This window comes from Streptomyces ipomoeae 91-03 (genome assembly GCF_000317595.1).
Lineage (GTDB): Bacteria > Actinomycetota > Actinomycetes > Streptomycetales > Streptomycetaceae > Streptomyces > Streptomyces ipomoeae.
In genome coordinates, this window is sequence record NZ_AEJC01000370.1 from 1 (window position 1) to 49,262 (window position 49,262).

The following is a 49,262-nucleotide window of genomic DNA, read 5'->3' on the forward strand; positions in this document are numbered from 1 at the left end:
CCCTCTCTTGCGCCACCCTTTCACTACTCAATTAGTGAAAGGGTGGTGGACGTGGTCGAGTACCGGATCGACCGACGCAGCGGGGTCGCCACCTACCTGCAGATCGTCCAGCAGACCAAACAGGCCCTCCGCCTCGGCCTGCTGGAACCGGGGGACAAGTTGCCCACGGCCCGAGAGGTCGTGGAGGCCACGGCCATCAACCCGAACACGGTCCTGAAGGCCTACCGCGAACTGGAACGCGAAGGCCTGGTCGAGGCGCGGCGCGGTCTCGGCACGTTCGTACGGAAGTCGCTGGGGTCCGCCCCCGCGGACTCCCCGTTGCGTGCCGAGCTGTCCGCCTGGACGGACCGCGCCCGCGAGGCGGGACTCGAACGGGACGACGTGGCCGCGCTGTTCAACTCCGTACTGGAAGATCATTTCAAGGGGGACGAGGCATGACCGACACCGCCATGGAGGCGGCCGGGCTCGGCAAGAAATTCGGGTGGCGGCAGAAGGGCTGGGCGCTGCGCGACTGCACGTTGCGGCTCCCGGCGGGCCGCGTCTGCGCGGTCGTCGGGCCGAACGGCGCCGGCAAGTCGACACTGCTGGCCCACGCGGCCGGTCTGCTCGCCCCCACCGAGGGCAGCATCACCGTGCTCGGTACGACCCCGGCGGCGGCCCGCGAGCGCATCGCGTACGTCGCCCAGGACAAGCCCCTGTACCCCCAGCTCACCGTCGCCGAGACCCTGCGCCTGGGCCGGGAGCTCAACCCCCGGCGCTGGGACGCGGCCGTCGCCGAGGGCGTGGTGACCGAGGGTGCGCTGGACCCGGACGCCAGGATCCGCTCGCTCTCCGGTGGTCAGCGCACCCGCGTCGCGCTCGCCCTGGCCCTCGGCAAGCGGCCCGAACTGCTGCTCCTGGACGAGCCGATGGCCGACCTCGACCCGCTCGCCCGCCACCAGCTGATGGGCACCCTCCTCGCCGACTCCGCCGAGCACGGCACCACCGTCGTCATGTCCTCCCATGTCGTCGCCGAACTGGAGGGCTCCTGCGACCACTTGTTCCTCCTGGGCGACGGCCGGGTCCGCCTCGCCGGTCCACTGGACGAACTCCTCGCCGCACACACCCTGGTCACCGGCCCGGCCGGCGACCTCGCCCCGCACACCGTCGTCGAGTCCCGCACGACGGGCCGTCAGCTCACGGCGCTGGTACGCCCACAGGGCCCCCTGGGCTCCGGCTGGCAGACCGCCGAACCGACGCTGGAGGAGCTGGTCCTCGCCCACCTGAGGTCACCACAGGCTCCGGCGCTGACGCTCACGGACTCCGACGACAAGGACGAGGACGAGTACGGCGAAGGCGACCCCCGCGGCAACGGCAACGGCGACGGGTCCGAGATGCGGGAGGCCGCCGTATGAGCGCCGCCACCACCACCGCCGAGGCACCGACACCACCGGCCCCTGCCACCGCCCACCCGGCAGCTCCGGCTCGCCCGACCCGCAGCCTCGTCCGGGCCATGTTCCGCCTGCACCAGTCGGCGCTGTGGTTCTGGGGCCTGCTGGTGGTCCTGACCGCCGGTGCGCTGCTGTGGGCCGCGGGGCCGGGGGTGGACGCGGCCTGGGCGGAGTACCTGAAGAGCGACTGCGCGAGTGCCGACTACTGCGAGACGGGCCCCGCCCACGATCGCTACGACTGGGCCGTCACCCTGGGCACCTTCGCCCTCAACATCGCCCCGCTCCTGGTCGGCGCCTGGGCGGGCGGTGCCCTCATCGGCCGTGAGCTGGAGAGCGGTACGGCGCGGCTGGCCTGGACGCAGTCGGTCCGGCCGGCCCACTGGCTGGCCGCCAAGCTCGCCGTTCCGGCCGCGCTGCTCATCTCGGGGACGGTCCTGCTGACCCTGCTGAACCGCCTGCTGTGGTCGTCGGACGCCGACATCCGCCGGGCTCTGGGAACCCGGGACTGGTTCAACTCCTCGACGTTCACGGCACACGGCACACTCGCCGCCGCCTACGCCCTGCTGGGCCTGGCCGTCGGCACCGTCGCGGGCCTGCTGATCCGCCGCTCACTGCCCGCGCTCGCCGTCGGCGTCCTGGCCACGGGCACGGTCATGAGCACGCTCGAGTCGTACCGCAGCGCCCTGTGGCCGGTGGAAACCCTCGTCTCCAAGTCCGGGGACCCGAACTGGACGGGCGAACTCGTCGACCGCGGCCTCCTCACCACCTCCGGCGACCGCCTCTCGGATACGGGCTGCACGGGCACCGCCTGCGGCAGAACCGACGTGGTCGGCTTCTACGCCGACTTCCACCCCTCCTCCCACTTCTGGCCCCTCCAACTCGTCGAGACCGGCATCGCCCTCACCATCACCGCCACCCTGGTCTACGCCGCCTTCCGCCTGCTCCGCCGCCAGACAGGGGACACCGCGCGCCCCACGGGCCACACCCCACGCCGTAAGGGAGGCACCTCATGACCACCGCCGCCCTCACCACCCCGGCCGCCACCGCGCCCGGCGGCCCCCGCAGCGGTGGTCCACATGGCCTGACCTGGGCCACTCTGCGAGTGCACCGCTCGGCGCTGCTCGTCTGGGGCGTGTACGTGCTGGGCCTGGCCGGATGGCTGCTGTGGCTGCGGCTCGTCACCCTGCCCTCCGTGCGGGACGAGGCGGCCTCGTGCGGGGCCGGCGGGTGCGTCGACCTGGAGTCGGCGATGACGTACAGCACGGGCGTCAGCATGGTGTCCACGCTCATCGCGTACCTCACCTATGGCGTGGCCGCCTGGGCCGGTGCCTCGCTGACCGGCCGGGAGCTGGAGCGGGGGACGGCCCAGCTGGCGTGGACGCAGTCGGTCACCCCCATCCGCTGGCTGGCCGCCAAGCTGGCCGTACCGGCCGTGGTGCTGGCCCTCGGCACGAGCGTGCTGGTGCTGCTCTTCCGGTGGGTGTGGTCACAGAAGGAGGTGACGTACGGCTACGAGTGGTACTACCCGGACCCCATGGTGGCCCTCGGTCCCATGACCGTGGCGTACGCGCTGTGCGGGCTGGCCGTCGGTGCGCTGGCGGGCGTCGCCCTGAAGCGCGCACTGCCGGCGCTCGCCGTGGCCTTCGGGTTCATGCTCTGGTTCCACGTGTATCTCGACCGGCGCACCACCTGGCTGTGGCCGACCGAGCGGCTCACGGGCTCAGCCGCCGCCAAGGTGCCGAACAACGCGCAGCACATCGACCTCGGCGTGATCACGCAGTCGGGCAGCCGGGCCGACTCCGACCTCCTGAGCTGCTTCGGCGCCGAGACCGAGGATTCCCTCTCCGCGTGCATGGCCGACCACGACATCACCGGCCTGTACGCCGACATCCACCCGCCCTCGCACTTCTGGCCCCTGCACCTCATGGCCACCGGCGTCGTCCTCACCGTCACCGCCCTCGCCACAGCCACCGCCTTCTGGCTCCTCCGCCGCCGCACGGCCCGCTGACGGCCGACCGGCAACGGCCGGCGGCCGACCGACCGACGGCCGCCGCGACCCGGCCGAGGCCCCGGACCACCTGACCCGGTACGCCCCTCCTACGGGGGGAGGGGCGTACCGAAGGCGTAGGACGGGACAAGGCCATACGACATGACAACAAGGGCGTACGACATGACAACGGCGTACGCCGGAGCGGGAAGTGGGCCCTTCACGGCACCGGCGGTCCTCTCCGCGCTATCCCGCACGTAAGATCTCTGTAACCGGTGATTCAGACGGCCTTGCGACGCTGCGTCAATGAACCCGGTCGTGCCCGAGCCGTCGCCGCCCCCACACCACGGCCCCAGCAACGGGAAGAGTGCGGGGAGCGCCCACCACGAAGCCGCCGCGGCTGTCGCAGCGGGTGTCACCGCCCACGCCGGCGGTGACATCGTCGCGGACGTCGTCGCCAGGATCGACGCGGACATCGCCGAGAACGTCGCCACCCGCCCCGCGACGCTCCCACCAGCCCTGTCCGACGCGCCCGTGATGCTCGCGGCGCGGAAGAATGGTCCCATGAGCCAGACCAACGCCCAGGCGACCCAGGTACAGCACGTTCAGCCGTCCGTCGGCTCCATCGCCGCCCACCGCCCGCACACGGTGGCCGCCGTGGTCTCCGACCTGGAACCCGACATCGACGCTGATCTCGATGTCTACGAGGACGGCGTCCACGAAGGCGACCGGCTGCCGCAGGGCCGCTTCCTCGACCGGGAGCGCAGCTGGCTCGCCTTCAACGAGCGGGTCCTCGAACTCGCCGAGGACCCGGGCACGCCGCTGCTCGAACGAGCGAACTTCCTGGCGATCTTCGCCAGCAACCTGGACGAGTTCTTCATGGTCCGGGTGGCCGGTCTGAAGCGCCGTATCGCCACCGGTGTCGCCACGAGGTCCGCCTCCGGGCTCCAGCCCCGTGAGGTGCTGGAGATGATCTGGGCCCGTTCGCGCGAGCTGATGGCCCGGCACGCCGCCTGCTTCCACGAGGACGTCGCCCCCGCGCTGGCGGAGGAGGGCATCCACCTGGTCCGCTGGAGCGAGCTGACGGAGAAGGAGCAGGCCCGCCTGTTCACCCTCTTCCGCCACCAGATCTTCCCGGTCCTCACGCCGCTCGCCGTGGACCCCGCGCACCCCTTCCCGTACATCTCGGGTCTCTCGCTGAACCTCGCGGTCGTCGTCCGAAACCCGGTCTCGGGCCACCGGCACTTCGCCCGTGTGAAGGTCCCGCCGCTGCTCTCCCGCTTCCTGGAGGCCTCCCCGAACCGGTACGTGCCGATCGAGGACGTCATCGCGGCGCACCTGGAGGAGCTGTTCCCGGGCATGGAGGTGCTTGAGCACCACACCTTCCGCCTCACCCGCAACGAGGACCTGGAGGTCGAGGAGGACGACGCCGAGAACCTGCTCCAGGCCCTGGAGAAGGAGCTCATGCGGCGCCGCTTCGGGCCGCCGGTGCGCCTGGAGGTCGAGGAGTCCATCGACCAGTACGTCCTCGACCTGCTGGTCCGCGAGCTGAAGATCTCCGAGGCCGAGGTGTACCCGCTGCCGGGCCCGCTGGACCTCACCGGTCTCTTCGGCATCTCCGGGCTCGACCGGCCCGAGCTGAAGTACCCGAAGTTCATCGCCGGCACCCACCGCGACCTGGCGGAGGTGGAGTCGGCGTCGGCGCCCGACATATTCGCCGCCCTGCGCGAACGCGACGTCCTGCTGCACCACCCGTACGACTCGTTCTCCACCTCCGTGCAGGCCTTCCTGGAGCAGGCCGCCGGTGACCCGGACGTCCTCGCCATCAAGCAGACCCTGTACCGCACCTCCGGCGACTCCCCGATCGTGGACGCGCTGATCGACGCCGCCGAGTCCGGCAAGCAGGTCCTGGTGCTGGTCGAGATCAAGGCCCGCTTCGACGAGCAGGCCAACATCAAGTGGGCCCGCAAGCTGGAGGAGGCGGGCTGCCACGTCGTGTACGGCCTGGTGGGCCTGAAGACCCACTGCAAGCTGTCGCTGGTGGTCCGTCAGGAGGGCGAGACCCTGCGCCGTTACTCCCACGTCGGCACGGGCAACTACCACCCGAAGACGGCCCGCCTCTACGAGGACCTGGGCCTGCTGACGGCGGACCCGCAGGTCGGCGCGGACCTCTCCGACCTCTTCAACCGGCTCTCCGGCTACTCGCGCCGCGAGACGTACCGCCGTCTCCTCGTCGCCCCCAAATCCCTGCGCGACGGCCTGGTCTCCCGTATCAACAAGGAGGTCCAGCACCACCGCGCCGGACGTCCCGCGCATGTCCGTATCAAGGTCAACTCGATGGTGGACGAGGCCGTCATCGACGCCTGCTACCGGGCCTCGCAGGCCGGTGTGCCGGTCGACATCTGGGTGCGCGGCATCTGCGCCGTACGACCGGGCGTCCCCGGTCTCTCGGAGAACGTCCGGGTCCGGTCCGTCCTCGGACGCTTCCTCGAACACTCCCGGGTCTTCGGCTTCGGCAACGGCGGTGAGCCCGAGGTGTGGATCGGCAGCGCCGACATGATGCACCGCAACCTCGACCGCCGGATCGAGGCCCTGGTACGGGTCACCGACCCGGCCCACCGGGCGGCCCTCAACCGCCTGCTGGAGACCGGTATGTCCGACACGACCTCCTCCTGGCACCTCGGCCCGGACGGCGAGTGGACCCGGCACTCGACCGACCCGGACGGCCAGCCCCTGCGCAACGTCCAGGAGATGCTCATTGACGCCCGGAGGCGCCGGCGTGGCACAGCAACACCTTGACCCCACGAACACCACGGCCGCCGTGCCCGCGGATGCCCTCGTCGGCTATCTGCGGGCCCAGGCCACGGAGTTCCTCCGCGCGCTGCGCGCCCACCGGGAGACCGGCGGGGGCGGTGGGGGTGCCCCCGCCCGAGCGCAGTCGCGAGCGGGGGAGAACGGAGCCGAGGAACCCACCGAAGCGGCCCTCGCCCTGCGCCGCTCGGCCCGCCGCATCAGCGGCACGCTGCACACCTTCCGCCCCCTCCTCGACGAGAGCTGGTCGGAATCCCTCCGCCCCGAACTCGCCTGGCTCTCCGGCACGTTGGGCCGCGAACACGCCTACGCGGCCCGCCTGGACCGTCTGGTGGCGGCCCTGCACCGCCTGTCGGGAGCGACGGCCGCGTTCCCGTCCCAGTCGACACCACCCGGCCGTTCCACCGCCACCGCCACCGCTGCGGGCAGTCGTTCCGCCACCGCCTCCGCTGTAGGCAGTCGTTCCACCGCCTCCCCCGCTGCGGGCAGTCGTTCCGCTGGGGCGGAACGGGTGGGCGCTGGGGGCACCTCCCAGGCCTTCAAGGCACTGGGGGAGGAACCCGGCGCCGCCGGGCCAGGCAACCACCCCCCGGCCACCCCGGACCGCAGCAGCCTGACCGTAGGCGCCGCGAAAGCAGGCGCCCTGCTCGACCGCCAGCTCACCCTCGCCCGCACCCGAGCCCACTCCGCAGCCCTCCAAGCCCTCGGCTCATCCCGCTTCCACGCCATCGCGGACAACGTCGCCGTCCTGGCCAGCGAGGTCCCGCTCACCCCCGCCGCGGCCACCACCGACCTGCGCCCCCTGGCCGCCGCCGCCCACGACCGCCTCTGCGACGCGGTCGCCGGCCTTCCCCTGCTCACCGCCGGCCACCCCTACAACGCCGAGGCCCTCATCCACGGCCTCTCCCCCGACACCGCGCCCCACCCCCAGGACGCCCCCTGGCACCAGGTACGCCTGCTGCTCCGCCTGCACCGCTACGCCCTGGAGGTCCTGCACCCCGAGTCGGTCCCGGTGAACCTGCGCCTCCTCGCCGCCGGCGAGGCCCTCAACCGCCACCGCGACGCCTCCGAGGCGGCCTCGGCGGCAGCCGCCGCCGCCCGCACCCCGCGCATCGCCCCGGCCACGGCCTACGCCCTCGGCGTCCTCCACGCCGACCAGCGCCACGAAGTGGAGGCGGCCCGTTTCGCGTTCCAGCAGTCCTGGCAGAAGGAGGCGGTGAGCACCCCTTGACCGACCACACGACGGGCCACACCACCGGCCACACCACCGGGCACATGACCGGCCACATCATCAACGCGGCGGGCTGTGTCCTGTGGCGCCGCTCGCCCGCCGGTGAGGGGATCGAACTCGCCCTGGTCTACCGGCCAAAGTGGGCAGATTGGTCACTTCCCAAGGGCAAGCTCAAGCGCGGTGAAGATCCCCGCGACGGGGCCGTCCGCGAAGTGCTTGAGGAAACCGGCATGACATGCGCCCTCGGGCCGGAACTCCCCGCCGTCCACTACGTCGACGCCCAGCACCGCCCCAAGCAAGTGCGCTACTGGGCGGCCGAAGCAACAGGCGGGACCTTCACCCCCAACCGCGAAGTCTCCGAACTCCTCTGGCTGCCCCCAGAGGCCGCTATGCAGCGACTCACGCACGAGAAAGACCGTGCGGTGGTCTCCTCGTTCCTCGACACCTTCCACAAGGCCGGAGCGGGCAACTAGTAGGGCTTGGTTATCTTGGATGGGGAATAGCGTGTCGGCCTCGCGGGGGTGAGGGCCATGACCCCGCAGGAGCTGGTGGAGGCCCAGGACCGGCTGGCGGCGTTCGCGGCCGAGGTGTTCGCCCCGCTGGGGCGGGTTGACCGGCGGCGGTGGGGCGAGCGGTATGTGCGGGGGCTGCTCGGCGAGGGGCGGCGCAAGTCGATGGAGCCGATGGCGGCCCGGCTGGGGGTGGACCGGCAGGGGCTGCAGCAGTTCCTGGCCGACTCCCCGTGGTCGCACCAGATGGTGCTGGCCGAGGTGGCCTGGAGGATGGAGCCGGTCATCCGCCCGGATGCCTGGGTGGTCGATGACGTGTCCTTCCCCAAGGACGGGCACGCCTCCCCGGGCGTGGCCGCGCAGTGCTGCGGGGCGTTGGGCAAAACCGCGAACTGCCAGGTCGCGCCGAGCGTGCACCTGGTCACCGATGCCGCCTCCTGCCCGGTGAACCGGCGGCTGTTCCTGCCGGCCGCGTGGGATGCGGCCGCCGCGGCCGCCGAGGAGGCCGGCCGGGCGGAGCACAGGCGGCGCCGGGCCCGGATCCCCGCCGGCGTGGGGCATGCCGAGAAGTGGCAGCTGGCCGTCGACATGGTCGACGAGCTGCGCTGCTGGGGCCTGGAGCCGCCGCTGGTGGTGGCCGACGAGGGCTACGGGCAGGACGGGGCCTTCCGCGAGGCGCTGACCGAGCGCGGCATCGCCTACGTGGTCGGGGCGCGCTCGGACACCGCGGTCCTGCCCGAGACCGCCACGCGCACCGCCCCTGCCTGGTCGGGCACCGGCCGCAAGCCCGTTGTGCGCTACCGGGACCAGCCCGTCGCGGTGCGCGAGCTGGTCCTGGGCATCGGGCGCGGCGCCCTGCACCGGGTGACCTGGCGCCAGGGCTCCAAGGGGCCGCTGCGCTCGCGGTTCGCCGCACTGCGGGTGCGCCCGGCCGGGGTCCGCCTGCGCCGGGCGCACCGGGGCGCGGACCTTCCGGTGTGCTGGCTGCTGGCCGAGTGGCCCGCCGGGGAGGAACAGCCGGTGAAGTACTGGCTGTCCACCCTGCCGGCTGACACCCCGCTGCGGCACCTGGTGCGTGCGGCGAAGATCCGCTGGCGGGTGGAGCACGACTACCGGGAACTGAAGACCGCCCTGGGACTGGGCCACTTCGAAGGCCGCACCTTCAACGGCTTCCTGCGGCACGTCACCCTGGCCTCGGTGGCGCAGGCGTTCTGCACCCTGGAGCGGCTGTGCCCGCCAGCAGCGGCCACGGCCTGACGACCTACCAGGTTGTGGCCGAGCTCCAAGTCCTCCTCGTCTGCTGGGCAGGAACATGCCCCACCTGCCGAAGACCCTGGACCCGATACGACACGCCGGCCCCAACCTAACCAAGCCCTACTAGGCCGCCAGATCCCGCTCCGAATCCGTCACGGCCGACTCAACCCGCGCCCCCGGAATCACGGCCCGCCGCCCATCCCGCCCCCGAGCCCGCACAACCCACCCCAGCCGAGGCGACCGCTCCACGGCCTTCATCACCGGCGTCAACAGCGCCATGGCAAGCGGCGACAGCAGCAACGCCACAGCCGTCCCCAGCGCGAACCCGCCCACCACGTCCGTCGGGTAGTGCACCCCCATGTAGACCCGGATGAGCCCCCCGAACAGCGCGACCACGAGCCCGATCAGCCCGAGCTTCCGGTTGGCGACGAACAACCCCACAGCCATCGCCATGATCAGCGTCGCGTGATCGCTGACGAACGAGTAGTCGGTCTTGCCGGAGACGAGCACCTCCAGCCCCTCGTGATCGAGGAAGGGCCGAGGCCGCTCGACGAACCCACGTATCGGCACATTGACCAGTACGGCGACCCCGGCGGCCAACGGCGCCCACACCAGCGCGGCCACGGAGGAGGCGGCATCCTCCCCGCCCCGCTTCCGTACGCCCCACCAGCACCACAGGATCAGCAGGACCATGACGAAGAGGAGCCCGTACTCACCGACGAACTCCATGACACGGTCGAACCAGGCCGGCGCGTCCTTGGCCAGACCATTGATGTCGTACAGCAGCTCGACGTCGGGGTTGGATCCGGATTCAGCGGCGAGTGCGGCATGCGCGGCGAGTCCAGCCATCGTGCTGCGGCCCTTTCGTCATCGTTCTGGCGACCGCACCCTTACGTGCGCCGCGCCACTGCCACCCCCGTGGTGTACGTAGTCCGCGTCCGCTTTCGTCAACGTGCTACGTCGAATAGGAACGCACACTCCCCTTCAATGCGTTCCACCCTCCACTGAATGATCACTCAGACGTTATCGAAGAGAGACACGTCGCTGCAGCTCAGGGCAGGGGTTCACGGAGAATTACGGCCCTGTCAGACCGTCGTGGGCAACGCTTTCGCGCCATCTTCGGTGACTCGGGTGGCCCCGAAGTAGTCGGGGGTATCAATCGGATCAAATCGGATGACCGCCCCGGGCCGGGGAGCGTCAATCATGTATCCGCCCCCCACATAGATCCCGACGTGCCGAATGGCCCGGGAGTTGGTGAGGTCGTCCGAGAAGAACACGAGATCGCCCGGCAGCAGTTCGTCCCGGGACGGATGCGGCCCGGCGTTGTACTGATCGTTCGCGACACGCGGCAGCGTGATCCCCACACTCTCGTACGCCGCCTTCGTCAGCCCCGAGCAGTCGAAGCGTCCACCCTGGTCAGCGGTGCCGTTACCGCCCCAGAGGTAGGGCGTGCCGAGCTTCTTCTGCGCGAAGGCGATGGCCCCGGCGGCCTGCTCGCTGGGGTCGACCCGGGTCACCGGCGCCGCGAAACTCTCCGAGAGCGTGGTGATCGTCTTGACGTAGTTCTGGGTCTCCTTGTACGGCGGGACGCCCCCGTACTTGATGACGGCGTACGCGCCCGCGTTGTAGGAAGCGAGCATGTTCGCCGTCGGATCACCCGGCACGTCCTTCACATAGGACGCGAGCTTGCAGTCGTACGAAGCGGCCGACGGAATCGCGTCATTCGGGTCCCAGACGTCACGGTCGCCGTCTCCGTCACCGTCGAGTCCGTGCGTCGCCCAGGTCCCCGGAATGAATTGAGCGATGCCCTGAGCCGCCGCCGGACTCTGCGCCTTCGGATTGAACCCGCTCTCCTGATACAGCTGCGCGGCCAGCAACGCCGGATTGATGGCATCGCACAGATTGCCCCATTTCTGTACGAGCGCCTGATAAGCGGCGGGTACCGCCCCCTTGGCCAGCCCGACGGACTTCCCGCCGACCCCGTTGGCGAGATTCCCGGCGACCATGTACACACCGACGACGAGCAGCATCACAAAGCTGACCCCGGCGCTGGCAGCGGCGATCACCACGATCCATGCCTTACGCACCGTCAACCGCCCCTCACCGCCCGCGAGTCCGCCGACGGCAAGTGTAGAGCCGGGGGCCCTTCTACGGAACGATCACTCAACGCCCCCGCGGTCGACCCACCACAACTTGCCACCCCGCGAGCCCCCGCCCCCGCGCGACAGTCCGGTCCCGATCCCACACGGCGACACGCCACTCGGTCGCCGCCGACTCCGCGACGGGGATGTACCGACCGAGCCCATGGGCCCCGAGCACGGCCCGAAGGGTGGCCCGTCCGACGCCGGGGGAGCGGGGGGCGCGGGGAAGGCGCAGGGCGTGGTTCCAGGAGGGGGATACCGTGGCCATGGAAGTCCTTGGTGACAGAGGGGAGTTGGATGGAAGCTCCACCGACAGAGGCGGCCCGTCCGCTGGGCATCGAGCAGAACCAGGTCGGCAACATGGAGGCCGGCCGCATGGGCGTGAGCCCCGACCGAGTCCGCATGCTCGCCTGTCACTACGAGTGCCCGGACAAGGTTCTCGTCGAAGCCCTGACCCGCATGACGCGCACCCGCGAACGGCAGGCGATCCTCTTCCGAGACGAGAACCCCACCCCGTACAACGGAATCATCCACGAAGCGGCCCCGCGCATCCGCGCCATCGCCTTCGGCGCCGGTGCCTGCCCGGGGTCCGGGCAGTCGGTCCACTACGCGTACGGACCGTTGCCGCAGTTGGACACCATCTGTCTCGACCAATCCCACGGCCTCGTGTTCCTCGGCGCCGAGGCCCAGTTGCACAAGTACCGGACGCTCTTCGACCGGATCGACGCCGTCGCCCTCAGCCTCGAGCAGACCCGGGACCTCATCCACAACGTGATGCGAGAGATGTGAGGCATGTCGATGACCACCCCTTGGCAGAAGTCGTCCCACTGCTCCGAAGGCGCGTCCCGCGTCCGCGTATCCACCGGCTCCCCTGCCCCAACCCCCACCATCCACCTCACCGAATCCGCCGACCCCGCGCGAGCCGTGCTCGGCACCACCCCGGAGGGGTCCCGCGCCCTGCTCGACGTACTCAAAGAGGAGAAGTCCCCCTGTGTCTGACATCCCCGAGGACCTCGACTGGATCCGCGCCGCCCCCGAGGACGCGACCGGCCCCGGCCCCTGGATCGAACTGGCCTTCGGTGAAGGCGACGGCGAGGACGACCCAGAGGCCCCCGTCTACATCCGTGAGACGAGCGACCCGGACAACGTGGTCACGACGAACCGCCGTAAGTGGGACGCCTTCGTACTGGGCGTACAGGCAGGCGAGTTCGACCACTTCGTGGAGGGCGTCGAGGGCTTCGAACCGACGCCGAAGCCGGTGGAGGACTGAGCCGCCCCCCTTTCCGCATCACAGGCCTCCGAAGACAACCCCCCGCAGCCAGTCGTCGATCGCGGCGAAGTCGGCGTCCGTGAGCCCGACGGCGGAGTCGACGCGGTGGAGGAGGACCTGCCCCTGATGCCGCGCTGCCACGAAGACACGATCGAGGTCGCTGATCTCGTCGTCGACCCAGACGAAGGGCCGACCGAGCGCGATCTCGACCAGAGCCCGTGTCTTCCAGTGCGGCCCGCCCGCCGCGCCCTCCTCCTCCGCGTCCGACTCCGCGTCCGGCTCCGCGTCCGGCAGATCGGCCACGGGCAACTCCGGCAGCCCGAGCAGCGGGGCGATCACCTCGTTGGCGTCATGCATCCACGCGGTGGCCCACACCAGCTCACAGGGCAGAGCCAGCAACCGCGGCCCATGCCCCGGCACGAGCTTGGCCAGCTGCGGATTGGACGTGTGCTGCCACTGCCCCCACTGCCCGGCGGTCGCCGGCGTCGCCGCTCCGCCGTACGGCAGAAGCGTCCCGTCGACGTCCAGGAAGAGCAGTGGCCGCTGCACGAATTCGACCATTCCCCCACGCTACCGGCGGCAACGGTCAGGGCCGACGGATCACTCGGCGGCCGTGTCGATCACGCAGAAGAGGTTGCCCTCGGGGTCGGCGAGTACGACGAAGTCCGCGCCGTCGGGGTACTCCCACTCCACCCGCGTGGCCCCGAGCGCCAGCAACCGCTCCACCTCGGCCCGCTGCTCCTCGGCACTGTCGGTCCAGAGGTCGAGATGCGTACGGTCGTCCTCGTCCAGCCAGAGGAGCGGCCCGTCCCCGCCGGACGGCGCCAGCACCTCCGGTCGGCCGGGGCGGGGGGTGTGGCCGAGGGCGGCGCTCCAGAAGGCGGAGGCCCGGCCGATGTCGGACACGTTCAACACGATCGATCCGATGCGCAGCATCAGGCCAGGGTCTCAGAGGCCCCCTCGTCGTCCCAGCCTTGCTGACCGCGGAGTCCGCCCCCGGCCCGTATCCGGGAGAGGGTCAACCTCCGTCGCTCCAGGTCGAGTTCCAGGACCACGACCGTGACCTCGTCCCCGACCTCGACGACCCCGTCCGGCGTCTCCACAGCCTCCTCCGTGAGCTCGCTCAGGTGAACGAGCCCCGTCACCCCGTCGGCCACCTCCACGAACACCCCGAACGGGATCAGCTTGGTGACCCGCCCCCGCAACACCCGACCCGCCTCAGCACGGTCGGCGAACTCCCGGAAAGGATCCGGCCGCATGGCCCGCAACGACAGCCGGGCCTCCCCGTTCCAGGTGTCGAACTGCAGGAACTCGCAGGACACCCGCTCCCCGACCCGCACGACGTCCGAGGGATCGGAGAAATGCCGCCAGGAGAGTTCGGGGAAGGTGATGAAACCGACGCCGGGAAAGATCGGATGGGCGGGCCCGTCGTCCAGCGCCACGAACACCCCGAAGCTCTCGATCGAGGCGACCGTGCCGGAAAGAACCTCACCGACCCGTAGCCCGCCCAGAAACTCCCAGAGCTCCGGAGTCTCGACAGCCCTCAACCGAACCACCACCCCTCCCCTCACGCACCCGAACAAGCCCTACGCTGGCCCCAAGATCAACTAACGGGGAGCAACACGTGCGCATAGAACGCCACCGAGTCGGCGCCGCGGCGATCACGGCCGTCCGCCAGGACTTCTTCAACAGGATCGGCACCCAGCTCCGCTCCATGTCGAAGGCCGGCCCGATGACGGCAGACGAATGGTGGCTGCTCTCGGAAGAGCTCGTCGAATACCTCGCCGCCCTCTCCGTGGAAACCCCCGACCTCCACACCCCGGAGGCGAAGGCGGTCCTCGACGACGCCACCGAGGCCGCGACCGGCGCGGTCGCGTACACGGCGTACCACGGCCACGACCGCTTCCACGTCTTCCTCCCCTACATGAACTTCGGCATCACATACGAGCCGGAAGAGAACCCGGAGGAGAACCCGTCAGATAAACCGGCACACAACCCGGCAGCCCAAGCGGCACACAACCCGGCAGCCCAACCGGCAGACAACCCGGTCGCGCAAGGCACCCGGCGGCCCACCACCCTCACCCCCCACCAGTGGCTCGACGCCTTCTGTCTGGCCATCCTCTCCGACAAGGCCGAACACCACGGCGAGGCCTTCCACTTCGCCCGCGAGGCATCCCAGGAGGGCGGAGCCGGTCGCCCGCCGGTCGAACTGATCAACGGCTTCATGGCGTACGTCATCGGCGACACCGGAGACGACGACGCGAACCACCCGCCCTCCAGGACGGAGAAGCTCACCGCCCTGGACACCGCCGTCGCCCGCATCCGCACCCTGGACCACATGACCGGCGGCGCCCAGGGCCTCCTCTCTCACCCCCACACCACCGCGCTCCACGCCCTGCGCGCCCTCACCGCATGCGACCAGGCCGCCTTCCGCACCCATCTGGCCGAGCTGCTGCACCCGTACAGCACCCTCTCCGGCCCGAGCGCCCGCCCCAGCAGCCTGCTCCCCCTCGTCCCGCTCGCGCTGACGGCCCTCGCCTACCGCCAGGAGGGCTGGGAGCCCCCCATAGACACCGACTACCTCCCACACGCCCTGGTCACCGGTTTCGAGAGCCCCGGCCCACGGGTGAAGGAGTACGGCCGCGACAGGCGCCCGGACGCGGTGGCGGAACTGGCCGCCGGGCCGGTGCACCTGGAACGCCCGGACAACCCGCAGCCCCTGCACCCGCAGAGCGAGGCCTACTTCGAGGAGTACGCGCTGGAGGGCCTGACCCGGGTCGACGGAAAGCCCCTGTCCGCACCCCGCCTGGCCCAGAGCCTCACCTACCGGAACATCCTCCTCAAGGCCCGCGCCTCACTCTCCGCCGACGTCACGGACCAGCAGCTCGCCAACCTCCGCCTCGCCGCCGAGATGGGCGCCGCCCTCTTCCGTACGACCCTCGCCGAGCCCGGCACGCAGGTCGACGTGACCATCGCCGGCCGCGGCCTCACCTACCCGGCGTACCACGGCGACCAGGTCGGCCCCGGCGCCTGGCAGACCGCGGCGAACCTCGCGCTGATCACCGGCGTCCGCGAACACCTGGCCCCCGTCGTCCTGGCCGGCCCCGCCCGCCTCAGGAACGACGACTCCGCGTTCGGCTCCTACCGCAAGGCCCTCCTCATCTACCTCCAGGGCGCGGAGGACCCCGAACCCCTCACGGACAAGGCCCTGCAGGACCACGAGAAGGCCAAGAACCGGGGCTTCTTCCCACCCCCCACGATCCTCTTCTCCCAGCTGGTGGAAGGCGACGCGGAGAGCTTCAACCTGGCCCTGCTGGACGCCCTCGAATCCCATCGTGACCACTACCGCATCGCCGACCGCGCCGACACCTCCGACGCCGCCCTCAACCTGGACATCCTCGCCCTGACCTGCCACGCCCGCCGCCGAGGCTGGCCCATCCGGATCACCACCCCCTACCTCCCACCCCGCCTCCTCCAGTCGGCCAAGCCCTTCTGAGGGCCGCCTCAGGCGTTGACCTCGCCCCGCCCCGCGAACGTCAGCACGGCCCACACCACCGCGCCCCACACACAGCCCTTACACCCACATCAGGCACACTCGAACCCCGTACGACACCCAGCCCACCGAACCCAGGCCCCCATCCGACACCCCGTCAAAAGCTGAGCCCCGGCGCGAAATGAAGGCGTGAAGCGACAGCACGAAAGAGCAATAACGACGGAACCACAGCACAGGTTCCGGTTCGACCTCGTTGCCCGGCATGACCTGCCGTGATACACAGAGTGACGATACGACCCTTCGTGTACGGTTCCGCGTCCCCCGTTAGGACCCCACGCGGCCCGGAGACAAGGGATACGTACGAAACCCGCCAATCAATGACGCCAAGTCGACATACGACAGCGTCATTGTCAGCGAGAATGGGCCTGACCTCTGCGCACCCGCGCCAGAGGACGCAGTGCGGAGGCGATGCGAGCGCAGCGCAGCCACACGACGGAGCCAGCGGAACTACCCATTAGGGGCGGTGACTTACATGTTCGTAGCGGCCGACAAGGGCGACATCACCACCATCATCGGCGGAATCGCCCCGGACTGGGGGCCCTTCGGCAGCCTGGGCAACGAGGCACGCGTGATGATCGAGGTCGTGATGGCCGTCGCCATCCTCCTCTGCCTGGGCATCGCGATCTGGGGCGCCGCCAAACAGCGCATCGGTGCCACCGCCCTGCGCGACACCTTCAGTGCCGAACAGGGCAAGGGCCTCATCATCGCCGGCCTCACCGGCGTCTTCATCATCGGTTCCCTGGGCACGCTCTTCACCATCGTGTACGGCATGGCCGTGTAGCGCGGCGGCCGGCCCTCGTCCCGGCCGGGCACGCACTACCGGTTCGCCCGGTTCCCCCACTACCCCACCCGTCCGTCGTGCCCACCGGCTGAGGTTGCGTCTCCCTGATGTCGAGTCACCACACCGCGCCCGCGCGGGAACCAGCGCGGCTACCGTCGTACTGTTACGCGTCTCACCACGTGTACGCGTTCGAGTACGGCGTCGATGTTGAAGGGGCGTGCGCGGTATGAGTCTCGGCGACGAGCGCGGGTACGGCGAGTCCTCGCGCGCCGGTGACGACGGAACCTACGGCGGTTACGCCGGCACCGGCCAGACCCGCACCCGCCTCCCCGAACGCGGCACCGACCCCTACGGCGGCGCCCCCCGCCGAGGCCGCTCCTCCTCCAGAAGCCTCGTCACCATCGTCGGCGTGGTCGTCCTCCTGATCGCCGCCATCGCTTTCGCGAACCGCGGCGGCAACAGCGGTGGCGACGGAAGCTCCGGGGGTGACCAGACGGAGACGGCCCCTACGGCGGCTTCGGGGGAGCAGCCGGTCGGCACCAAGGCCAGCGGCATCCCCTCCGGCTTCGCGCACGACCGGCAGGGCGCCGAATCCGCGGCGGCCAACTACGCCGTCGTACTGGTCTCGGCCGACATCCTCAAGCCCGTCCGGCGCAGCGAGATCGTCCAGCAGGTCATCGTCCCGGACAAGGCGGCCGACCTGGAGGACAGCCTCAACAAGGCCTACAGCACGGACTTCCTGACCAAGCTCGGCCTGGACAAGAACGGCAACGCCCCGACGGGCGGCACCTACGTCTCCCGCACCATGCCGGTCGGCACCAAGGTCACCGCCTACTCGAACACCGCCGCGACGGTCGAGGTCTGGTGCACCGGAGTGTTCGGCATGGCGGCGGAGGACACCACCAACCCGGTCACCAGCGACTGGTTCACCATGACCCTCCAGCTGCGCTGGGCCGACGACGACTGGAAGGTCGACAGTTTCTCCCGGAAGGCAGGCCCCGCGCCGGTCAACGGCGACAACAGGGTCTCGGCATCCGATGAGATCTCGAAGGCCGTGGAAGAGTACGGAGGGTTCACGTATGCCAGGTAGCCCGCGTCGCGTACTCAAGCTCGCCGGGGCGGTGACGGCCATCCAGTTCGGCGCCGTCCTGCTGGCGACCCGAGCCGCAGCCGAACCCACACCGTCGGCATCGCCATCGGCGTCGCCGTCACCCTCGGCCAGTGACGACTCCTGCTCGCTGCTCTCCGGCGAGGCCCGGAGGTTCTGCGAAAGCGACAGCGGGGGCGGTACCGGAGGCTCGGGCGGCACCGGTACGACGCCCAACGACCTCACCTCCACCCTCGACCCCCTCTCCTCCCTGGCCCAAGGCTGCGCCGACGCCGCCTCCTGGACCATCGACAAGCTGTCGGCCGCGGTGAACGAGACGGCGAACGTCGACTTCACGAACCCGAAGTTCCTGCAGCAGTACGCCGTGGTGTTCGCGGCGTCGACGATCCTGACGCTCGTCCTGTGGCTGCTGGCGGTGGCGAAGCGGGCCGTACGGGGCGTGCCCCTGACGACGGCCCTGTCCGAAGCCGTCGGCTTCCTCTGGCTCACCGTCCTCGCCTCGGCCTTCACCCCCCTGATCCTCTACACGGTCGTATCGGCGACCGACGGAGTGACCGAGGTCCTGGCCAAGGCCACCGGCGACCAGACGGACACCTTCTTCGGCAACTTCTCCGAGGCCCTCAAGAAGGGCGAGGACATCGGCGGCGGGCCCATCATGCTCATCGTCGTCTCCCTCGTCTCCATCCTCGCCGCCGGCGTCCTCTGGCTGGAGCTCGTCATCCGCGCCGCCCTGCTCTACGTCGGCGCGCTGCTCGGGACGGTCGTCTACGCCGGCCTGGTCGACAAGAACCTGTGGGGCCACGTCCGCCGCTGGGCGGGCATCATGATCGCGGTCATCCTCATCAAGCCCGTCATCGTGATCGTCCTCGGACTCGCCGGCGCCCTGTCCGCCGACGACGGCCCGGACGCCTTCTCCGCCGTGGTCTCCGGCCTCGCCATAATCCTCCTCGCCATCTTCGCCTCGGCGATGATCTACCGCTTCGTCCCGGGCTTCGGCGACGAGATCGCGGGCTCCCGCAACAACCGCCTGATGCGGGGCGCCGAGGGCAAGGCCGCGGCCGTCATCAGCTCCCCGGCCACCCTCGTCGCCCAGGGCATCAAGACCCACAGCACCCGGGCCGACAACAACGGCGGCGGAGGCGGCAGCGCCCCCCGCCCGTCCAACCCCGCGTCCGGCGGCGTGGCGGCCCACAGCTCCCGTACGGCCGGCGGTGGCGGCGGAACCATCCCCTCCGCCGCACCCCCGCCCCGTTCGAGCCCGACCAACACCCCCCACGCCAGTAACACCCGAAACAGCAATCGCCCGGGAGGTGAAGGGCGTTGACGACCGAGTCCCATCTGTCCCATCCGGTCACGCCCCGCCGTACATATCTGATCGGCCGCGCCCGGCCGAACGCGATCATCGGCCGGAACCGCGAGTCCGGCGAGATCGCGCTGATCATCGCGGGCGCGTTCCTCGGCATGATGTGCGGTCTCCTCGTTCCGGTCCTCGTACCGCGCATCGCCCTGCTCACCGGCTTCCCGCTCCTCGCGCTGGCAGCCGTCTACGTGCCGTACAAACGGCGGACGTTCTACAAGTGGTTCGAGATCAACCGCAGCTACAAACGCACGCTCCGCCGCGGCACCACCTACCGCTCCGCCGCCATGGAGGCCGGCACCCACCTCGACGGCCGCGAGGTCGAGATCGGCCCGCCCCCGGGCATCGGCCGCATCACCTGGCTGGCCGCCCCCTTCGGCCCCGACGAGATCGCCGTACTGCTGCACGCGGACCGCCGCACCGTCACCGCCGCCATCGAGATCGAGGGCCCGGGCGTCGGCCTGCGCGACTCCGAGGACCAGGAAGCCCTCGTCGACCGCTTCGGCACCCTCCTCAAGCACGTGGCCAACGGCGACGGCTTCGTCACCCGGCTGCAAATGCTCGCGCGTACGCTCCCGGCCGACCCGGACGCCCACGCCAAGGACGTGGCCCAGCGCGGCGACGACCGCGCCCCGGCCTGGCTGCAGCAGTCGTACGACCAACTGCAGTCCATGGTCTCCACCAGCAGTGAGCAGCACCGCGCGTACCTCGTCGCCTGTATGCACTACACCCGCGAACTGGCCGCCGAGGCGCACGCCATGGCCCGCGCGTCCCGTCCGCAGGGCAAGAAGCTCGACAAGGACGCGGGCCTCGCCGTCGTCATGGCCCGTGAGCTGACGGACATCTGCTCGCGCCTCCAGGAGGCCGACATCCGCGTACGGCAGCCGCTCGGCCAGGGCCGCCTCGCCTCCCTCATCCACTCCATGTACGACCCGGACCACCCCATCGACCACATCCAGGCCATGACCAAGCGCAACGCCTGGCCGGCCGAGCTGGACGCGATGGAGCCGGACTACCTCCAGGCCAAGACCCGCGAGTCCTCCACCCGTGCCCCCTGGTGCCACGCCACGGCCTGGGTGAAGGAGTGGCCGATGACCCCGGTCGGCGTCAACTTCCTGGCACCCCTCCTGGTCCACACCCCGGACGTCATCCGCACGGTCGCCGTCACGATGGACCTGGAGCCGACCGAGGTCGCCATCGAGCGCATGCTCACCGAGAAGACGAACGACGAGGCGGAGGCATCCCGCGCCGCCAAGATGAACCGCACCGTCGACCCCCGCGACGTCGCCTCCCACTCCCGCCTCGACCAGCGCGGCGAGGACCTGGCGAGCGGCGCCGCCGGCGTCAACCTGGTCGGCTACATCACCGTCTCCTCCCGCTCCCCGGAGGCACTGAACCGCGACAAGCGGACCATAAGGGCCTCGGCCGGCAAGTCGTATCTGAAGCTGGAGTGGTGCGACCGCGAACACCACCGCGCCTTCGTCAACACGCTCCCGTTCGCCACCGGAATCCGAAGGTAGGGCTGTCGCGATGCGGGATCATCCGATCCAACGGCAACCGGAGGTGAAGCGCTGATGCGGGACCCGCTGTCCGTCCTCACGGAAGCCTTCACCTCTTTCCTCTTCGGCAAGGTCGAGACGACGCGCCTGCCCGTGCGCACGTCCACGGGCCAGGCCCAGGCGGTCTACCTCCCGACCGCCGCCCCCGGCCTCGGCGACTCCGGCGTGATCATCGGTCGCGAGGTCTACTCCGGCAAGGGCTACATCTACGACCCCTTCCAGCTCTACGGCCAACAGCTCCCCGCCCCGCACTGGCTCGTCCTCGGCGAGTCCGGCAACGGCAAGTCGGCCCTGGAGAAGACGTACGTCCTGCGCCAGCTCCGCTTCCGCGACCGCCAGGTCGTGGTCCTCGACGCCCAGGGCGAGGACGGCGTCGGCGAATGGAACCTCATCGCGCAGGAACTGGGCATAACTCCCATCCGCCTGGACCCGACGGCCGCCCTGGACCACGGCATCCGCCTGAACCCCCTCGACCCCTCGATCACGACGACGGGCCAGCTGGCCCTGCTCCGCACGATCATCGAGGTCGCGATGGGCCACGGCCTGGACGAACGTGCGGGCTTCGCCCTGAAGGTCGCACACGCGTACGTCAACGAGACGATCGTCGAACGCCAGCCGGTCCTCACCGACATCGTCGAGCAGCTCCGCCACCCCGAGCCGGAGTCCGCGGAGGCGATGAACGTCGCCATAGACGATGTACGCGCCTGGGGCCTGGACGTCGCCCTGGTCCTGGACCGTCTGGTCGACGGCGACCTGCGCGGCATGTTCGACGGCCCGACGACGGTCGGCATCGACCTGGACGCCCCGCTGATCGTCTTCGACCTGTCCCACATCGACCGCAACTCCATCGCCATGCCCATCCTCATGGCGATCGTCGGTGTCTGGCTGGAGCACACCTGGATCCGCCCCGACCGGAAGAAGCGCATCTTCCTGGTCGAGGAGGCCTGGCACATCATCAACAGCCCGTTCGTCGCCCAGCTCTTCCAGCGCCTGCTGAAGTTCGGCCGCCGGCTCGGCCTGTCCTTCGTCGCGGTCGTCCACCACCTCTCGGACGTCATCGACGGAGCGGCGGCGAAGGAGGCCGCGGCCATCCTCAAGATGGCGTCGACAAGGACGATCTACGCCCAGAAGGCCGACGAGGCCCGGGCGACGGGCCGCGTCCTGGGCCTCCCCCGCTGGGCGGTGGAGATCATCCCCACCCTCACCCCCGGCATCGCGGTCTGGGACGTCAACGGCAACGTCCAGGTCGTCAAACACCTGGTCACCGAGACCGAACGCCCCCTCGTCTTCACCGACCGCGCCATGACCGAGTCCTCCAACGACCACCTCCTGGACGACGATGCCCTCCGCGCCGCCGAACTGGAGGCCGAGGAACGAGCAGCCGCCTTCGTCGAACACCAGCTGAGCGACGTGGACGGGTACGGCTCCTCCGAGTCCACGGTGGCCTGAACGGTCTGCCCGGGCTGGGGAACGACGTGAACGGTGACGGCGTGAACGGGGAAGCGGCGGCGTGAGCCGCGGCGGAGGAAACGGCAACGGCGTGAACGGCGGCGCGAGATGAGACCAGACGACCGGCACCCCCAGCAGGGCAGCGGAGGCGGCGGCATCCCGGACGGCCTGTTGCTCGCCGTCCTCGGCTTCCTGCTGGGCGGCACTCTCCTGGTCTGGACGGCCACCGGTCTGGCCGGCCTCCTCGCCCACGGCTCCTGGCCCGACGGCGTGACGTTCACCCGCACACCCATGGCCGTACGCGGCCTGCTCTCCGATCCCCAGGACATCGCCGCCGCCTGGCCGGACACCCCGTCCGCCCAGCTCTCCGGCTACGGCCTCGTCTGGGGCCTCTTCATCAGCCAGCTCATGGTCCTCATCGTCCTGACCGTCTTCGTCATGGGCACGCTGGCCCGCTGGAGGGCCGTACGAGCGCGGGAGAAGGCGCTACGGACCCAGAGGCGCGCCCAGCCCGCGCGGGAGGCCCAGCCCCGGCCACAGGGCCGGAGCACGGCTGTCACGGGCCCGCCGACCGCCGGGGACCAGCACAGCGCCACGCCCCCGGCCACCGAATCACCCGCTGTGCCGACCAAATCGCTTCCGGAGCCCAGGAACGGCACCGCTGCTCCGCTCACCCACGGAGTCATAGCTCCGCTCGGCCAGGAAGTCACAGCTCCGCTGCCCCACACCACGGTGGCTCAACCGGCCCCCTCCAGGGCCGCAGACCTCCCGGCGATGCCGACGACATCACCGATGCCCACCATGTCGGCGACGCAGTCGGCGCCCTCCGTACTCCCCTCGGCACTCCCGCCGGTCATCCTCGGCCCCGCCGAATCCCGCCGCCCCGCCGCGGCCCAGGCCGTACGCGAGGCCGAGGGACCCGCGCTGGTGATCACATCGGACCCCATACTCTGGTCGGACACGAAGGACGCCCGCGCGAAACTGGGCCCAGTCCTCCTCTACGACCCCACACACCTCTGCGACACCCCGGCCCGCCTCCACTGGTCCCCGACGACCGGCTGCGAGGACAAGCCCACCGCGGTGGCCAGGTCAGCGGCTCTCCTCGCCCCGATCCGCCCCACGGCGAAGATCGACCAGGCCGTGGCGGACACCGCGGAAACACTCCTACGGAGCTACCTGCACGCGGCTGCGATAGACGGCCGTACGATCCGCCACCTCCACCGCTGGGCCCAGGGCACCGGCGTCCAGGAGGCCGTACGCACGTTGCGCACCAACCCGAAGGCGGCCCCCGGCGCCGCGGGCGAACTGGAGTCGGCCCTGACGTCCCACCCCGAGCGCCGGGACATGGCCCAACAGTTGACGTCCCGAGCCCTGTCCGCCCTCTCCACGGTCAACATCCGGGAATCCTGCACTCCAAACCGGTCGGACTCCATGGCCTTGGATTCCTTTCTCCACGAGGGGGGAACGCTTTATGTGGTCGGCACGCCCATCGAGGACCCCAAGGCGAACCCGTCCGCCATGCCCTTGCTGACGGCCCTGGCCTCAAGCGTGGTCGAGCGCGGCCGGCGCGTGGCCGAACGGTCATCCTCCGGCCGCCTCGACCCACCACTCATCCTGATCCTGGACGACGTGGCAGCCGTGGCTCCCCTCCCCCAACTCCCGGGCCTGCTGAGCACCGGCCGAGAGCAAGGCCTCCCCACCCTGGCCCTCCTCCGCTCCCGCGAACAGGCCAGATCCCGCTGGCCGAACCTCGAACTCCCGCTGCCGTAACGCCTCACATAGTCGAGACGTCCGGCTGGTCCTCCGCGGGCACCGCATACCCGGGAACGGACGGCCACCGCACGGTCAACACCACGGACTCCTCCTCGGCAACCCAGGAGTGATCCACTCCGCGGCCCCAGACGACGTAGTCGCCCTGGCGTTCCAGCACGACGCTACGTCCGGGAAAATCCACCCGGAAACGACCGCTGATCAACACCTGCAGAGCCGTGCGTTCCTCACCCCGAACCCACTGCGCCCGTCTGTCACCACGCGGATGGACACCCCACTTGATCTCCACCGCGTCACTGTGCCGAGGATCGCCGACCGCCTTGAAATGCCCGAGCAGCCAGCCACGGTCCAGCGCCGCGTCCTTGCCCGCATTGCCCACATACACGCTGTCGTCCATGCCGCCGAACGCTAACACCAGGCGCACCGGCACCCCCTACGCCAGCTCGAGCACGTACTCCAGCTCCCGTCCCGAATCCTTCTGCACAGCCACCCCAGTGCCCACAAACCCGATCCGCCGATAGAACGCCGCGGCCCGCCCGTTCCCCTCATGCACGAACAACCGCACCCGCTGGAGCCCCACCTCACGGGCCCACGCCAAGGCAGCCGCGAACAACGCCTCGCCCACGCCCTTCCCGCGATGCCCCTCCCGCAGGAACACCCCCACAAGATGCCCCTGTCGCCGCTCAACCATCTCCCCGAAGTAGTCCCGCACGCCGGCCTCCTCCACCAGCACGGTCACACTCCCGACCCACCCCTCACCACGGCCGTCGTCCCCCACGACCTCCGCGACAATCTGCTGCCGCTCCCGAACCCCCTCGGCGGCCCCCTCCGTCCGCTCCTTCCAGTAGGCGTCCGACCGTTCAACGGCATCCTCATACCTCTCCAGAAAGGCAAGATGCGCGATCGGATCCCGAAGCGCAGCCAACCGCAATTCCCGCACTTCCCGCCACTCCTCGGCACGGATGGACCGGATCACATACCCCTCGGGGACACTCATAGACGGATGCATGCAACCACCGTAACGACAAACGCAAAAAGGCCCACACCATTTCTGGTGTGGGCCTTTCGCACTATTTGTTCGGCGGTGTCCTACTCTCCCACAGGGTCCCCCCTGCAGTACCATCGGCGCTGTAAGGCTTAGCTTCCGGGTTCGGAATGTAACCGGGCGTTTCCCTCACGCTATGACCACCGAAACACTATGAAACTGTCAACACCCGCACCGCCACCACCCGGGCAGCGGGGTCGTTCGTGGTTTCAGAACCAACACAGTGGACGCGAGCAACTGAGGACAAGCCCTCGGCCTATTAGTACCGGTCACCTCCACACGTTACCGTGCTTCCAGATCCGGCCTATCAACCCAGTCGTCTACTGGGAGCCTTACCCCATCAAGTGGGTGGGAGTCCTCATCTCGAAGCAGGCTTCCCGCTTAGATGCTTTCAGCGGTTATCCCTCCCGAACGTAGCCAACCAGCCATGCCCTTGGCAGAACAACTGGCACACCAGAGGTTCGTCCGTCCCGGTCCTCTCGTACTAGGGACAGCCCTTCTCAAGACTCCTACGCGCACAGCGGATAGGGACCGAACTGTCTCACGACGTTCTAAACCCAGCTCGCGTACCGCTTTAATGGGCGAACAGCCCAACCCTTGGGACCGACTCCAGCCCCAGGATGCGACGAGCCGACATCGAGGTGCCAAACCATCCCGTCGATATGGACTCTTGGGGAAGATCAGCCTGTTATCCCCGGGGTACCTTTTATCCGTTGAGCGACGGCGCTTCCACAAGCCACCGCCGGATCACTAGTCCCGACTTTCGTCCCTGCTCGACCCGTCGGTCTCACAGTCAAGCTCCCTTGTGCACTTACACTCACCACCTGATTGCCAACCAGGCTGAGGGAACCTTTGGGCGCCTCCGTTACCCTTTGGGAGGCAACCGCCCCAGTTAAACTACCCATCAGACACTGTCCCCGATCCGGATCACGGACCCGGGTTAGACATCCAGCACGACCAGACTGGTATTTCAACGACGACTCCCACCGAACTGGCGTCCGATGCTCACAGTCTCCCAGCTATCCTACACAAGCCGAACCGAACACCAATATCAAACTGTAGTAAAGGTCCCGGGGTCTTTCCGTCCTGCTGCGCGAAACGAGCATCTTTACTCGTAGTGCAATTTCACCGGGCCTATGGTTGAGACAGTCGAGAAGTCGTTACGCCATTCGTGCAGGTCGGAACTTACCCGACAAGGAATTTCGCTACCTTAGGATGGTTATAGTTACCACCGCCGTTTACTGGCGCTTAAGTTCTCAGCTTCGCCACCCCGAAGAATGACTAACCGGTCCCCTTAACGTTCCAGCACCGGGCAGGCGTCAGTCCGTATACATCGCCTTACGGCTTCGCACGGACCTGTGTTTTTAGTAAACAGTCGCTTCTCGCTGGTCTCTGCGGCCACCCCCAGCTCAGGATGTAAAACCCATCACCGGGTGTGGCCCCCCTTCTCCCGAAGTTACGGGGGCATTTTGCCGAGTTCCTTAACCATAGTTCACCCGAACGCCTCGGTATTCTCTACCAGACCACCTGAGTCGGTTTAGGGTACGGGCCGCCATGAAACTCGCTAGAGGCTTTTCTCGACAGCATAGGATCATCCACTTCACCACAATCGGCTCGGCATCAGGTCTCAGCCACACGCACGACGGATTTACCTATCGCACGGCCTACACCCTTACCCCGGGACAACCACCGCCCGGGATGGACTACCTTCCTGCGTCACCCCATCACTCACCTACTAACCGCTTGGACCGGCGGCTCCACCACTCCCCTCAACTCCGAAGAGATCAGGGCGGCTTCACGGCCTTAGCATCACGATGCTCGATGTTTGACGCTTCACAGCGGGTACCGGAATATCAACCGGTTATCCATCGACTACGCCTGTCGGCCTCGCCTTAGGTCCCGACTTACCCTGGGCAGATCAGCTTGACCCAGGAACCCTTGGTCAATCGGCGCAAACGTTTCTCACGTTTGTATCGCTACTCATGCCTGCATTCTCACTCGTCAACCGTCCACAACTACCTTCCGGTGCTGCTTCACCCGGCAGACGACGCTCCCCTACCCATCCCAGCAGGCGTTGGCCCTCACACTGGAATGACACGACTTCGGCGGTACGCTTGAGCCCCGCTACATTGTCGGCGCGGAATCACTAGACCAGTGAGCTATTACGCACTCTTTCAAGGGTGGCTGCTTCTAAGCCAACCTCCTGGTTGTCTCTGCGACTCCACATCCTTTCCCACTTAGCGTACGCTTAGGGGCCTTAGTCGATGCTCTGGGCTGTTTCCCTCTCGACCATGGAGCTTATCCCCCACAGTCTCACTGCCGCGCTCTCACTTACCGGCATTCGGAGTTTGGCTAAGGTCAGTAACCCGGTAGGGCCCATCGCCTATCCAGTGCTCTACCTCCGGCAAGAAACACACGACGCTGCACCTAAATGCATTTCGGGGAGAACCAGCTATCACGGAGTTTGATTGGCCTTTCACCCCTAACCACAGGTCATCCCCCAGGTTTTCAACCCTGGTGGGTTCGGTCCTCCACGAAGTCTTACCTCCGCTTCAACCTGCCCATGGCTAGATCACTCCGCTTCGGGTCTTGAGCGCGCTACTACACCGCCCTGTTCGGACTCGCTTTCGCTACGGCTACCCCACCCGGGTTAACCTCGCAACACACCGCAAACTCGCAGGCTCATTCTTCAAAAGGCACGCAGTCACGAGATGGAAGCAAGCTTCCATCCGACGCTCCCACGGCTTGTAGGCACACGGTTTCAGGTACTATTTCACTCCCCTCCCGGGGTACTTTTCACCATTCCCTCACGGTACTATCCGCTATCGGTCACCAGGGAATATTTAGGCTTAGCGGGTGGTCCCGCCAGATTCACACGGGATTTCTCGGGCCCCGTGCTACTTGGGTGTCTCTCCAACGAGCCGTACAGATTTCAGCTACGGGGGTCTTACCCTCTACGCCGGACCTTTCGCATGTCCTTCGCCTATCCATACGGTTTCTGACTCGTCCCACGGCCGGCAGACCGTGAAAAAGAGATCCCACAACCCCCACGACGCAACCCCTGCCGGGTCTCACACGCCATAGGTTTGGCCTCATCCAGTTTCGCTCGCCACTACTCCCGGAATCACGGTTGTTTTCTCTTCCTGCGGGTACTGAGATGTTTCACTTCCCCGCGTTCCCTCCACTTGCCCTATGTGTTCAGGCAAGGGTGACAGCCCATGACGACTGCCGGGTTTCCCCATTCGGACACCCCCGGATCAAAGCCTGGTTGACGACTCCCCGGGGCCTATCGCGGCCTCCCACGTCCTTCATCGGTTCCTGGTGCCAAGGCATCCACCGTGCGCCCTTAAAAACTTGGCCACAGATGCTCGCGTCCACTGTGCAGTTCTCAAACAACGACCAACCACCCGTCACACACCACATCACGCGGTGCTGCACCGGGGCCGGCATCGTGAAGGGCGAGCAACGCTCGCACCCTCAGACACCCAACAGCGTGCCCGGCACGGTCAGCCGACCAGATCAGCGTTCCACGCCCCCAGCAGGGGCAGTACTAGCGCCTGGTCCGTCCCGACCGTGCCGAATAATCAACGTTCCACCCATGAGCTGACCACCGCCAGACATTCGCTGGCGTAGTGGCTCTGGCTGCCTCGCGGCAGCTAGATGCTCCTTAGAAAGGAGGTGATCCAGCCGCACCTTCCGGTACGGCTACCTTGTTACGACTTCGTCCCAATCGCCAGTCCCACCTTCGACAGCTCCCTCCCGCAAGGGGTTGGGCCACCGGCTTCGGGTGTTACCGACTTTCGTGACGTGACGGGCGGTGTGTACAAGGCCCGGGAACGTATTCACCGCAGCACTGCTGATCTGCGATTACTAGCAACTCCGACTTCATGGGGTCGAGTTGCAGACCCCAATCCGAACTGAGACAGGCTTTTTGAGATTCGCTCCGCCTCACGGCTTCGCAGCTCATTGTACCTGCCATTGTAGCACGTGTGCAGCCCAAGACATAAGGGGCATGATGACTTGACGTCGTCCCCACCTTCCTCCGAGTTGACCCCGGCAGTCTCCTGTGAGTCCCCACCACCCCGAAGGGCGTGCTGGCAACACAGAACAAGGGTTGCGCTCGTTGCGGGACTTAACCCAACATCTCACGACACGAGCTGACGACAGCCATGCACCACCTGTACACCGACCACAAGGGGGACCCTGTCTCCAGGGTTTTCCGGCGTATGTCAAGCCTTGGTAAGGTTCTTCGCGTTGCGTCGAATTAAGCCACATGCTCCGCTGCTTGTGCGGGCCCCCGTCAATTCCTTTGAGTTTTAGCCTTGCGGCCGTACTCCCCAGGCGGGGAACTTAATGCGTTAGCTGCGGCACCGACGACGTGGAATGTCGCCAACACCTAGTTCCCACCGTTTACGGCGTGGACTACCAGGGTATCTAATCCTGTTCGCTCCCCACGCTTTCGCTCCTCAGCGTCAGTAATGGCCCAGAGATCCGCCTTCGCCACCGGTGTTCCTCCTGATATCTGCGCATTTCACCGCTACACCAGGAATTCCGATCTCCCCTACCACACTCCAGTCTGCCCGTATCGAATGCAGACCCGGGGTTAAGCCCCGGGCTTTCACATCCGACGCGACAGACCGCCTACGAGCTCTTTACGCCCAATAATTCCGGACAACGCTCGCGCCCTACGTATTACCGCGGCTGCTGGCACGTAGTTAGCCGGCGCTTCTTCTGCAGGTACCGTCACTTGCGCTTCTTCCCTGCTGAAAGAGGTTTACAACCCGAAGGCCGTCATCCCTCACGCGGCGTCGCTGCATCAGGCTTGCGCCCATTGTGCAATATTCCCCACTGCTGCCTCCCGTAGGAGTCTGGGCCGTGTCTCAGTCCCAGTGTGGCCGGTCGCCCTCTCAGGCCGGCTACCCGTCGTCGCCTTGGTGAGCCGTTACCTCACCAACAAGCTGATAGGCCGCGGGCTCATCCTTCACCGCCGGAGCTTTCCACGCACATCGGATGCCCGAGCGCGTCGTATCCGGTATTAGACCCCGTTTCCAGGGCTTGTCCCAGAGTGAAGGGCAGATTGCCCACGTGTTACTCACCCGTTCGCCACTAATCCCCACCGAAGCGGTTCATCGTTCGACTTGCATGTGTTAAGCACGCCGCCAGCGTTCGTCCTGAGCCAGGATCAAACTCTCCGTGAATGTGTACCGGTAATCCGGTGCGCACACACGAGAGCGGAACCACCGGAGGAATGATCCGATGGTTCACAGCGTCCTCGCTGTGTTTGTTTCAAAGGAACCTCGACCACCGGAAATGTTTCCGGCGGACGGGGTATCAACATATCTGGCGTTGATTTTTGGCACACTGTTGAGTTCTCAAGGAACGGACGCTTCCTTCGTACTCACCCGAGCTGTTCCTCTCGGGCTTTCCTCCGGGCGCTTCCCTTCGGTCTTGCGTTTCCGACTCTACCAGATCTTTTTCCGATCCGATTTCCTCGGTGCTTTCCAGGTTTCCGCTTCCGCGTTTCCCTTTCCGGCGGTTCCGACTCTATCAGATCCTTTCGGGCCTGATTCCCAGTCAGAGGGGGGTTGTCTTTGCGGCTGTTGGGCCGTTCCGACGTCCAAACCTTAGCGGATCTGCTCGGCAGTTCCCAATCGGGCTGTCGAACCCGAATCGAATTGAATTCGGCGTGCCGAATTCACCCCGGCTGGGAGATCGCGCTGGTTGGTTTGGGTGCCGCTTGAGCGGCCGAGGTGCTGTCGCAGAACCGTTACGTCTCCGCGGCAACCCGAAGAACTCTACTGGTCGACGGGTGGACTGTCAAGTGTCCCCAAGGTGGGGTGGAGTCAAACCTCCATGCCTCAAGAGTACGACTTCAGTCCAGGTCGCTGAGCCGGCCGCCGGCGTCCGGCTGGGCGTGCTCGACGCGGCGCAGGAGACGGGTCAGGACCTCGCCCAGGACGGCACGCTCGACAGGAGTGAGGTCTTGGAGCAGGTCCTCCTCGAAGACCGAGGCGAGGCGCATGGCCTCGAGCCACTTCTCGCGGCCCTCAGGAGTGAGCTCCACGATGACGCGTACGCGGTTGGTCTCGTCGCGCTCCCTCGTCACCAGGCCTTCGGCGACCATCCGGTCGATGCGGTGAGTCATGGCGGCCGGGGTGAGGCCGAGCCGCTTGGCGAGGTCGCTCGGGCCCATGCGGTACGGGGCCCCGGAGAGGACGAGGGCCTTGAGGACCTCCCACTCGGCGTTGCTGATGCCGAGGGCCGCGGTCTGGCGGCCGTAGGCGACGTTCATGCGGCGGTTGAGGCGGGAGAGCGCCGAGACGATCTTCTCGACCTGGGGGTCCAGGTCCTGGAACTCGCGCTGGTAGGCGGCGATCTGCTCTTCGAGTGTCGGCTCCGCGGCGCCGGGGGTGTCGCCCATGGGCCGCAGTATGGCACGTCACCGCTTGGCATCGAAGTCCTTCGAGGTGTAGTGTTTAGCTTCGAAGTATTCAGGTCTAACGCTTGGATGGTTGGACTGGGGGCTTCCCTTAGCAAGGCAGGTGAACTTGACCAGGGGGGTGGGCGCAGCGATGCGTCGGATTCAGGTGGGGAACGCGCTCGGTGCGTTCGGACTCGGCTTCACCGTCCCGTATCTGTACGTGTACGTGGCGCAGGTGCGGGAGCTCGGTGCTGTGACGGCGGGGCTCGTGCTCGCGGTCTTCGCCGTGGCCGCGCTGGTGGTGCTGCCGTTCGCCGGGCGGGCGATAGTGCGGCGTGGCCCGCTTCCGGTGTTGCTCACCGCCCTGGTCACCGCCGCCGTCGGATCGCTGAGTCTGGGGCTGGCCGCCGGGGTGACGACCGTGCTGTTGTCCGCCGCGGCGCTCGGGGCCGGGCAGGCCGTGATGCAGTCGGCGCTCGCCACGATGATCGTCGACTGTTCGGGGCCGGAGACCCGGTCGCGAGCCTTCGCGACCCAGTTCTTTCTGCAGAACCTCGGGCTCGGTGTCGGTGGGCTGATAGGCGGGCACCTCGTCGATGCCACACGCGCGGGGTCCTTCACCCTCCTGTTCTCCGTCCAGGCCGCGATCTTTCTGCTGCTCGTGGGCGTGATGGCGACCGTGCGGATGCCTCGGGCGCCGCAGGTCGAGGGGGCGCCGGCGGGGACTGCCAAGGGGAGCTGGAAGCAGCTGCTCGGTAACCGAGCCATGGTGCAGTTGTGTGTGCTCGGGTTCGTGCTGTTCTTCGCCTGCTATGGGCAGTTCGAGTCGGGGCTCAGTGCGTACGGGGTGGAGGCGGCCGGGATATCGACGTCCGCGCTTGGTACGGCGCTCGCGGCGAACACCGCGGTGATCGTGGTGGCGCAGTTCGCCGTACTGCGGTTCGTGGAGCGGCGTCGGCGGTCTCGGGTGATCGCGTGTGTGGGGCTGATCTGGGCCGTTGCCTGGGGTGTGGCCGGGGTCGCGGGGCTCGGGCAGGTGAGTCAGGCCATGGCCACGGCGGCGTTCGTGTCGGCGTATGCGTTGTTCGGGTTGGGGGAGGCGATGTTGTCGCCGACGGTGGCTCCGCTGGTGGCCGACCTCGCGCCTGCGGGGATGGCTGGGCAGTACAACTCCGCGTTCGCCCTGGTGAAGCAGCTGGCGTTGGCCGTGGGGCCGGCGGTGGGTGGGCCCATGGGGGCGTCGTTGCACGTGGCGTATGTGGTCGTGTTTCTGCTGTTCTCGGTGGGGATTGCTGTGCTGGCGATACGGCTCGGGCGGGAGCTCACGCCGGTGCAGGATCAGCCGAGGCTTGTGGGGAGCCGGGTGGTTGCGCGGGGTGGGGCTGCTGCGGAGTCGGCCGGGGCACGGGCCTGAGGGTTTCCGCCCTCGCCTCCCTTACCCCTCCCATCCCAGGGGCGGCGCCCCCTTCGCCCCCGCCACGGGGCTCCGCTCCCGGACCCCGCCCAGGGGCGCTGCGCCCCCTGGCACCACCCCCCGCTGAATTTTCGGGACATCCGCGTCCCGAAGGGAGCGCGGGGCTGTGACCCAGGCGGCTCCGCCGCGTGGCGTGGCCGGCGCGCCCGCACCCGCACCCCGAGCTCGGCGGCTAATGCGGCGTCGCTCGCGGTAGGGCGAATTCGCACCAGACCGCCTTGCCGCCGCCGGGGGCTCGGCGGCTGCCCCAGTTGGAGGCGATGGCGGCGATGATGGCGATGCCACGACCGGACTCGTCGCCGGGTTCGGCTCGGCGGCGGCGCGGGAGGTGGTCGTTGCCGTCGGTGACCTCGACGATGAGGCGGCGGTCGGTGCGGCGAAGGCGTAGGCGCATGGGTGGGGTGCCGTGTTGGAGGGAGTTGGCGACGAGTTCGCTGGCTGCCAGGACGCCCAGGTCGTGGAGGTCCGGGGGGAAGCGCCAGCTGGTGAGGACTCCGGAGGCGAAGGCTCGGGCTCGGGGGGCCGCCTCGACGCCGCCCAGCAGCTCCAGTGCCGCGTTGCGGAACAGGTCGCTGTCGGGGCCCGTGCGGGCCGGGTGCTGGAGGACCAGGACTGCTACGTCGTCGTCATGGTCCGCCGTGACGCCGGTTGAGCGGACCAGGCGGTCGCAGATGACCTGGGGGGTGCCGGTGGCGCCGGCCAGGGCTCGTTCCAGGGCCGCGATGCCCTCGTCGAGATCCTCGTTGCGGCGTTCCACCAGGCCGTCCGTGTAGAGGACGGCGGTGGAGCCGGGGCCGAGGGGGACCGAGCCGGAGGAGTGCATCCAGCCGCCGGTGCCGAGCGGGGGGCCGGTCGGTTCGTCGGTGCGCAGGACCGTGCCGCTCTCGTCGCGGACAAGGATCGGGAGGTGGCCGGCGGAGGCGTAGACCAGGCGGCCCTCGTTGGGGTCGTGGACGGCGTAGACACAGGTGGCGATCTGGTTGGCGTCGATCTCGGTGGCCAGGCCGTCCAGCAGTTGCAGGACCTCGTGCGGAGGGAGGTCCAGGCGGGCGTAGGCGCGGACCGCCGTGCGGAGTTGGCCCATCACGGCCGCCGCTCGTACGCCTCGGCCCATGACGTCGCCGATGACCAGGGCCGTGCGACCGCCGCCGAGGGTGATGACGTCGTACCAGTCGCCGCCCACCGCGGTCTCCGTGCCGCCCGGGTGGTAGACGGCGGCGATACGCAGGTCGTCCGGCTGTTCGAGGTCTTGTGGGAGGAGGGAGCGTTGGAGGGTGACGGCGGTTTCGCGTTGGCGGCGTTCGCTGGCGCGGAGGCGTTCGGCGGCCTCGGCGTGGTCGGTGACGTCGGCGGCGAAGATGAGGACACCGCCGTCGCCGGGCTTGGTGCCGTGCGGTACGTCGACGGGGGTACAGGTGATCGTGTAGGAGCGACCGCCGGGGGCCTTGCGGGACTTGACCGTGCGGGGCTTGGAGCTGCGCAGGACCTGGTCGAGGAGGGGGAGCAGGCCGAGGGCGTCCAGCTCGGGCAGGGCCTCGTGCGCGGGTTCGCCGAGGGGGCGTACGCCGAAGGCCGCGACATAGGCGTCGTTGACGTAGGCGATGCGGTGGTCGGGGCCGTGGACGAGGGCGACGAGGGCCGGGATCCGGTCGAGGATCTCGCGGGTCGGCAGGTCGTCGACGGCGGGCACGGTCGCGGTGTCGTCGGGTGGGTCGTCGGTCTGCCGTTCGACGCGGGCCGCGGGCACGGAGCCTTCTCCCCGCCGGTCCGGGGTGACCGTGTGTTCGGTCCGCGCTGCGGCGCGGCGCTGCGTACCGGGGAGCCGGGCGCTCCAGCGCGTGAAGTTCACCGAATCCTTGCCTCGTGCCTCGTGTTGTTGTCTGTGGCCGGCTCCGGATCCGGCCGGTGGTCCGGGGTGGTGCCCCGGGGTGCAGCGGTGGGGGACGCCTGGTCGCGGGTACTTCGTACGTGCTCGGCGGGTACCTCGTACGTACTACGTGGGTACTTCTGGGGAACTGCTCAGGTGTTTCGTGAGTCCGTGATGGGCGGGGGGTCCGCCCAAGATCATGGATCACGTCGCGGACCAGTCTGGCCGACCGGACCGACATCCGTCAGACGCCGGCCTGAACGGTGGAGTTCCTGGATCCGGTCAGGACGACCCCTTCGGGTCCTCTGGAGGCTTTCCACCGGCCGCGAGTTCGAACTCCGCACGGGGATGTTCGAGTGATCCGAGGGAGACGATCTCTCGTTTGAAGAGCCCGGCGAGGGTCCATTCGGCGAGGACGCGGGCCTTGCGGTTGAAGGTCGGCACCCTGCTCAGGTGGTAGACGCGGTGCATGAACCAGGCAGGGTAGCCCTTCAGCTTGCGTCCGTAGACGTGGGCGACGCCCTTGTGCAGGCCGAGGGAGGCGACCGAGCCGACGTACTTGTGGGAGTACGTCTCCAGGGGTTCGCCGCGCAGGGAGTGGGCGATGTTGTCGCCGAGGGTGCGGGCCTGGCGTACGGCGTGCTGGGCGTTGGGGGCGGTCTCCGCGCCGGGTTCGGCGGCGGTGACGTCGGGGACGGCGGCGGCGTCACCCGCGGCCCACGCGTGCGCGGCGCCTTCCACGGACAGCTCGGGGGTGCACTTCAGTCGGCCGCGCTCGGTCAGCGGGAGGTCGGTGGCGGCGAGGATCGGGTGCGGTTTCACACCGGCCGTCCAGACGACCGTACGGGTCGGGAAGCGGGCGCCATCGCTGAGGACGGCGACACGGTCCGCGCATGATTCGAGGCGGGTGTGGAGGCGTACGTCGATGTTGCGGCGGCGCAGTTCGGTGACCGTGTAGCGGCCCATCTCCTCGCCGACCTCCGGGAGGATGCGGTCGGAGGCCTCCACGAGGATCCACTTCATGTCCTCGGGCTTGACGTTGTGGTAGTACCGCGCGGTGTAGCGGGCCATGTCCTCCAGCTCGCCGAGCGCCTCCACGCCGGCGAAGCCGCCGCCCACGAAGACGAAGGTGAGGGCCGCGTCGCGGATCGCGGGGTCGCGGGTGGAGGAGGCGATGTCCATCTGTTCGATGACGTGGTTGCGCAGGCCGATGGCCTCTTCGACGCTCTTGAAACCGATGCCGTGGTCGGCGAGCCCGGGGATGGGGAGCGTGCGGGAGATCGAGCCGGGGGCGAGGACGAGTTCGTCGTACGTCAGTTGCTCGGTCTCCCCGCCTTCCTCGGTGGCGAGGGTGGTGAGGGTCGCGATGCGTTTGGCGTGGTTGATGGCCGTGGCCTCGCCGATGACGACCTTGCACCGGTCGAGGACGCGGCGCAGCGGAACGACGACGTGGCGGGGCGAGATGGCGCCCGCGGCGGCCTCCGGCAGGAAGGGTTGATACGTCATATAGGGGTCGGGGGACACGACGACGATCTCGACGTCGCCACGACTCAGTTCCTGCTTCAGTTGCCGTTGCAGACGCAGCGCCGTGTACAGCCCGACGTAGCCGCCGCCGACGATGAGGATGCGCATCCGTTCCTTCACCATCCCATGACGCACCGCTCTCGTTGGTTTGTCCACAGCCCCGGCAATTTGTGTGACCGGTCGCCTTGGGGGCGCGGGGTTGGCCGATTTACCGGAGCGTGCGGCAGGTGCGCAGGTCAGATGGTGTGAGCCGGGTAGTGGGAGGGGGCGCAAACCGGATGTAAACGGCCCGTACTCCGATCGAGGGGCGCTCCGTGCGGAACCTGCCCCTTCTGAATTGACTCCCTCTCAACTATGTTCGTGTCGACGGGGTGTAGGGGGGATGCGTTCAAGAGGTTCGGTCGGGTCCGGGGTTCCGGGTTCGGGTTCTGAGTGGGTCCGCGAGGGGCGGTCCGTTTGAGAACCTGTTCGCGGACGAGCGGGTCCGGGCCATCCAGGACCGTGGACGCTCGTTCCTCCGCTCCGGCTTCCGATGACGGGGAGAGTCTCCGGGGGGAGACGTCATTACCGGGGGAACACGTATGCATATTCAGGACTCTCATTGGTCGTCCGCGTCAGCCATCGCACCCGGCGGTGCGCTCGGAGCGGCGGGCGGCAACGGACGCGGGGACGGAGCGCGGTCCACTCCGCTCCGCGTGGACGCACAGCGCAACCTCGAGCACGTGCTGCGCGCGGCGCGCGAGGTCTTCGGCGAACTGGGGTACGGCGCGCCGATGGAGGACGTCGCCCGGCGGGCCCGGGTGGGTGTCGGCACGGTGTACCGGCGCTTCCCGAGCAAGGACGTCCTGGTCCGGCGGATAGCCGAGGAGGAGACATCCCGGCTCACCGAGCAGGCCAGGGTGGCACTCGGGCAGGAGGAGGATCCGTGGTCGGCGCTCTCGCGCTTCCTGCGGACGTCGGTGGCCTCGGGGGCCGGGCGGTTGCTGCCGCCGCAGGTACTGCGAGTGGGGGTCGCCGAGGACGAGATCGGCGGCGCCGGTGGGGTCGCCGGGGTCGGCGGCGGTGTCGTGGACGAAGCCCGGGTGCCGCAGCAGCGGGCTCAGCCGGGAGCGGAGTTGCGACTCGTCACCGGGGCCGGGGCCGGAGCGGGGGACGTGGTCGCGGTTTCCCCTGCGGATGACGCCGGGGCGTCCGCGCTGCTCGAGGTCGTGGGGCAGTTGGTCGAGCGGGCTCGGGCCGCCGGGGAGCTGCGGGAGGACGTGACCGTGGCCGATGTGCTGCTGGTCATTGCCACGGCCGCGCCTTCGTTGCCGGATGCGGCGCAGCAGGCGGCTGCTTCTGCGCGGTTGCTGGACATTCTGTTGGAAGGGTTGCGGTCTCGGCCGGTCTGAGATCTCCGGGGTCGGTGAGTTCGTGCCTCTGGGGCGGCGTGGGTTTTTCGCCCCCGCCGCCCCTACCCGTTCCCGTCACCAGGGGCTGCGCCCCTTCGCCCCCACCCCCAGGGCCCCGCGGAGGGGGCGCCTAATGGGGTGTGGGAGCTGTCAGAAGGCGGCTGCGGGTTCGTCGTGGCTGGTCGCTCCCCCACTCGCCCTTCGTCGCTCCCCCTACTCGCCCTTCAAAGGGGTCTGCCTCCTCCCGAAATTGGGCTTACCCGTATGGGTGAACTCGCGTACTGAGGTCCGGGAGGGGCCTCGGACGGGTGGTGTGCCCGTGCTGCCGGGGGCTGGACAAAAGCCAATATGGCACGCTGAGCCGATGATCAGGACTGGTCGGCAGGCGGCGGGGGCTTTCCGCGATGAGTGTTGACAGGTGGGACGAGTCGCTGGGTGAGGGTGACTCGAGGGCCGGGGGCGGGGGGTTTCCGCAGTCGCGGTGGTCCTCATCGTCACGGTCGCCCTCGTCGGCGTCGCAGGCTCATCCTCAGGTGCCCCGGCAGAGGGATCGTGGTGGGACCGCTTGGGCGGGGGACGACGGTGGGGTTCCGGCTCAGTGGGATCGGTTCGGCTCCGGGGTGTTGCCGCCTCCTCGGGAGCAGGGGGTCGATCGGGCGCCGTCCGATGCCGATCTCATCGAGCGGATGCGGGGTGGCGAGGACACGGCGTACGAGGAGTTGTATCGGCGCCATGCCGAGGCCGTGCGCCGGTATGCGCGGACCTGTTGCCGGGATGCCTATACGGCGGACGATCTGACGGCCGAGGTCTTCGCCCGGATGTTGCAGGCCGTACGGGGCGGGAAGGGGCCCGAGCACGCCGTACGGGCGTATCTGCTCACGTCGGTGCGGCGGGTCGCCGCGAGCTGGACGACCTCCGCCAAGCGGGAGCATCTGGTCGACGACTTCGCCGTGTTCGCGGCGCAGGCGGCGCGTGGCGCCGAGATGTCCGACAGCGACGCCCTCGATCTCGGCGCGGATGTGCGGGCGATGCACGAGGCCGAGCAGTCGATGGCGATGCAGGCGTTCCGGTCGTTGCCGGAGCGGTGGCAGGCCGTGCTGTGGCACACCGAGGTCGAGGACGAGTCGCCGAGCGAGGTCGCCACGCTCTTCGGGCTCGACGCCAACGGGACCCGGGTGCTGGCCAGCCGCGCGCGGGAAGGGCTCAAGCAGGCGTATCTGCAGGCCCATGTGAGCGCCGCCCTCGCGGGCAACTCCGCGGAGTGCGGCCGTTATGCCGACCGGCTCGGCGCCTACGCCCGCGGCAGTCTGCGTACCCGGGCCGAGCGGGGGGTGCGCAAGCATCTGGAGGAGTGCGCGGCGTGCCGGGTGGCCGCCGGGCAGATCAAGGAAGTCGCCGGCGGTATCCCGGGCGTGGTGCCGATCGCGGTCATCGGGTGGTTCGGGGCCGCCGGGTACGCGAAGGTCGCCGCGATCGTCGCCGGTGGTGCGGGGGCCGGGGCGGCCGGGGTCGCGGGGGCGGCGTCCGCTACGAGCGGGGGGTCGTCCGGTGGAGCCGGCGCCGGGGGCGGTGCCGAGGGGGTCGGGGGACCCGCGAAGGTCGGTGTCGCGGCGGGGATCGTGGCGGTGGCCGCCACGACGGCGTACCTCCTGGCGACTCTCACGGCCGACGAGGGGCAGAACAAGGAGCCGTTGGCCAAGCCGCCCGCCTCGAAGACCGTCGAGGTCTCGCCGGAGCCTACGCCGCCCAAGTCGCCGGAGGAGCCCGAGGTCGAGCCTGAGCCCGAGGCTCCGCCGCCGGGGGTGGTGCCGGTGTCCGCGGCCTCCCCGAGGCCGAAGTCGCCGACTCCGGCGCCTTCTCCGAAACCGACGCCCCCGCCGACTCCTACGCCGACACCCACACCGACCCCTTCGCCGGTCGAGCCATCGCCCACGCCCACATCGACGCCGTCGCCGACACCCACGTCGGCTCCCCCGGCGGTCTACCAGTGGAACGAGCTGGACTACGACGTTTTCGGTGGCGGCACCGAGCCCGAGATGCGGATCGGTGAGAGCAGTTGGGTCTGGCAGCGGTACGGGGTGTCGATCGCCGGAAAGCGTTACGCGAACGGGGTGACCGTGCACGGCCACTCCTCCGTCACCATCGACCTCAACCGCCGGTGCGCCTCGTACGACGCGCTCGTCGGCGTCGACGACATGACGCACGGTCCCGGCAAGCTCTACTTCTCCGTCTACGGCGACGGGGTGCGGCTGTGGAAGTCCGGGCTCGTGCAGCGTGGGGAGCCGGCGGTTCCGGTCCATGTGGACCTCACCGGGCGGGAGACCGTACGGCTGGTCGTCGAGCCGCACGGCCACTTCGACGTGGCGACGCCGGCGGACTGGGCGGAGTCGGGGTTCGTCTGCGAGTAGCGGGCCGCGGGTGGGTGGCGCCGAGCGTGACTATGAGAAGGCCCGCAGCAGATGGGCAGGGAACGGGTAGGCAGGGGCCGACGGAGCACAGCGCGAGCAGGCGCGGAGCAGATGGGCGGCGAACAGGCGGGCACGCAGCCGACGAGCCACAGCGCGAGCAGGACCAGAGCAGATGAGCGGCGAACAGGCGGGCACGCAGCCCACAGGCCGCAGCGCAGGCGGGCCCGGAACACGCGGACGGGGAACGGGCAGATGCAGAGCCGACGGGCACCGCGCGGACGGCGGGCGGGGGCACAGGTGGGCGGATGTGTTGCGGGGATGGGTGTCTGTGCTGAGTGGGTGGGCGCGGGTTGGTTGTAGCTGATCGCGCCCTCGCACGTGGAGCCGTGAATCGACACAGCGCCGCGCCCCTTTCAGGGCCGTGGGCTCTGAAGGCGCACGCATCGCCTGCTGCTTCAAGGCCGTGGGCTCTGAAGGTGCCCCCGTCGCCTGCTGCCCTCCTGCCCCCTACGCCCGCCTCGCCGTGGCCCCCTCCCCCAGGGCCCCCCTCTGGGGCGTGATCCCCGCCGGAACCGCTCGTTGTCTCGCCGGTGTGCCCGTCCAGCATGTGCCCCGGCGGGACAGCAGGCGTCGTAGCCACAGTTCCAGGGAGACGAGGTCGGCCAGGCCGTCCAGGGGCAAGGGTTCGCCCTCGGCGGCTGAGCGGAGGGCCTTGCGGACGACCCGGGCTTCGACGAGGCCGGCCTGGGCGAGGAGGGGGGTGTCGAAGAGGGTGATGAGGGAGTCGGCGGCTGTTCGGAGGCCGGTGCGGACCGCGGCTGCCGAGGTGGCGTGGGAGGGGGCGCCCCAGCCGGGTGGGAGGTCGGTGATGCCGGCGCCCTCCAGGACCGTACGGAGGACGGCGGCCCTGGCGCCGGGCTGGACGCGGAGCGCTTCGGGGAGGGCGCGGCAGGCGCGTACGACCTGGTTGTCGAGGAAGGGGGCGTGCAGGCGTTGGGAGCGGATCTCCGCGGCCTGTTCGAGGACGCGGATGTCGGTGGCCTGGCGGGCCAGCGCTGCTCGGGCCCGGAAGTCCCCGGGGCGCTGGCCCGGGCCGACGCTCGGGCGGCCCGTCGTCACTCCCAGGCGAATCGATACTTCTGCCAGTGCCTCCCCCGTCAGCCAGCGGGCTGCGGGGCCGGGTCTGGCCCAGGTGAGGGCCGCCAGCGAAGCCCCTACCGCGCCTCCGGGTTCCTCGAAGCGGCGTTGCATCAGGCGGGCGGCCAGTACTTCCACCCCGGCTCGGTAGGGAGTGCGGGCCAGCTTGCGGGCGGCGCTGTACACGCGCGCGGGGACCATCACCGAGCCGTCCGCCTTGGCCAGGGCGGCGACCGGGCGGACCAGATGGCGGCGCTTGCGGTCCATCAGGAGGTCGGTCAGGCGGGCGGGGTGGGCATCCAGGACCTGGCGGGCGCCGTACCCCGTGAAGTGGTCCGCGCTGCCGGAGGCCAGGCGGGCGCGGTGGCGGGCGGCGGTCACGAGGGACGGGCCCGGTTCGTCGGTCAGGGGGCCCTCCAGGTCGGCGTACGGGAGGGTTTCCTCGCCGCCGGTCACCACTACGTGGTGGAGGCGGGGGTTGGCGGCGAGGGTTCCGGCGCGTTCGAGTTCGGCTTCGCGGCCGGAGGTCGCCAGGTCGTTGAAGGTGACGGCCAGGAGGCGTTCGCCCGCTCCCGTGCCGTGGCCCAGGACCGTGCCCGGGGCGCCCGGGAGGCCGGCCGCCAGCAGCGCCAGCGTTCCCGAGGCGGGGCCACCGGAGAGGTCCGCGCCGATGCCGGGGACGGGCATGCCTCGGGCGGCTCGGCGTTCGGCAGGGCCCATGCCGGGGACCGGTCCGGGGTCGATGTCGGGGACGTGCCGGGGGGCCGACAGGCGGACGCGTACGGCCTCGACGAGGGCGTCCCGGACGCCGTCCACCGCGCTGGTGGGGTCGGCGGCGGGGGCCGCCACGGCGAGGGAGGCGACCGGCTCGTAGCCGGCGATCTCTCGCGCCCCGGCGCGCAGGATCAGCGCATGCCCCGGGGGAATGCGGCGCACGCCGTCGTACGGGGTGGAGTCATGGAGGGCGTCGGGTACGTCGGGGGCGGCGAGCAGGGCGGCCAGGTACCCGAAGTCGAGGTTGGCCTCGATGAGGTCGGCGAGCGGGAGGGCGGCGGTCGCGTACGCCGTGCCGCCCGCCCAAGGGGTGTAGAAGACCGGGCGGGCGCCGGCCAGGTCACCGCAGACGGTCACCCGGCGGCCGACCTGGACGACGGCGGTGTAACTGCCGGGCCAGGCGGTCAGATGGCGCAGGGCACCGCCGCGGGCCGCGAACAGGGCCACGCGCAGCTGCTCGTCGGAGGCGCCGCAGATGCCGAGGACGGCGATCCTGGTCTGTTCGTCGGCCTTCACGACGCGGACCTCGTCGGGGCGCCAGTCCCCCACCGCCCACAGCGGATCGGGGTCACCCCACAGGAGTTGGGAGCCCACCGGGTGCACGGTCTCGCCGTCGGGTCCGGTGGCTCCGGCGGCGCCGATCACGGGGGCGCCAGCGGCGGTACTGCTCCATCCCACCAACCACCGCATCGCCGCCTCCACAGGCTGTGGACAACCAGTGCACCGTACGAACGGCTCCCATGCTGCCACGAAGGAGGCTCACTGGAGGGCGTGCGCGAAGTGTTGCGCACCGGTAAGTGCGCCCCTGGGGAGCCTTGAGCGCTCCCCCGTCACACCCTCGGGCCGCCCCTGAAGAGGGGTGATCGACGGAGCGGTACCCCGGGTCTACGACGCGAATGCGCCCCCGGTACGCTCCCCCAAAACACCTAACGCGCCCTCAAGAGACGTGGTCGGAGGGGTATTCACCCCTGGCGACCACCGATGATTTTCAGCCAAATCGGGAACGAGGAGCGAAGTTCGCAGAACCTCCGCACCCCTCCCGATGGCGACTCAGTGTCAACGCACAGTCCGGGAGGCGGAGTTCGCCTCCCGGACCGGTCCGCCGCCCGCGGGGATGGAGGCGGCGGTGTCCCCCAGCCCACTGGATCCAGTACAGCGGGCCGACCCACGCACCACCATGGAACCGCTCCCCCGATGGCCGGAGAAGAGCGCACGGACGGGCGCACGGCCACACAGCGGGAGCACGTCGCAACAGTCCGTACTCTGTCCGCACTTTCGTACGGACCACAATCCCGCCAACAGGATTTGAGCCCCTTAACGCTTGGGATGCGGCGAACTACGCTGGGTTTACGAATGCCGCGCGCCTATGCCGCCGCGGCAGCCGTCTGTTCGAGGGGTGGCGCATGTCCAGGGAGCAACGCGGGCCGAACGAAAAGCTCGGCGCCGTTCTCGCCCTCGCGGGAATCAGCAACGCAGGACTCGCGCGTCGCGTCAACGATCTTGGCGCTCAACGCGGGTTGACTCTTCGCTACGACAAGACCTCGGTGGCGCGGTGGGTCTCCAAGGGCATGGTGCCGCAGGGTGCCGCGCCGCATCTGATCGCCGCCGCGATCGGTCAGAAGCTCGGCCGCCCGGTGCCGCTCCACGAGATCGGTCTGGCGGACGCGGATCCCGCACCCGAGGTGGGCCTCGCCTTCCCCCGTGACGTCGGACAGGCGGTGCGCTCGGCGACCGAGCTCTACCGTCTCGACCTCGCCGGCCGCCGCGCCGGCTCCGGCGGCATCTGGCAGTCCCTCGCCGGATCGTTCGCGGTGAGCGCGTACGCGACGCCCGCCTCACGCTGGCTCATAACCCCGGCCGACAGTTCGGTGGCACGCGAGGCGAGCTCCGCCGAGGGCTCCGGGTCGCCGCTGAAGGTCGGCCACAGCGATGTGCAGAAGCTGCGCGAGGCCGCCGAGGACGCCAGGCGCTGGGACTCCAAGTACGGGGGCGGCGACTGGCGTTCGTCCATGGTGCCGGAGTGCCTACGGGTCGAGGCCGCGCCGCTGCTGCTCGGGTCGTACTCCGACGAAGTGGGCCGCGCGCTGTTCGGAGCGTCCGCGGAACTCACCCGTCTCGCCGGGTGGATGGCTTTTGACACGGGTCAACAGGAGGCCGCGCAGCGGTACTACATCCAGGCCTTGCGGCTCGCGCGGGCGGCGGCCGACGTACCGCTGGGCGGGTACGTGCTGGCCACGATGTCGCTGCAGGCGACCTATCGGGGCTTCGGCGACGAGGGCGTCGATCTCGCACAGGCCGCCCTGGAGCGCAACCGGGGGCTGGCCACGGCCCGCACGATGAGCTTCTTCCGGCTCGTCGAAGCGCGTGCCCACGCGCGCGCGGGTGACGCGGTGGCCGCCGGAGCGGCCCTCAAGGCCGCCGAGGGGTGGTTGGAGCGGGCCCGCGACGGCGACAACGATCCCTCGTGGCTCGGCTTCTACGGGTACGACCGCTTCGCCGCGGATGCCGCGGAGTGCTACCGCGACCTCAAGGCACCGCGTCAGGTCCGCCGCTTCACCGAGCAGGCGCTGTCACGGCCGACGGAGGAATTCGTACGCTCGCACGGGCTGCGGCTCGTCGTGTCGGCGGTCGCCGAGCTGGAGTCCGGCAACCTCGATGCGGCGTGTGAGCAGGGGGTGCGGGCGGTGGAGGTCGCGGGGCGCATTTCCTCGGCTCGTACCACCGAGTATGTGAAGGATCTGCTGCATCGGCTGGAGCCGTATGGGGATGAGCCGCGGGTCATTGAGCTGCGGGAGAGGGCGCGTCCCTTGCTGATGACACCGGCCTAGGTCGGTGGGTGCCCACTCGTCTGCCGGGTTGGGGTGATCTCGCGGCTGCGGGTTGGTTGTGGTTGCCCGCGCCCACGCGGCGGAGCCGCACATCGGCACAGCCCCGCGCCCCTTCGGGGCGCGGCCTTGCGTGACCGGGGTCATGAAGACTGCCTCTGTGTTTGAGGGCATTGTCAGTGGTGCAGTGCACTATCGGATGCGGGAGGTGGGGTGCGTGGCGAGGCAGGTCGTGTACGACTGTGACGTGCTCGTGGTCGGCGGTGGGATCGTCGGGCTGTCGACGGCGTATGCGATCACGCAGGCCGCGCCGGGGACACGGGTCACCGTGCTGGAGAAGGAGGCCGGGCCCGCCCGGCACCAGACCGGGCGGAACAGCGGGGTCATCCACAGCGGGATCTACTACCGGCCCGGGTCGCTGAAGGCGCGCTACGCGGTCAAGGGCGCCGCCGAGATGGTGAAGTTCTGCGCCGAGTACGGGATCGCCCACGCTGTCACCGGGAAGCTGATCGTCGCCACCGAGCGGTCCGAGCTGCCCCGGCTGCACGCCCTGGTGCAGCGCGGTCGGGAGAACGGGATTCCGGTACGGGAGCTGGGGCCGGCCCAGATCACCGAGTACGAGCCCGAGGTGCGCGGCCTCGCCGCCATACATGTCGGCACCACCGGGATCTGTGACTTCGTGGGGGTCGCCCGGCAGTTCGCGGAGGCCTCCGGCGCGGAGATCCGGTACGGGGCCCAGGTCGAGCGGATCGATCGGCGGGCCTCGCTGGGGGTGGCCGTGCGGGTGCGGGGCGGTGACGTCGTACGGGGGCGGGTGCTCGTCAACTGCGCCGGGCTGCAGTGCGACGAAGTGGCCCGGATGACCGGGGACGAGCCCGGGATGCGGATCGTTCCGTTTCGCGGGGAGTACTACGAGCTGGCCCGGCCGGAGATGGTGCGGGGGCTCGTGTATCCGGTGCCGGATCCGGCGTTTCCGTTCCTCGGGGTGCATCTGACCCGGGGGATCGACGGAAACGTCCACATCGGGCCCAACGCGGTGCCCGCGCTCGCCCGGGAGGGGTACGGGTGGGGGACGGTGCGGGTGCGGGAGCTGGGGGCGACGCTGGCCTGGCCCGGGGCCTGGCGGATAGCCCGGCGGCACTGGCGGTACGGGGCCGGGGAGCTGCGGCGGTCCGTGTCGAAGCGGGCGTTCACGGGGGCCGTGCGGAGGCTGTTGCCCGGGGTTTCTGAAGGGGATCTCGTACCGGCGGCTGCGGGGGTGCGGGCGCAGGCGGTGCTTCGGGACGGGACCCTGGTGGATGACTTCCTGATTCGGGAGGGGGTGCGGGCTGTGCATGTCCTGAACGCGCCCTCGCCTGCGGCTACCGCTTCGCTGCCGATTGGGCGGGAGGTGGGGAGGAGAGCCCTGGCTGTGCTGGGCAGGGGGTGAGTGTGCGTTGGGTGAGCGGGCGCCCGGGGGTGGTGCCGGCCGGGGGTGGGTTTCGCTTACCGGCGTCGGCAGGGTGCCGCCGCGCCCACCCTCCCCCATCGCCCCAGCCGCACGATTGCCCGCAGCTGTGCGAGCGGACGGCTGCGTAAAATCGTCTTACTGTGTCTGACTCCACCGATACTCCCGACGCTCTCCATGCTCCCGAGCACCGCGCTCATGTTCCCGGTGTGTCCATTCGGCGTACCCGGGGGAAGGGGGAACCTCGGTTTCCCGATGGGCCCAAGGCTGATCCCGCTGGGGCTCACTTCGAGCGGCGGATCAGGAGTTTTCAGCCTCGGCGGAGTCGGGTGACGGCTGGGCAGGCGGATGCGTTGCAGCGGCTGTGGCCCAAGTGGGGGCTGGACATCGATGGGCGGGCGCTGGATCTCGGGGAGCTGTTCGGGAACGACAGGCCCGTGGTGTTGGAGATCGGGTTCGGGATGGGGGAGGCGACGGCTCGGATGGCCGCCGCGGACCCGGAGACCAACATCCTCGCCGTCGACGTACACACTCCCGGCCAGGGCAATCTGCTGAATCTCGCGGATCGGGGCGGGCTGTCCAACATCCGGGTCGCGAACGGGGACGCGATCATTCTGTTGCGGGAGATGCTCGGGCCCGACTCGTTGGACGGGCTGCGGGTCTACTTCCCCGACCCCTGGCCGAAAAAGCGGCATCACAAGCGGCGGCTGATCCAGCCGGAGTTCCTCACGCTCGTCGCGTCGCGGCTGAAGCCGGGGGCGATCGTGCACTGCGCGACGGACTGGGAGCCGTACGCCGAGCAGATGCTGGCCGTACTGACCGCGCATCCGGACTTCGAGAACACCCGGGCCGACGGCGGGTTCGCGCCACGTCCCGACTTCCGGCCGCTGACTCGTTTCGAGGAGCAGGGACTGGACAAGGGTCATGTGGTGAACGATCTGCTCTTCCGCCGCGTACAGCAACGTGAGCGATTCGAAGATCAGGAAGATCAAGATCAGTAGTTCGTTGGATCAAGCGTGAGCGGGTCGGGAGTGGTTGAGCCCTGTCGGCTGCCGCGTCCGACGCCGTCGCGGGTAGCGTCCATCCCTCGTTAGGGTCCATGTAATGGCCACCAGTCCCCCCTACCCGACATACCCCAGCGGCCCCGCCGGTGGGGGTGTGTTCAGGCCCGTGCGTTGGTGGCAACGGAAGAGTGTCAAGTACGGCTCGCTCATCGCGCTGCTCGCGCTGTCCGGGCTCGTCATCCTGGCGCTCGTACGGGAACAGACCGGCACCGAGGGGTTTCTGGTCGGGCTGGGGCTCGCGGTGTTGCCGGTGCCGTTGCTCATGGCCGCGTTTCGGTGGCTGGACCGGGTGGAGCCCGGGCCGTGGAAGAACATGTTCTTCGCGTTCGCCTGGGGGGCTTGTGCGGCGGCGCTCATAGCGATCGTGGCGAACAGTTTCGCCACGCAGTGGATAGCGACCGCGACTGCCGATCCGTCGCACGCGGACACGTTGGGGGCCACGGTCATAGCGCCGGTGGTGGAGGAGACGGCCAAGGCCGCGGCCGTCCTGTTGATCTTTGTGTTCCGTCGACGGGACTTCACCGGGGTGGTCGACGGGGTGGTGATCGCGGGGGTCACCGCCACCGGGTTCGCGTTCACCGAGAACATTCTGTATCTGGGGACCGCGTTCGGGACCGATCAGCTCAGTGGGGGGAGTGGGCTGGCGTCGGTTACGGCGGCCACCTTCTTCGTGCGGGTGATCATGTCGCCGTTCGCGCATCCGCTGTTCACCGTGCTGACCGGGATCGGATTCGGGATCGCGGCGGCGTCGGCCGAGCGGCAGCATGTGCGGCGAGTGCTCGTACCGGTGGGTGGGTTGTTGCTCGCCATGGGGATGCACGCGGTCTGGAACGGGTCCGCGACGTTCGGGGACTACGGGTTCTTCGCGGTGTACGCGGCGTTCATGGTGCCGGTGTTCGGGCTGCTGACGTGGCTCGCGATATGGCTTCGGCAGCGGGAGTTGCGGCGGGTGCGGGAGGAGTTGCCGGCCTATGTGGCGGCCGGGTGGCTGACGCCGGGCGAGCCGTTCGTGATGGGGTCGATGCGGGCTCGGCGGGTGGCGCGGGAGTATGCGGCGCACCACTTCGGGAAGGGCGGGGCTCGGGTGGTCGCCGAGTACGAGGGGTTCGCCACGGCGTTGGCGTTCCTGCGGTATCGGGGGCGGCGGGGGCGGGGTGGGGGCGACTTCGTGCTCCGGGAGCGGGAGCTGCTGTTCGAACTGTGGCGACGCCGGGAGTTGGCTCGGCCGGCGATGGCTTATGCGGGGCGGGGCGTTGTGGGGGGTTGGTCGGGGGCGTATGGGGGCGGGTGGTATGCGCACGGGGATGGATACGGGGGGTATGAGTACCGTTCGGCGTATACGCAGCCGGTGGTGTACGGGGTGACGCCGGTGTACAACCCGTATCGGTCGTAGGGCGGGGTCTCTGGGCGCTGGACGGGCGTGGGGACGTCGAGGTGAAGCGGTGCTGCTGGGCGGCACCGGCAGCTGCCGCTGAGCGGGGGTGGGCTCCACAACTCGGCACCACTAGATGCCGCCGCACCCACCCTCCCCCACTCTCGGCTTCTCCCCCATGAGCGGGAGGTACCCCCATCGCCCCAGCGGCACGACTGCCCGCAGCCAGGAGGACGGCGACACAACGGCAAGGCTGGACGGTCATCGGGACGGCGGTCCGGCCGCATGACGGCGGAAGGGGCC

Annotated in this window: 37 protein-coding genes and 3 rRNA genes; 25 read left to right on the forward strand and 15 right to left on the reverse strand. The window is 69.2% G+C overall.

Annotated elements, in window-relative coordinates:
• Positions 1-51: 51 nt before the first annotated feature.
• The 8 genes from STRIP9103_RS23745 to STRIP9103_RS23780 all read left to right on the forward strand — a co-directional run bounded on the left by STRIP9103_RS23745 (position 52) and on the right by STRIP9103_RS23780 (position 9,225).
• Positions 52-438, forward strand: a complete 387-nt coding sequence (locus STRIP9103_RS23745) for a GntR family transcriptional regulator (protein WP_048820851.1) — start codon at positions 52-54, stop codon at positions 436-438.
• Positions 435-1,394, forward strand: a complete 960-nt coding sequence (locus tag STRIP9103_RS23750) for an ABC transporter ATP-binding protein (protein ID WP_009320901.1) — start codon at positions 435-437, stop codon at positions 1,392-1,394. Before STRIP9103_RS23745 ends, STRIP9103_RS23750 begins: the two co-directional genes overlap by 4 nt.
• On the forward strand, positions 1,391-2,443 hold the full coding sequence (locus tag STRIP9103_RS23755; protein WP_009320883.1) for a hypothetical protein: 1,053 nt from the start codon (positions 1,391-1,393) through the stop codon (positions 2,441-2,443). The genes STRIP9103_RS23750 and STRIP9103_RS23755 overlap by 4 nt, the downstream gene beginning before the upstream one ends.
• The gene (locus STRIP9103_RS23760; protein WP_009320891.1) at positions 2,440-3,438 is read left to right on the forward strand and encodes an ABC transporter permease; all 999 of its coding nucleotides are present in this window, start codon (positions 2,440-2,442) and stop codon (positions 3,436-3,438) included. Before STRIP9103_RS23755 ends, STRIP9103_RS23760 begins: the two co-directional genes overlap by 4 nt.
• 543 nt (positions 3,439-3,981) lie before the next feature.
• Positions 3,982-6,216 (forward strand): RNA degradosome polyphosphate kinase, encoded by a 2,235-nt coding sequence (locus tag STRIP9103_RS23765; RefSeq protein ID WP_063747311.1) that lies wholly within the window; start codon positions 3,982-3,984, stop codon positions 6,214-6,216.
• Complete coding sequence (locus tag STRIP9103_RS23770; RefSeq protein WP_009320911.1) at positions 6,197-7,459, forward strand: CHAD domain-containing protein; 1,263 nt, start codon at positions 6,197-6,199, stop codon at positions 7,457-7,459. The genes STRIP9103_RS23765 and STRIP9103_RS23770 overlap by 20 nt, the downstream gene beginning before the upstream one ends.
• A gap of 44 nt (positions 7,460-7,503) precedes the next feature.
• The gene (locus tag STRIP9103_RS23775) at positions 7,504-7,932 is read left to right on the forward strand and encodes an NUDIX hydrolase (RefSeq protein WP_048820853.1); all 429 of its coding nucleotides are present in this window, start codon (positions 7,504-7,506) and stop codon (positions 7,930-7,932) included.
• A 57-nt stretch (positions 7,933-7,989) separates the two neighbouring features.
• Positions 7,990-9,225: an IS701 family transposase gene (locus tag STRIP9103_RS23780; RefSeq protein ID WP_009320907.1), complete on the forward strand. Its 1,236-nt coding sequence runs from the start codon at positions 7,990-7,992 to the stop codon at positions 9,223-9,225.
• A gap of 120 nt (positions 9,226-9,345) precedes the next feature.
• Here the strand turns inward: STRIP9103_RS23780 and STRIP9103_RS23785 are convergent, their stop codons facing one another.
• Together STRIP9103_RS23785 and STRIP9103_RS23790 are read right to left on the reverse strand one after the other, a co-directional pair.
• A complete protein-coding gene (locus STRIP9103_RS23785) occupies positions 9,346-10,071 on the reverse strand; it encodes a phosphatase PAP2 family protein (protein WP_009320935.1) in 726 nt (241 codons plus the stop codon).
• Between the two features lie 236 nt (positions 10,072-10,307).
• Complete coding sequence (locus STRIP9103_RS23790) at positions 10,308-11,315, reverse strand: C40 family peptidase (RefSeq protein WP_234022275.1); 1,008 nt, start codon at positions 11,313-11,315, stop codon at positions 10,308-10,310.
• Positions 11,316-11,660: 345 nt separating this feature from the next.
• Here STRIP9103_RS23790 and STRIP9103_RS23795 point away from each other — a divergent pair, with 345 nt between their 5' ends.
• Genes STRIP9103_RS23795 through STRIP9103_RS23805 form a run of 3 tightly spaced genes read left to right on the forward strand, consistent with a single transcriptional unit; the run spans position 11,661 to position 12,633 of the window.
• Positions 11,661-12,152 (forward strand): Scr1 family TA system antitoxin-like transcriptional regulator, encoded by a 492-nt coding sequence (locus STRIP9103_RS23795; RefSeq protein WP_048820842.1) that lies wholly within the window; start codon positions 11,661-11,663, stop codon positions 12,150-12,152.
• A gap of 3 nt (positions 12,153-12,155) precedes the next feature.
• Positions 12,156-12,362, forward strand: coding sequence for a DUF397 domain-containing protein (locus tag STRIP9103_RS23800; protein ID WP_009320897.1), 207 nt, complete (start codon positions 12,156-12,158; stop codon positions 12,360-12,362).
• Positions 12,355-12,633 (forward strand): DUF397 domain-containing protein, encoded by a 279-nt coding sequence (locus tag STRIP9103_RS23805; RefSeq protein ID WP_009320875.1) that lies wholly within the window; start codon positions 12,355-12,357, stop codon positions 12,631-12,633. Before STRIP9103_RS23800 ends, STRIP9103_RS23805 begins: the two co-directional genes overlap by 8 nt.
• 18 nt (positions 12,634-12,651) lie before the next feature.
• Here the strand turns inward: STRIP9103_RS23805 and STRIP9103_RS23810 are convergent, their stop codons facing one another.
• From STRIP9103_RS23810 to STRIP9103_RS23820, 3 genes are read right to left on the reverse strand one after another with little or no spacing between them, the layout of a single operon-like run.
• Positions 12,652-13,194 (reverse strand): HAD domain-containing protein, encoded by a 543-nt coding sequence (locus STRIP9103_RS23810; RefSeq protein WP_048820843.1) that lies wholly within the window; start codon positions 13,192-13,194, stop codon positions 12,652-12,654.
• Between the two features lie 39 nt (positions 13,195-13,233).
• Positions 13,234-13,569 (reverse strand): VOC family protein, encoded by a 336-nt coding sequence (locus STRIP9103_RS23815; protein WP_009320931.1) that lies wholly within the window; start codon positions 13,567-13,569, stop codon positions 13,234-13,236.
• A complete protein-coding gene (locus STRIP9103_RS23820) occupies positions 13,569-14,189 on the reverse strand; it encodes a S1 RNA-binding domain-containing protein (RefSeq protein ID WP_374011058.1) in 621 nt (206 codons plus the stop codon). Before STRIP9103_RS23820 ends, STRIP9103_RS23815 begins: the two co-directional genes overlap by 1 nt.
• Positions 14,190-14,257: 68 nt before the next feature.
• On the opposite strand from STRIP9103_RS23820, the gene STRIP9103_RS23825 reads away from it, so the two are divergent.
• The 7 genes from STRIP9103_RS23825 to STRIP9103_RS23855 all read left to right on the forward strand — a co-directional run bounded on the left by STRIP9103_RS23825 (position 14,258) and on the right by STRIP9103_RS23855 (position 24,210).
• Positions 14,258-16,129, forward strand: coding sequence for an immunity 49 family protein (locus tag STRIP9103_RS23825; protein WP_009320899.1), 1,872 nt, complete (start codon positions 14,258-14,260; stop codon positions 16,127-16,129).
• 529 nt (positions 16,130-16,658) lie between these two features.
• The gene (locus tag STRIP9103_RS23830; protein WP_013002563.1) at positions 16,659-16,967 is read left to right on the forward strand and encodes a hypothetical protein; all 309 of its coding nucleotides are present in this window, start codon (positions 16,659-16,661) and stop codon (positions 16,965-16,967) included.
• Positions 16,968-17,193: 226 nt separating this feature from the next.
• Positions 17,194-18,057, forward strand: coding sequence for a hypothetical protein (locus tag STRIP9103_RS23835; protein ID WP_009320866.1), 864 nt, complete (start codon positions 17,194-17,196; stop codon positions 18,055-18,057).
• Positions 18,047-19,399: a putative membrane protein gene (locus tag STRIP9103_RS23840; RefSeq protein ID WP_009320862.1), complete on the forward strand. Its 1,353-nt coding sequence runs from the start codon at positions 18,047-18,049 to the stop codon at positions 19,397-19,399. The genes STRIP9103_RS23835 and STRIP9103_RS23840 overlap by 11 nt, the downstream gene beginning before the upstream one ends.
• Positions 19,396-20,952 (forward strand): SCO6880 family protein, encoded by a 1,557-nt coding sequence (locus STRIP9103_RS23845; RefSeq protein ID WP_009320932.1) that lies wholly within the window; start codon positions 19,396-19,398, stop codon positions 20,950-20,952. Before STRIP9103_RS23840 ends, STRIP9103_RS23845 begins: the two co-directional genes overlap by 4 nt.
• Positions 20,953-21,006: 54 nt before the next feature.
• Positions 21,007-22,440 (forward strand): ATP-binding protein, encoded by a 1,434-nt coding sequence (locus STRIP9103_RS23850; RefSeq protein ID WP_009320909.1) that lies wholly within the window; start codon positions 21,007-21,009, stop codon positions 22,438-22,440.
• 108 nt (positions 22,441-22,548) lie between these two features.
• Positions 22,549-24,210 carry a type IV secretory system conjugative DNA transfer family protein gene (locus STRIP9103_RS23855; RefSeq protein WP_009320881.1) on the forward strand — a complete coding sequence of 554 codons (1,662 nt, stop codon included), beginning with the start codon at positions 22,549-22,551 and terminating at the stop codon, positions 24,208-24,210.
• 4 nt (positions 24,211-24,214) lie between these two features.
• Here STRIP9103_RS23855 and STRIP9103_RS53520 read toward each other — a convergent pair whose 3' ends face one another.
• From STRIP9103_RS53520 to STRIP9103_RS23890, 7 genes are all read right to left on the reverse strand, one after another.
• A complete protein-coding gene (locus tag STRIP9103_RS53520; protein ID WP_374005171.1) occupies positions 24,215-24,370 on the reverse strand; it encodes a hypothetical protein in 156 nt (51 codons plus the stop codon).
• Positions 24,371-24,411: 41 nt separating this feature from the next.
• Entirely contained in the window at positions 24,412-24,591 is a 180-nt protein-coding gene (locus STRIP9103_RS53525; RefSeq protein ID WP_374011030.1) for a PmbA/TldA family metallopeptidase, read from the reverse strand.
• Positions 24,592-24,643: 52 nt separating this feature from the next.
• Complete coding sequence (locus STRIP9103_RS23865) at positions 24,644-25,207, reverse strand: GNAT family N-acetyltransferase (RefSeq protein ID WP_048820844.1); 564 nt, start codon at positions 25,205-25,207, stop codon at positions 24,644-24,646.
• Positions 25,208-25,286: 79 nt separating this feature from the next.
• Positions 25,287-25,403 (reverse strand): 5S ribosomal RNA (gene rrf / locus STRIP9103_RS23870).
• 91 nt (positions 25,404-25,494) lie between these two features.
• Positions 25,495-28,615, reverse strand: a 23S ribosomal RNA gene (locus STRIP9103_RS23875).
• Positions 28,616-28,926: 311 nt separating this feature from the next.
• A 16S ribosomal RNA gene (locus tag STRIP9103_RS23880) occupies positions 28,927-30,453 on the reverse strand.
• The 16S, 23S and 5S rRNA genes sit together here, the layout of an rRNA operon.
• Before the next feature lie 674 nt (positions 30,454-31,127).
• The gene (locus tag STRIP9103_RS23890; protein ID WP_009320938.1) at positions 31,128-31,676 is read right to left on the reverse strand and encodes a MarR family winged helix-turn-helix transcriptional regulator; all 549 of its coding nucleotides are present in this window, start codon (positions 31,674-31,676) and stop codon (positions 31,128-31,130) included.
• Between the two features lie 151 nt (positions 31,677-31,827).
• Here STRIP9103_RS23890 and STRIP9103_RS23895 point away from each other — a divergent pair, with 151 nt between their 5' ends.
• On the forward strand, positions 31,828-33,090 hold the full coding sequence (locus STRIP9103_RS23895) for an MFS transporter (protein WP_181800141.1): 1,263 nt from the start codon (positions 31,828-31,830) through the stop codon (positions 33,088-33,090).
• Between the two features lie 232 nt (positions 33,091-33,322).
• On the opposite strand, the gene STRIP9103_RS23900 is transcribed toward STRIP9103_RS23895, so the two are convergent.
• Entirely contained in the window at positions 33,323-34,999 is a 1,677-nt protein-coding gene (locus STRIP9103_RS23900; protein ID WP_048820845.1) for an ATP-binding SpoIIE family protein phosphatase, read from the reverse strand.
• 300 nt (positions 35,000-35,299) lie between these two features.
• Complete coding sequence (locus tag STRIP9103_RS23905; RefSeq protein ID WP_048820846.1) at positions 35,300-36,664, reverse strand: NAD(P)/FAD-dependent oxidoreductase; 1,365 nt, start codon at positions 36,662-36,664, stop codon at positions 35,300-35,302.
• A gap of 458 nt (positions 36,665-37,122) precedes the next feature.
• Here STRIP9103_RS23905 and STRIP9103_RS23910 point away from each other — a divergent pair, with 458 nt between their 5' ends.
• Both STRIP9103_RS23910 and STRIP9103_RS23915 read left to right on the forward strand, forming a co-directional pair.
• On the forward strand, positions 37,123-37,932 hold the full coding sequence (locus tag STRIP9103_RS23910; RefSeq protein WP_048820847.1) for a TetR/AcrR family transcriptional regulator: 810 nt from the start codon (positions 37,123-37,125) through the stop codon (positions 37,930-37,932).
• Between the two features lie 404 nt (positions 37,933-38,336).
• A complete protein-coding gene (locus tag STRIP9103_RS23915) occupies positions 38,337-40,340 on the forward strand; it encodes a sigma-70 family RNA polymerase sigma factor (RefSeq protein WP_078614027.1) in 2,004 nt (667 codons plus the stop codon).
• A 507-nt stretch (positions 40,341-40,847) separates the two neighbouring features.
• Here STRIP9103_RS23915 and STRIP9103_RS23920 read toward each other — a convergent pair.
• The gene (locus tag STRIP9103_RS23920; protein WP_009320934.1) at positions 40,848-42,941 is read right to left on the reverse strand and encodes an asparagine synthase-related protein; all 2,094 of its coding nucleotides are present in this window, start codon (positions 42,939-42,941) and stop codon (positions 40,848-40,850) included.
• Between the two features lie 713 nt (positions 42,942-43,654).
• Between STRIP9103_RS23920 and STRIP9103_RS23925 the strand changes: the two genes are divergently transcribed.
• The 4 genes from STRIP9103_RS23925 (at position 43,655) to STRIP9103_RS23940 (ending at position 48,980) form a co-directional block, all read left to right on the forward strand.
• Positions 43,655-45,079 (forward strand): hypothetical protein, encoded by a 1,425-nt coding sequence (locus STRIP9103_RS23925; protein ID WP_009320877.1) that lies wholly within the window; start codon positions 43,655-43,657, stop codon positions 45,077-45,079.
• 196 nt (positions 45,080-45,275) lie between these two features.
• Positions 45,276-46,505 carry an L-2-hydroxyglutarate oxidase gene (gene lhgO, locus STRIP9103_RS23930; protein WP_199790567.1) on the forward strand — a complete coding sequence of 410 codons (1,230 nt, stop codon included), beginning with the start codon at positions 45,276-45,278 and terminating at the stop codon, positions 46,503-46,505.
• A 161-nt stretch (positions 46,506-46,666) separates the two neighbouring features.
• Positions 46,667-47,524 carry a tRNA (guanosine(46)-N7)-methyltransferase TrmB gene (trmB, locus tag STRIP9103_RS23935; protein ID WP_009320889.1) on the forward strand — a complete coding sequence of 286 codons (858 nt, stop codon included), beginning with the start codon at positions 46,667-46,669 and terminating at the stop codon, positions 47,522-47,524.
• 103 nt (positions 47,525-47,627) lie between these two features.
• Entirely contained in the window at positions 47,628-48,980 is a 1,353-nt protein-coding gene (locus STRIP9103_RS23940; protein ID WP_048820850.1) for a PrsW family intramembrane metalloprotease, read from the forward strand.
• Positions 48,981-49,262: the final 282 nt, after the last annotated feature.

Coding starts and splice junctions, on each gene's coding strand:
- STRIP9103_RS23750 (WP_009320901.1), top strand. CDS start 435: ATGACCGACACCGCCATGGAGGCGGCCGGGCTCGGCAAGAAATTCGGG.
- STRIP9103_RS23755 (WP_009320883.1), top strand. CDS start 1,391: ATGAGCGCCGCCACCACCACCGCCGAGGCACCGACACCACCGGCCCCT.
- STRIP9103_RS23760 (WP_009320891.1), top strand. CDS start 2,440: ATGACCACCGCCGCCCTCACCACCCCGGCCGCCACCGCGCCCGGCGGC.
- STRIP9103_RS23765 (WP_063747311.1), top strand. CDS start 3,982: ATGAGCCAGACCAACGCCCAGGCGACCCAGGTACAGCACGTTCAGCCG.
- STRIP9103_RS23775 (WP_048820853.1), top strand. CDS start 7,504: ATGACCGGCCACATCATCAACGCGGCGGGCTGTGTCCTGTGGCGCCGC.
- STRIP9103_RS23780 (WP_009320907.1), top strand. CDS start 7,990: ATGACCCCGCAGGAGCTGGTGGAGGCCCAGGACCGGCTGGCGGCGTTC.
- STRIP9103_RS23785 (WP_009320935.1), bottom strand. CDS start 10,071: ATGGCTGGACTCGCCGCGCATGCCGCACTCGCCGCTGAATCCGGATCC.
- STRIP9103_RS23795 (WP_048820842.1), top strand. CDS start 11,661: ATGGAAGCTCCACCGACAGAGGCGGCCCGTCCGCTGGGCATCGAGCAG.
- STRIP9103_RS23800 (WP_009320897.1), top strand. CDS start 12,156: ATGTCGATGACCACCCCTTGGCAGAAGTCGTCCCACTGCTCCGAAGGC.
- STRIP9103_RS23810 (WP_048820843.1), bottom strand. CDS start 13,194: ATGGTCGAATTCGTGCAGCGGCCACTGCTCTTCCTGGACGTCGACGGG.
- STRIP9103_RS23815 (WP_009320931.1), bottom strand. CDS start 13,569: ATGCTGCGCATCGGATCGATCGTGTTGAACGTGTCCGACATCGGCCGG.
- STRIP9103_RS23830 (WP_013002563.1), top strand. CDS start 16,659: ATGTTCGTAGCGGCCGACAAGGGCGACATCACCACCATCATCGGCGGA.
- STRIP9103_RS23835 (WP_009320866.1), top strand. CDS start 17,194: ATGAGTCTCGGCGACGAGCGCGGGTACGGCGAGTCCTCGCGCGCCGGT.
- STRIP9103_RS23840 (WP_009320862.1), top strand. CDS start 18,047: ATGCCAGGTAGCCCGCGTCGCGTACTCAAGCTCGCCGGGGCGGTGACG.
- STRIP9103_RS23850 (WP_009320909.1), top strand. CDS start 21,007: ATGCGGGACCCGCTGTCCGTCCTCACGGAAGCCTTCACCTCTTTCCTC.
- STRIP9103_RS23855 (WP_009320881.1), top strand. CDS start 22,549: ATGAGACCAGACGACCGGCACCCCCAGCAGGGCAGCGGAGGCGGCGGC.
- STRIP9103_RS53525 (WP_374011030.1), bottom strand. CDS start 24,591: ATGTGGGCAATGCGGGCAAGGACGCGGCGCTGGACCGTGGCTGGCTGC.
- STRIP9103_RS23865 (WP_048820844.1), bottom strand. CDS start 25,207: ATGAGTGTCCCCGAGGGGTATGTGATCCGGTCCATCCGTGCCGAGGAG.
- STRIP9103_RS23890 (WP_009320938.1), bottom strand. CDS start 31,676: ATGGGCGACACCCCCGGCGCCGCGGAGCCGACACTCGAAGAGCAGATC.
- STRIP9103_RS23895 (WP_181800141.1), top strand. CDS start 31,828: ATGCGTCGGATTCAGGTGGGGAACGCGCTCGGTGCGTTCGGACTCGGC.
- STRIP9103_RS23905 (WP_048820846.1), bottom strand. CDS start 36,664: ATGGTGAAGGAACGGATGCGCATCCTCATCGTCGGCGGCGGCTACGTC.
- STRIP9103_RS23910 (WP_048820847.1), top strand. CDS start 37,123: ATGCATATTCAGGACTCTCATTGGTCGTCCGCGTCAGCCATCGCACCC.
- STRIP9103_RS23915 (WP_078614027.1), top strand. CDS start 38,337: ATGAGTGTTGACAGGTGGGACGAGTCGCTGGGTGAGGGTGACTCGAGG.
- STRIP9103_RS23920 (WP_009320934.1), bottom strand. CDS start 42,941: ATGCGGTGGTTGGTGGGATGGAGCAGTACCGCCGCTGGCGCCCCCGTG.
- STRIP9103_RS23925 (WP_009320877.1), top strand. CDS start 43,655: ATGTCCAGGGAGCAACGCGGGCCGAACGAAAAGCTCGGCGCCGTTCTC.
- lhgO (WP_199790567.1), top strand. CDS start 45,276: ATGCGGGAGGTGGGGTGCGTGGCGAGGCAGGTCGTGTACGACTGTGAC.
- STRIP9103_RS23940 (WP_048820850.1), top strand. CDS start 47,628: ATGGCCACCAGTCCCCCCTACCCGACATACCCCAGCGGCCCCGCCGGT.